45 protein-coding genes (1 of these 45 running past the window's edge) are annotated in these 57,671 nt (G+C 44.3%); 44 read left to right on the top strand and 1 reads right to left on the bottom strand.

Annotated features, from left to right (window positions below):
• From U5K72_18190 to U5K72_18350, 33 genes are all read left to right on the top strand, one after another.
• A partial coding sequence (locus U5K72_18190) for a sulfatase-like hydrolase/transferase (GenBank protein MDZ7720754.1) occupies positions 1–491 on the top strand: 491 nt, incomplete at its 5' end.
• Positions 492–511: 20 nt separating this feature from the next.
• On the top strand, positions 512–784 hold the full coding sequence (locus tag U5K72_18195; protein MDZ7720755.1) for a hypothetical protein: 273 nt from the start codon (positions 512–514) through the stop codon (positions 782–784).
• Positions 785–940: 156 nt separating this feature from the next.
• Positions 941–1,153, top strand: a complete 213-nt coding sequence (locus U5K72_18200) for a hypothetical protein (GenBank protein MDZ7720756.1) — start codon at positions 941–943, stop codon at positions 1,151–1,153.
• A gap of 1,993 nt (positions 1,154–3,146) precedes the next feature.
• Positions 3,147–3,503, top strand: a complete 357-nt coding sequence (locus U5K72_18205; GenBank protein ID MDZ7720757.1) for a DUF1080 domain-containing protein — start codon at positions 3,147–3,149, stop codon at positions 3,501–3,503.
• A gap of 1,220 nt (positions 3,504–4,723) precedes the next feature.
• Entirely contained in the window at positions 4,724–5,137 is a 414-nt protein-coding gene (locus tag U5K72_18210; protein ID MDZ7720758.1) for a sulfatase-like hydrolase/transferase, read from the top strand.
• Between the two features lie 1,970 nt (positions 5,138–7,107).
• Positions 7,108–7,701 (top strand): hypothetical protein, encoded by a 594-nt coding sequence (locus U5K72_18215; protein MDZ7720759.1) that lies wholly within the window; start codon positions 7,108–7,110, stop codon positions 7,699–7,701.
• A 407-nt stretch (positions 7,702–8,108) separates the two neighbouring features.
• The gene (locus tag U5K72_18220) at positions 8,109–8,576 is read left to right on the top strand and encodes a hypothetical protein (GenBank protein ID MDZ7720760.1); all 468 of its coding nucleotides are present in this window, start codon (positions 8,109–8,111) and stop codon (positions 8,574–8,576) included.
• 4 nt (positions 8,577–8,580) lie between these two features.
• Positions 8,581–8,811 (top strand): hypothetical protein, encoded by a 231-nt coding sequence (locus U5K72_18225; GenBank protein MDZ7720761.1) that lies wholly within the window; start codon positions 8,581–8,583, stop codon positions 8,809–8,811.
• 446 nt (positions 8,812–9,257) lie between these two features.
• The gene (locus U5K72_18230) at positions 9,258–10,895 is read left to right on the top strand and encodes a sulfatase (GenBank protein ID MDZ7720762.1); all 1,638 of its coding nucleotides are present in this window, start codon (positions 9,258–9,260) and stop codon (positions 10,893–10,895) included.
• Positions 10,896–11,151: 256 nt separating this feature from the next.
• On the top strand, positions 11,152–12,693 hold the full coding sequence (locus tag U5K72_18235) for a sulfatase (protein MDZ7720763.1): 1,542 nt from the start codon (positions 11,152–11,154) through the stop codon (positions 12,691–12,693).
• Positions 12,694–12,840: 147 nt separating this feature from the next.
• Positions 12,841–14,121 (top strand): Gfo/Idh/MocA family oxidoreductase, encoded by a 1,281-nt coding sequence (locus U5K72_18240; protein ID MDZ7720764.1) that lies wholly within the window; start codon positions 12,841–12,843, stop codon positions 14,119–14,121.
• Positions 14,122–14,458: 337 nt separating this feature from the next.
• The gene (locus U5K72_18245) at positions 14,459–14,671 is read left to right on the top strand and encodes a hypothetical protein (GenBank protein MDZ7720765.1); all 213 of its coding nucleotides are present in this window, start codon (positions 14,459–14,461) and stop codon (positions 14,669–14,671) included.
• Entirely contained in the window at positions 14,652–17,255 is a 2,604-nt protein-coding gene (locus U5K72_18250) for a family 16 glycoside hydrolase (GenBank protein MDZ7720766.1), read from the top strand. Before U5K72_18245 ends, U5K72_18250 begins: the two co-directional genes overlap by 20 nt.
• Before the next feature lie 408 nt (positions 17,256–17,663).
• Positions 17,664–19,265 carry a calcineurin-like phosphoesterase family protein gene (locus U5K72_18255; protein ID MDZ7720767.1) on the top strand — a complete coding sequence of 534 codons (1,602 nt, stop codon included), beginning with the start codon at positions 17,664–17,666 and terminating at the stop codon, positions 19,263–19,265.
• A 45-nt stretch (positions 19,266–19,310) separates the two neighbouring features.
• Positions 19,311–20,369: a sulfatase-like hydrolase/transferase gene (locus U5K72_18260; GenBank protein ID MDZ7720768.1), complete on the top strand. Its 1,059-nt coding sequence runs from the start codon at positions 19,311–19,313 to the stop codon at positions 20,367–20,369.
• Positions 20,329–20,712: a hypothetical protein gene (locus U5K72_18265; protein MDZ7720769.1), complete on the top strand. Its 384-nt coding sequence runs from the start codon at positions 20,329–20,331 to the stop codon at positions 20,710–20,712. Before U5K72_18260 ends, U5K72_18265 begins: the two co-directional genes overlap by 41 nt.
• A 155-nt stretch (positions 20,713–20,867) precedes the next feature.
• Complete coding sequence (locus U5K72_18270; protein ID MDZ7720770.1) at positions 20,868–21,176, top strand: hypothetical protein; 309 nt, start codon at positions 20,868–20,870, stop codon at positions 21,174–21,176.
• Between the two features lie 21 nt (positions 21,177–21,197).
• Positions 21,198–21,356 carry a hypothetical protein gene (locus tag U5K72_18275; protein MDZ7720771.1) on the top strand — a complete coding sequence of 53 codons (159 nt, stop codon included), beginning with the start codon at positions 21,198–21,200 and terminating at the stop codon, positions 21,354–21,356.
• Positions 21,357–21,412: 56 nt separating this feature from the next.
• Complete coding sequence (locus U5K72_18280) at positions 21,413–21,766, top strand: dienelactone hydrolase family protein (GenBank protein MDZ7720772.1); 354 nt, start codon at positions 21,413–21,415, stop codon at positions 21,764–21,766.
• Between the two features lie 151 nt (positions 21,767–21,917).
• Positions 21,918–23,282, top strand: a complete 1,365-nt coding sequence (locus tag U5K72_18285) for a hypothetical protein (GenBank protein ID MDZ7720773.1) — start codon at positions 21,918–21,920, stop codon at positions 23,280–23,282.
• 148 nt (positions 23,283–23,430) lie between these two features.
• Positions 23,431–25,218 carry an arylsulfatase gene (locus tag U5K72_18290; GenBank protein MDZ7720774.1) on the top strand — a complete coding sequence of 596 codons (1,788 nt, stop codon included), beginning with the start codon at positions 23,431–23,433 and terminating at the stop codon, positions 25,216–25,218.
• Between the two features lie 148 nt (positions 25,219–25,366).
• Entirely contained in the window at positions 25,367–26,254 is an 888-nt protein-coding gene (locus tag U5K72_18295; protein MDZ7720775.1) for a sugar phosphate isomerase/epimerase, read from the top strand.
• Positions 26,255–26,519: 265 nt separating this feature from the next.
• Positions 26,520–27,686 carry a mandelate racemase/muconate lactonizing enzyme family protein gene (locus U5K72_18300; GenBank protein MDZ7720776.1) on the top strand — a complete coding sequence of 389 codons (1,167 nt, stop codon included), beginning with the start codon at positions 26,520–26,522 and terminating at the stop codon, positions 27,684–27,686.
• 149 nt (positions 27,687–27,835) lie between these two features.
• Positions 27,836–28,414 carry a VOC family protein gene (locus U5K72_18305; protein ID MDZ7720777.1) on the top strand — a complete coding sequence of 193 codons (579 nt, stop codon included), beginning with the start codon at positions 27,836–27,838 and terminating at the stop codon, positions 28,412–28,414.
• 168 nt (positions 28,415–28,582) lie between these two features.
• A complete protein-coding gene (locus U5K72_18310) occupies positions 28,583–29,539 on the top strand; it encodes a hydroxyacid dehydrogenase (GenBank protein MDZ7720778.1) in 957 nt (318 codons plus the stop codon).
• Between the two features lie 182 nt (positions 29,540–29,721).
• A complete protein-coding gene (locus U5K72_18315; protein MDZ7720779.1) occupies positions 29,722–30,759 on the top strand; it encodes a ThuA domain-containing protein in 1,038 nt (345 codons plus the stop codon).
• 235 nt (positions 30,760–30,994) lie between these two features.
• Positions 30,995–34,168, top strand: coding sequence for a PVC-type heme-binding CxxCH protein (locus U5K72_18320; protein MDZ7720780.1), 3,174 nt, complete (start codon positions 30,995–30,997; stop codon positions 34,166–34,168).
• Positions 34,169–34,931: 763 nt separating this feature from the next.
• On the top strand, positions 34,932–37,616 hold the full coding sequence (locus U5K72_18325) for a c-type cytochrome (protein MDZ7720781.1): 2,685 nt from the start codon (positions 34,932–34,934) through the stop codon (positions 37,614–37,616).
• A gap of 285 nt (positions 37,617–37,901) precedes the next feature.
• Positions 37,902–39,308, top strand: a complete 1,407-nt coding sequence (locus tag U5K72_18330; GenBank protein MDZ7720782.1) for a sulfatase — start codon at positions 37,902–37,904, stop codon at positions 39,306–39,308.
• A 101-nt stretch (positions 39,309–39,409) separates the two neighbouring features.
• Positions 39,410–41,086 carry an FAD-dependent oxidoreductase gene (locus U5K72_18335; protein MDZ7720783.1) on the top strand — a complete coding sequence of 559 codons (1,677 nt, stop codon included), beginning with the start codon at positions 39,410–39,412 and terminating at the stop codon, positions 41,084–41,086.
• Between the two features lie 255 nt (positions 41,087–41,341).
• Positions 41,342–42,880, top strand: coding sequence for an arylsulfatase (locus tag U5K72_18340; GenBank protein MDZ7720784.1), 1,539 nt, complete (start codon positions 41,342–41,344; stop codon positions 42,878–42,880).
• Between the two features lie 234 nt (positions 42,881–43,114).
• Positions 43,115–44,980 carry a sulfatase-like hydrolase/transferase gene (locus U5K72_18345; protein ID MDZ7720785.1) on the top strand — a complete coding sequence of 622 codons (1,866 nt, stop codon included), beginning with the start codon at positions 43,115–43,117 and terminating at the stop codon, positions 44,978–44,980.
• A gap of 247 nt (positions 44,981–45,227) precedes the next feature.
• Positions 45,228–47,507 (top strand): tetratricopeptide repeat protein, encoded by a 2,280-nt coding sequence (locus U5K72_18350; GenBank protein MDZ7720786.1) that lies wholly within the window; start codon positions 45,228–45,230, stop codon positions 47,505–47,507.
• 627 nt (positions 47,508–48,134) lie between these two features.
• Here the strand turns inward: U5K72_18350 and tnpA are convergent.
• On the bottom strand, positions 48,135–48,590 hold the full coding sequence (tnpA, locus tag U5K72_18355) for an IS200/IS605 family transposase (GenBank protein ID MDZ7720787.1): 456 nt from the start codon (positions 48,588–48,590) through the stop codon (positions 48,135–48,137).
• A gap of 912 nt (positions 48,591–49,502) precedes the next feature.
• On the opposite strand from tnpA, the gene U5K72_18360 reads away from it, so the two are divergent.
• The 11 genes from U5K72_18360 to U5K72_18410 all read left to right on the top strand — a co-directional run.
• The gene (locus U5K72_18360) at positions 49,503–49,952 is read left to right on the top strand and encodes a sigma factor (protein MDZ7720788.1); all 450 of its coding nucleotides are present in this window, start codon (positions 49,503–49,505) and stop codon (positions 49,950–49,952) included.
• Positions 49,949–50,101 (top strand): hypothetical protein, encoded by a 153-nt coding sequence (locus U5K72_18365; GenBank protein ID MDZ7720789.1) that lies wholly within the window; start codon positions 49,949–49,951, stop codon positions 50,099–50,101. Before U5K72_18360 ends, U5K72_18365 begins: the two co-directional genes overlap by 4 nt.
• Before the next feature lie 2,452 nt (positions 50,102–52,553).
• Entirely contained in the window at positions 52,554–53,645 is a 1,092-nt protein-coding gene (locus U5K72_18370) for a FecR domain-containing protein (protein MDZ7720790.1), read from the top strand.
• Between the two features lie 40 nt (positions 53,646–53,685).
• Positions 53,686–54,084, top strand: a complete 399-nt coding sequence (locus tag U5K72_18375; protein ID MDZ7720791.1) for a hypothetical protein — start codon at positions 53,686–53,688, stop codon at positions 54,082–54,084.
• A 798-nt stretch (positions 54,085–54,882) separates the two neighbouring features.
• Complete coding sequence (locus U5K72_18380) at positions 54,883–55,125, top strand: hypothetical protein (GenBank protein ID MDZ7720792.1); 243 nt, start codon at positions 54,883–54,885, stop codon at positions 55,123–55,125.
• A gap of 422 nt (positions 55,126–55,547) precedes the next feature.
• Positions 55,548–55,883 (top strand): hypothetical protein, encoded by a 336-nt coding sequence (locus U5K72_18385; GenBank protein ID MDZ7720793.1) that lies wholly within the window; start codon positions 55,548–55,550, stop codon positions 55,881–55,883.
• 76 nt (positions 55,884–55,959) lie between these two features.
• Positions 55,960–56,103: a hypothetical protein gene (locus U5K72_18390; GenBank protein MDZ7720794.1), complete on the top strand. Its 144-nt coding sequence runs from the start codon at positions 55,960–55,962 to the stop codon at positions 56,101–56,103.
• 113 nt (positions 56,104–56,216) lie between these two features.
• On the top strand, positions 56,217–56,585 hold the full coding sequence (locus U5K72_18395; protein ID MDZ7720795.1) for a TonB-dependent receptor: 369 nt from the start codon (positions 56,217–56,219) through the stop codon (positions 56,583–56,585).
• A gap of 218 nt (positions 56,586–56,803) precedes the next feature.
• Positions 56,804–57,154 (top strand): hypothetical protein, encoded by a 351-nt coding sequence (locus U5K72_18400; protein ID MDZ7720796.1) that lies wholly within the window; start codon positions 56,804–56,806, stop codon positions 57,152–57,154.
• Positions 57,155–57,351: 197 nt separating this feature from the next.
• Complete coding sequence (locus tag U5K72_18405; GenBank protein MDZ7720797.1) at positions 57,352–57,564, top strand: hypothetical protein; 213 nt, start codon at positions 57,352–57,354, stop codon at positions 57,562–57,564.
• A protein-coding gene (locus U5K72_18410; protein ID MDZ7720798.1) for a RagB/SusD family nutrient uptake outer membrane protein crosses the window boundary here: on the top strand, positions 57,539–57,671 show its beginning. Its footprint extends 350 nt past the window's final position; only the first 133 of its 483 coding nucleotides appear in the window; it begins with the start codon at positions 57,539–57,541; its stop codon lies off the right edge, out of view. The genes U5K72_18405 and U5K72_18410 overlap by 26 nt, the downstream gene beginning before the upstream one ends.

A 57,671-nucleotide genomic window follows, 5' to 3' on the forward strand; every position in this document is an offset into this window, starting at 1 on the left:
ACGATATGGGCTATGGCGATCTCAAAAGCTATAATCAGAATCAAAGATTCCCACTCCAAAGTGTGGATGGCTCAGCAAAAGGTATAAGATTTATGGCGATGCCCGTGCACCCGGAGCGCTGTGCCATCCGTCCAGTTTATGGTTTGTTAGCTGGAAGGTATCCTTTTAGTACGGTGCTTACAAGTGTCTGGCCGAATGAACCGGTTATTGAAAAAGGAAGGATGACGATTGCTTCGTTGCTGCAATCACAAGGATACAAGACATCTATGGTTGGAAAATGGCATTTGATTCGATCAATGAGTACGCAAGACCGGGCAGACTATACCGGAAATAATGGTAATAACGCAAGCTGCAGCCTATTCGGCAATATGAAGAAGATCACATGCTTTTGCGAGATGAACCATTTGACCGAGATTCAATTTAGATTTTTGGTATTCGCGCATCGACTGATATCCCGCCTTACTTTTATATACGTGATGACCGTGTGGTGAACCCGCCTCAAATACGGTAGATGATAATTTTAGCGGTGGGATATGGACGGATATCCAGGGTGTTTTCTGGCGAGAGGGCGGCATTGCGCCAAACATGGAATTTGGTGGATGTTTTGCCCCGTTTTACGGAAGAATCGATCCGGGTTATTGAGAACCACGGTTCTGCAAACTCCAATCAGCCTCTCTTTCTGTATGTTGCGTTCCGGCGCCTCATACTCCCTCAGTGCCAAACCGAGGAATTTGAGGGAGTCAGCGGGGGCGGGATTTATGGCCGACTTTATCGCGATGACTGATGGACGTGAGATATTCTTGCTGAGCTGGAAAACAGAGGTATGGCTGAAGAAACAATGGTGATTTTCACCAGCGATAATGGCCCTGTGTGGTATGATAAGGGATCGAATACGGCCATGATTCCAGCGGGGGCTTGCGGGGTATGAAGGGTGATGCACATGAAGGCGGGCACCGGATTGCCATTTATAGTTAGATGGCCAGGAGTGGTTGAACCGGGCACAGTTACGATGGAGCGATTATCCTTCATGGATATGTTGGCAACTTTTGCTGACATCACGGGCAAAGGCCTTCCAGATAATACAGGGAGGACAGTTTCAGCATACTTCCTGCTGACTGGCGAACAGCCAGAAACAGAAGCGATTATCCAGTAGTCGTCACGGTTGGTTAACGTAGTTGATCTGTCCAAGACAGAACCTGGAAACTGATCGATGGGCTGGGTTCGGGAGGTTTTACCTCTCCAGCCTATATCAAGCCGGGTCCCGGTGATCCAAAGGCAACTTTATAACCTTGAAGACTTGGCTGAGACAAATAATTGTGGCATGATTCTCCTTGAGATTGTTGAACAGTTCAAGGAATTACTCAAACAGAATGATGAAAATGGTCATAGTCGATGATATAAAAAATGAGTAAATGGAAAATTTTTAAAGGTTACAACCACTATCTATAGGTAAAAAAATCAAAAATTTAATTTCAAATTATGAGCCAACGAAATAAAAATTTCAATGAAGTCTTTTTAAAAAAAATGGGCATCGCTTCAGCTAGTCGTCAGTGTCCCATTAGTGGGCAAAGGCAAAAGTACCTCATATCAGTTCAAGCCCAGACGCCACCCGGTTAAAAAAATATCCAAACAACCATGTAAACCTGGGCCTTATCGGGGCCGGAGGTATGGGACAGGGTAATATTGCAACTGCCTTGCAATATGATGGTTTTAAAATAGTTGCCGCTTGCGATTTGTACGATAGCCGCCTAACCAGGTGCAAGGAAAGATTTGGAGATGATATATTTAGAACCATGGACTATCGTGAATTGCTTGACCGGGAGAATGTGGATGCTGTGGTTGTTGGAAGTACTGATCATTGGCACGATCTTCACGCCATCCACGCGTTGGAGAAGGGCAAGCCGGTCTACTTGGAGAAACCGATAACTCAACTATCAATGGTTCATAGGTGATCGAAACCGAGCAGAGAACAGGAACGCCTTTGATTATCAAAAGCCAAGTGGACCAGTAGTATTATCTATAGAAAAGTTCGTAGTTTTTATCTTGCCGGTGAAATAGGTGAATTGAACTACGTAGAAGGCTATACGGACCGTTTTACACCGAGGGGCATGGCAATACTCCATTCCCACCAATGCGACTACTGAAAACGTGGATTGGGAAACCTTTCGAAAAGATTTGCCCAATATTCCGTTTGGATCCTAAACATTTCAGATGGAGAAATTATAACGACGATGGCACGGGTGTGTCCGGAGACCTGTTCGTTCATCTATTTTCACGGATTCATATGATTTCGGGTTCGCTGGGACCAGAAAAAATTTTATGCAACCGGAGGCCTGGTATTCTGGGCAAGATGGGCGGGATGCTGAGGAGGTTGACGGCTCAGGCCTTTTGATTATCCTGGAGACAGAGGAGTCACCCAGCATTCAGTATGTCACTTAGAGTGAACTTTGCTGATGGATCAGGGGGAGGTTCGAGTATTTCGGCTTGTTGGGCTCAGGAGGTGAGATGCGATTTAGTGCGAAGAACCTGATGCTAAAGAAAAAGCAAAATGCCTGATGAAGCCAGGTATGAGAATTGATAATTTTAGTGAGGCAACACGAAAAGAATATGAATAGGTATGATCGCGAAAAATATCCCGAACAAAGAGCCAATATTATTGAACCTGGTGAGATTGTGGAGTATCGGAGCTCCTGCCGGCCATAAGAAAACCCGTTTCGATCATTTTACGGAACTTTACAGGGGCTATCCGGGAAGGCCAAAAGTTATTTCAGGATGGAATGTTTGGTTTGCGAGCTGCTGGGCCGGCACTGCTTGCAAGTGATAGTTTGAGAGAAGGGAAAGCCATCCGCTGAACGTCACGGTTGAGATGAGAGTCCTCTAAAATAAATTAATATAATAAAGTAATTAAAAACTTGAATATTATATTCAATAAAAGCAAAAAGACTATGTTTATATATAAAACATCTAAACTATTAATTTTTATAATCGGCCTCCTTTTTTTGGGAATGTACGCTCTGAAAATAATAATGAGCAAGAAAACACTGATAGTGTCTACGGCGAGTGGATATACTCTTTTGTAACGGCCAGTCAACTGGACGCTGGCGTGGTTACAACATGGATGCTACGCCAGAGAAATGGAAAGAATCATGAGTGGGGATGATTGGTACTCTCGCCAAGAAGAGGGTTCCAGAGTTAACATCATTACAAAAGAAAAATATCAGGATTTTGAATTCAGAGCCGAATATAATATGAGTGAAGGAGGTAACAGCGGCATTTTTCATCATGTGATTGAACAACCAGGGTTGGCGATACATTGGTCGGGGCCGGAGTTGCAACTTTCAGACAACGAGGCTTTTCCCCGTAATCCAACGCTTCTCAGTTGTCTTCACCACTATATGATTTGGAAACCAGCCGTCCCACAAAATACTCGTCCGGCTGGTGAAATGGGCTGCAACAAAAATCATTTCCAATGGCCCATTTATGGAATATTGGCAAAACGGTGAAAAAGTTATTGAATTTGAACGATGGTCTGTTGGGTGGTTCGAAATGGTTCGTGACACCAAATTCGAATGTCACACATCTCCCGCGAACTGTCCCTGAAGGTCATATCTGGGTCGCAAGATCATGGAGATAAGGTGAAATTCAGAAATATTCGCGTTCGAGAATTGAATTGAAAGGCATTCGATCTAACATTTTAAAAAAAAACTGCAATTTGCATCAATATTAGGTATACATAAACATTTAATCGTATTAGATAAAAGCAAGTACAGAGAAATGTACTGGGTTTGATATTTTTATTATCTGCGTGTAATCACAAAAAATAATCACATTGGGTGGGTCGAGCGCCACTCCTAGCCACGAAAATATAGCACTTTCAGAAGGCTAGTGAGTTGGGATGGACGCAAATTGATTGAACCGTGTGATAATCAGAAGTAAACTGATGATGATCTTTGATCCTCAATTTTATTATTCAAGAAATGATCGAAAAATAAACCTCAGAATACGTCTTGACTGTAAAAAAGCTATGCCCTCTGGTTACTCAAGTAACAAAATATCTAAATATATCCATAGATAAAAATCAGTGATATCTTACGTAAAAAATATATTCTATTGTTTCATTTTTGGATATTTGTCCTATTAATCAATATTAATTGTGTGGATGGCCGTAAATCTTTTCAAAATGATTCCACGATTTCAAAACCTAACGTCATATTGGTGATGACTGATGATCAAGGCTGATGCGATTTTGGTATTAAAGGAAACAATGTGATAAAAACCCCTCACCTTGATCTTTTGGCTAAAAACAGTGCATCGCTAACTGATTTTTACGTGCACCCGGTTTGTTCTCCAACACGTGCAAGCCTTATGACGGGTCGCCATAACTATCGAACCCGCGTTGTTGATACTTGGCGCGGACGTTCAATGATGGATCCTGATGAGGTTACTATCGCTGATGTATTACAAAATGCGGGCTATCGAACGGGTATATTTGGAAAATGGCATTTAGGTGATAATTATCCAATGAGGCCGATAGACCAAGGTTTTGATGAAGCATCGGTACATTTTTGGCGGTGGAATTGGCCATGGCATTCCGAACCAATTGGCAACGAGCGACGAACATGCGGATCCGCTGCTCTTATCATAACGGTAGATCGGTGCACACACATGGTTATGTCACAGGATGTTATCGGAGACTACACCAACCGATTCAGACGCCAAGCCCATGCCGATAACGAACCCTTTTTTGTATATCTGGCTTCAAATGCCCACGCATCTCCCTTACCACGATGTTCCACAAGATTGGTACGAATACTACCTTGAACAAGCTGATGAGTTAGCCAAACTGATAATTTCAGAGTCTGATGAAGATGAGTTGAATAATGAACTTGACACAGTAGCGCGAATCTTTGCAATGATTTCGAATATAGACGATAATGTTGGCCGGGTGATGAAGCAACTTCAGGATTTAGAGATCGCCGATGAAACACTTGTGATTTATCTGAACGACAACGGTCCTAATACACGTCGTTATGTTGGGCCGTTCCGTGGCATGAAAACTGAAGTTTATGAAGGAGGTATTCGTTCACCTTTGTGGTTTTATTGGCCGTCGCGATTAAGTGCCGAGTGTCGGTGGTGATCGCCCTGCGGCGCGTGTGGACCTTATGCCAACGATCAAGGAGCGTGCGGCATTGAAATACCAGAAGATCTTGAGTTAGATGGCCGAAGTCTGTTACCGTTACTGACCAATGATAATAATGAAGATTGGCCAGAGCGCACAATTACCATCCAGACTCATAGAGGAGATAACCCTCAACGGTATCATCATTTTATGATTCGTGACGACACTTGGAAATTGGTCAATAACAGCGGGACTTCAATTTTGAAGAACTGCCGGCGTGAGCCAACAATTCGAGCTGCTCCTCAGCTTGCACCTCTGCGACATCCGGCGAAACTAACGATTTCAGCGGATGAAACGTTGAAATTTTAGAAAGGCTTAAAAATGCTTATGATGAATGGTTTGACGACGTCTCCAGTACCCGGCCCTGACAATTTTGTAGCACCCAGAATCATGGTCAGGGCCACCCAGGCGGAGATCCTGACCAAGCTCACTCGTCAAGATCTGCAAACAAGGGACAGTACGGCTAAAATCGGCCGCCACCAGGCTATCTGGAAGCTCCAAGTTTCAGAAGTCTGGCTTGTACGACATCATACGTTACTCATCCATCCGGTAAAGGATGAAGCGGCAAGTCGCTAACAATTTCATTCGGTAATCAGAAATTGACTCGGAATATAAGTCCGCGTGCTGATGTATCTTTTTTCTTACGCAATGTTTACCTGGAATCAGGTGGGGCTTATTTGATTTAAGTGTGGAACTGAACACCAATAATGGTGAAGCAGATACCACCGCATCAGGTAATTCTCACCCGTAGCGATGACTAATAAACGTTTCCAGGTGCTCACTGGTTCGTGGATCTTGTACTCTGTTTGAGTTCTGTAACCTGATTATTCTTAATTCATTTAAAAATTTAAAAATATGATCTACATGCTAAAAAATACATTATTTCTGACTTTTCCCGTTCCATTTGTTGTAAATCATTATTTAGTTGATGCTCCCTCATCTGCCATTCATTGATCATTTCTAAACCATCTCTATAAAACTACAATTTATATCGTTTTAGTGAACAAAAAGTGATTGAAGCATTAATAGAGTACTGGTCACAGTATCAGAACGGTGGACTTACAAGACACATTATTGATGAAACTTCTTCAAAAAGAGGGGGCCATTACCTGAGAAGATGCCAAATTAAAAATGAATGAGTAAAAGTGAAATGTAATTTCTGCTTATTTATTGCATCACAATAATATATAACGCCGACATTAAATTTGATAGAAAATGAAACGAAGAACATTTATAAGTAATACTGCGCTTTATCTGCTTCCACTTTTCTTTTACCAACAATAAGTTTCAGCCAGTTTGGAGAAAGGAAAACCCCATTTCAAGCGATTGAAAGTCACCAGTTGAGTGATTTTGAGGATGAACAAGATGAAAGTCCAATTCTTTTCAAAATAGATCACATACTTATCTGGCAACGCTTAGGAGAAGAGAATATCCAGAAGACACGGAAATCATCTCGCTTTTGAATGGAGAAATGAAAAATGGGAAGAACAAAATCCGATTACGGCAAAAGAAGGTTCTTATGAAGCCATTAGCGCAGATTGCCATTTAGATGGGCAACCAGGGATTGCCTGGACAGAGATTAAGGACAATCAATGGTTAATTAAAGCATCCGTCTATGAAAAGGGGCAATTTTCTATGCCCTTATTAATAAGTGCCCCGGAAAAGCGATCTATCAACCCGGTAATTAAAGCGGTTGCCGAAAGATTCATTTGTCATTTCTTGGGAGAGTTTTGAAGAAGGTAAATTCTGTATTTATATAGCAACTTTTTTAGATGGTAATTGGACAGCTCCATTGTTGATTTCTGAAAAAGCCAAAAACAGCTGTCATCCAGCGATTGAAAAAGACCTGGTAAGGAAATATATACATTGCCTATGATGTGTCTGATGGCCCCCACCGAAATATTGAATTGAAAATAATTAATAAGAATTTGGATATTAAAACTGTACCTGTAGCTATAGGCGGAGGTTTTAAAGATCGTGTGAACATTAATGTAAAACCTGCCCTTGCTTTTGATAAGTCTGGAAAGCTATGGATCTCATGGGAAAACAATCGATTTGCACATCGATTAGAAGATGGTGATAATTATACTGGAGACAGGTGTTGTGCCATGGTTTGTTATCATAATGGGAAATTATTAGAGCAAAAAGAAAATGGCAGGTGGCTTTTTAAAGGTAAGAATGATCACTGGCCAAACTTCCAAAAAGATCTTAATGGCAATCTCTATGTAGTTACTCATTGTGGTGGAGATTTTGAGGGGAATCCATATTGGAAATTCAGGATATCATATCTCGACCCTATTGAAGGATGGTCGAAGCCAATAACCCTGCTGGAGACAAAACAAAAAGGGGAATCTATCATCCCTACGATCGCTTTTGATAAATCTTCTGAATCATTCTGGCTGGCATGGAAGAGTGAACAATTCAAGAATCGGGATTACGATATTCCAAATAATACTGAAACATTAATCAGGTCAGAGGCGTGGTATGCTAGAGTTGAATCGTTTTCTTCGCCTGAAACTTAGGAACACAGGATGCAGACCTCAATCTCACTCCAACAATGGTAGAGGAATGCCATCCGGTAGATAAAGATGTTACGACCGTTTCGAGCGGCAGGTCTAAATTCAAAAGACCCAGATGTTAACACAAAGGTGAAACTTACTCGCTGCTTATTGGTGAGTTTCATGAGCACTCGGAAAGATCAAGTACGCTGGCCTGCAGGTACAGATGGCACTCTTCATGATGATTATCGTTTTGGATTAAGCTCAGAAGGTTAGTGCGGTTGATATGGGCATCACTCGATGAGTGCCTGATTCAGCAAACCGAAGTGTACTGGAGAAAACATTTTAAGACTAGCTGATTTCTACAATGACAATCCTCACTTTGTCATACCCTCGGACAGTAGAGTGGACGCTTACCAACCGAGGAGAATTTGAAACAAGTCGGGGTGTTGGTCACAGAAAATATAATTTTTCCGACCACTGAAGAAGCGAAGAAATATATCAGAAATAAAGATGAAATATATTCAATAAACAATCCGGAAACAGCGAATGCTCCTAAGTTATGGAAATACATTCATGACAATGATATCAAATGTATCTCTATACCTCATCATCCTGCAGATGAAACGCATGCCTGCTGCTGGGAAACCCGAGATGAAGAGATCGAACCCATCGTAGAAATTTTCCAGTGTCGTGGCAATGCTGAATACCGGGGAGCCCCTCGTATGATCAACGTGGAACGGCACAGGCCTACAGAAAACGACAAAGGATTTATTGATTATGCTTTACGGGAGAAAAAATACAAGCTTGGATTTATAGCGAGTGGTGACCACAATAGTATTGGTGTAGGGCTTGCATGTATCTGGGTAAAAGAAACTAACAGGAATGGCATGATTTAAAGCAATGAAGGATCGACGTGTATTTGCTACGACAGGTGATCAAATTGAAATTGATTTTCGATTAAATGAAGCTTTTCAAGGGGAATCCCTTCAAAGTTTTGATATTCCAATGATGGAATATAGAATACAAGCTGCTGATGACATTGAAAGGGTGGATATACTTAGAAATAGCAGGATCGTGCGAACATTTAAACCAAAAGAGCCAACTTCAGGTTTTGACGGCGAATTCGTCTGATCAGAACTTTCAGGAAGAAAAAGGAATCCTTTATTATTACATGCGAATTATTCAGAAAAATGAGCATATTGGCTGGTCCAGTCCAATATGGGTTGAATCATAATAATCAATCTTTTTCGGAAAACATCACTTGGCCTAACTGGATTGGATTTTCTGATGACCGTGTGTTAAACTGGAACAGAATTCTCCAATTATTATGTGTAGGTGATAATATAAATAATTACTAACAATCGAGAAGAATATGGAACATATCCGTAAATTGGATGACGGTCGTTAAAGAGGCTGTATATTCAAAATCGCGGCAAGAGATTGTTCGGAATTTTTAAATTTAAACTTATTTACTAATTCTGTTATTTGAGTGTGATCGATTATATTTAGCGTCAATACAAACTCTCGAAATCGAATAGTATATTTTGCTTAAATCCAGAACAAAAATAAATGTTTTCATGAAAATTTTTGCCATAACTTTGTTCACTCTTCTCGGATTTTATCCGTTTTCAACTATTGATGCTCAAAACAATGACCAACAAAAACCCAACATCATCGTCATGTACTCCGATGATCACACGGCTCAATCCATCGGAGCTTATCAGGATGCGTTGAATTACGGGTTGAAACTGGACCATACGCCGACTCCGAATATCGACCGGCTGGCCGAAGAGGGAATGAGGTTTGATAATGCATTTGTCACCAATTCGATCTGTGTTCCTTCCCGGGCGGTGATGCTGAGTGGCATGCACAGTCATAAGACCGGCGTGGTAACCAACATGGAGGCGATGCCGGTGGATCTGGAAACATTTCCTGTGATCCTCCAACAGAACGGGTATCAGACAGCGATGATTGGAAAGTGGCATCTCAAAAGTGAGCCCCAGGGATTTGATTACTATGAAGTGCTCTATGGGCAGGGACCCTATTACAATCCCACCATGCGTACCCCAAACGGAGATATCGAGTATCACGGCCATACAACCGGAATTATTACAGACATTGCCCTGGAATGGCTGCGGCTGGAGCGGGAAAGAGACAAGCCCTTTATGATGATCTATAACCATAAGGCGCCTCATCGCGAGTGGCTTCCGGGTCCGTCTCTGAACGATTACCAGGACCGGGATATTCCTGAGCCGCCTAATCTTTTTTACGATTACTCAGGGTTGACGACGGCCGCTCATGAGCAGGATATGGAGATCAGTGAGCTTGGAGGACCTCAGTCGATGAACTGGGGACGGGATTTGAAAGTGCCGCTGCATCCGGAAACGGGAGAACCAAATCCGGGCTGGGAGAGACTGGTGAATGGGAACAGCCTGAGTGAAGATCAGCTTGAACGTATTACGGAAGCGTATGCTGCCGATAATGAATATTTGTACGAAAATTATGCAGACTGGTCGGAAGAGGAACGAACCCGGTGGCGATATCAGCGGTATGTGAAAGATTACCTGCGGGTTATTCGTGAAGTGGACAATGAAGTCGGCCGGCTCATGGCCTGGCTGGAACGGGAGAATCTGAAAGATAATACCATTGTGATCTATGGCGGAGACCAGGGCTTCTTTTTGGGGGAGAATGGCTGGTTTGATAAGCGATGGATTTACGAAGAATCATTCAGAATGCCCTTGATTGTTCACTGGCCCGATGGGATTGAACCGGGTTCCGTAAACGAACACCTGGTGCAAAATCTGGATATCGCTCCAACCGTTTTAGATCTGGCCGGAGTGGATAGACCCGACAGAATGCAGGGAAGGTCGATGGTCCCTTTGTTGAAGGGTGAAAATCCGAATGATTGGCGGGATGCCGTTTATTATCAATACTATGAAGGCCCGGAGGTGGAAAACGGGTGGCACGCGGTTGCACGTCATTATGGGTTGCGCACCCAACGGTACACGCTTGCACATTTCCCTGATCATGATGAGTGGGAGTTGTTTGACCTGGAAGAAGATCCCGAGCAGTTAAACAGTGTTTATGGAGATCCTGAGTATGCCGACGTACAAAAGGAATTAAAACAAAAGCTGGATGAACTCCAGGAAAAATATGAGGATGATAGCTGGTCGCAGATTACTCCGGGAGTCCCGTATCATGGAAAGAATCAGTAGTTGAGTTGAGAAGTATCCCCCTTTGAAGGGGGAAAGCGAACAGAGTGAGCCGGGGGATGACTTTCTAAGTCCAGAATTAACCATATCTTGGGTCATTTTTTCTAGAATCAAATACAATGTTTTCATCCCCCATTGCCCCCTTCGAAGGGGGACACTCCTAAAAAAAATCTTACTTCGGACTCATGTTAAAAAGCTTTTTCATTATGTTTATGCATCTTAACAGAATATGCCACTTGAATTCCAAACTCTTAATTGTATGAAACATCTTACATCATCCATTCTGATCACATTGCTCAGCGTGTTGTTTCTTGGTTTTACATGGACAGATAACAATTCTTTGTCTGACAGTGCCGCGGAACAATCAGATGACCGTCCCAATCTCATCCTCATCATCGCTGATGATATGGCATGGAACGATTGTGGGGCGTGCGGCCATCCCAATATTCAAACCCCCAATATCGACAAACTGGCGGATGATGGAATGATGTTTCATAAGGCATTTCTGACAACCAGTTCGTGCAGTCCGTCACGATCAAGCATGATTACCGGGACCTATCCCCATCAAACCGATGCTGAACAGCTTCACTGGGAGGTACCAGCGGAGAAAGTGACGTTTGTTGAAAAACTCAAAGAAGCTGGATACTGGACCGGCCAGGCCGGGAAATGGCACCTTGGAGATCATCTGGTTGACCGGTTTGATATGCTGGCCGAGGAAAGTACTGACGAATTGGAAAAATCCTATGGCGAACTTCCGGAGAGTGATAACAGCGGGTCGCACTTATGGGTGCCGCTGCTGGAGCACCGCCCGGACGATCAGCCCTTTTTTCTCTGGCTGGCCGCCCATGATCCGCACCGAGGCTATGAAGAAGGTATCATAGAGAACCCTCATTCCGTCGATGATGTAATCCTCCCGCCCTATGTACCGGATACCGAAGAGGTGAGAAAGGATTACGCTCTCTATTACGATGAAATCTCCCGGATGGACAGCTATATCGGGGATGTGGTGGAGACTTTGGAAGAACAGGGAGTCAGCGATAACACACTCATTTTGTTTATCAGTGATAACGGCCGCCCGTTTCCGAGAGATAAAACCACGATGTATGACAGCGGTATCAAAACCCCGTGGATCGTGAAATGGCCGGAACGAGTTGAAGCCGGATCACAAACCGAGTCACTGGTTAGTTCTGTGGATATCGGTACGACATTTCTGTCTCTCGCAGGTATTGAGTCCTTTGAATCGTCTCCCGGAGTTGACTTTAGTCCGGTGCTGACAAATCCAGAGGCCGAAGTTCGCGACCGGATTTACAGCCAGGCTCACTGGCACGATCATGAGAACTTTGTCCGAGCTGTCAGGGATGAACGCTTTAAGTACATCAAAAACTTTTTTAATGATCTGCCGCGTACGCCTCCAGCGGATGCTTTGACCGGCGGCACCTTTGGTGAAATTCGCAGGCTTGAAGAGAGCGGTCAACTTGATGACAATCAACGAGATCTCTATTACGAGCCGAGGCCGGAAGAGGAGTTGTACGATCTTGAAAACGATCCGCATGAACTGAATAACCTGGCGGATGATCCGCAATACCGGGACGAATTAACCAAGCTGAGAGGAGAACTTTTAGATTTCATGAAACAGCATGATGACGGCGTTCCCCGTCTGCGGACACCGGATGAATTCCATCGCGTAACCGGCGCACCACTGCCCAATAACGAACTACCGAGAGCACCTAAAAAAGAGATGTTTGGCGGGTGTGAGTGTATTTATCTGCCGCCCGATGGTTACTTTGAAGATCTGCCATAATTGAGGTATCTGGTGGTTGGAATGTGTATATGTATAAGGATCCGATCTCATTATATCGGTATACTATCTGGAATTGAACGTTTATGAATTTTTTCGTTATCCTGTTCAAATATTTAATCACGCACATAATTTTAAAAAATGAAGAAGTTGGATAAAGATTCTAAGAAAAAAAGGTTCAGCCGGAAAGATTTTTTGAAAAAATCGATCCTCGGTTTAGGAGCCTTTACAATTGTTCCCCGCCACGTACTTGGGGGCAACGGATATACGGCTCCAAGTGATCAACTGACAAAAGCAGTGATCGGTGTAGGCGGTATGGGAAGGGGGCATTTGACGTATCCGGGTTCTAAGTTAATTGCTGTGTGTGATGTGGATGAAAACCATTTGAGCCGGGCATTGTCAATGACGCCGGATGGAGTTAGAGGGTACAGTGATTACCGGGAAGTGCTCGAACAGGATGATGTGGATATTGTGCATATTGTAACGCCTCCCCACTGGCATGGAAAAATGTCCGTGGATGCAGCCAATGCCGGTAAAGATATCTGGTGCGAAAAACCGATGACCCGAACCATTGGTGAAGGCCAAGAAGTTGTAAAAGCTGTAGAAAGAAATGGAACCATCTTTCGCTTAAATACATGGTTTCGTTTTAGAAGTAATTTCTATGGCTTGGGAACTACAGTAAAGCCGATCAAGAAACTGGTTGAAAATGATGTTTTCGGCTGGCCCCTGAAAGTAACGCTGAGCGAAACAACGGGATTTAACTGGAAGTTTGTTTGGAGGGGTAAAACGGATCTGGAGCCTCAATGGATACCGGAAGCATTGGACTATAATATGTGGTTAGGGCCGGCACCGTATAAACCATACCATGAACATCGGGTTCACAGCAATTTTCGGGGATACTGGGATTACGACGGCGGAGGACTGGGAGATATGGGTCAACACTATATCGATCCGTCTCAATACTTGTTAAATAAAGACCATACAAACCCTATTTACGTTGATGTAGATGCTCCGCAACAACATCCTGATGCAGCCTCCTCGTGGCGAAGAATTGAGTTTACCTACGATGATGGGTGTAAAATTGTGTTGGATGGTGAAAACCGGGATAAAGACGCTGCTTTTATTGAAGGGCCAAAGGGAAAACTGTACCGGGGTTTTCAATCAGATATTCCCAATATTAGAAAATTAGCAGATTCGTTGCCGGAACCTAAAACTCAAGTAACAGATTTTAGCGAAGCCGTTAAAAAACGGAAAACATTTGCCCTGAATGAGAAAAATGGTCACAGGTCATGCAATATCGTAAACCTTGGAATTATAGCCGTACGCCTTGGGCGGTCGCTGGAGTTTGATCCGGAAACGCAGACAATTGTGAATGATGAAGCGGCAAACCGGATGATTCATCAACCCATGCGTTCTCCCTGGCAGATATAGGTACTCGTTATCAATTAAATTCCATAGATCAACGTTGCGTGTTAACAATAAATAGTGTCAGGTCAATTATAATATACCGGGTAATTAATTTAGAAAAATGGGGTAATCCAAAGACAAGAATTACGGATGAACCTTGAATCTGCTACATTTAGAACTTTCATCGTTTCGCCCTCTCCCCCAACCCCTCTCCCCGCGGGAGAGGGGCGAAGGGGTGAGGGTGAAACGAATTTTTTGCACTGATTCGTGATTATTTACCAGATTATTTAACACGTATAAAAAAATTATGATCGACATATCGACTGAAAACATAAATTAGACTGACAATTATCCAAACAAAATGAAATTTTTCTCAACAGTTTTTAAAGCTGCTATTGTTTTCTCACTGGTATTTACCTCCTGTAAACCGGCTGAGGTTACACAGCAAGAACCTGAACCGGCTGCAGCGAATAATATTCATCAGGAGGTATCGAAACTCATTATAAATATGCCGGCTGAGCATCATCAGGAAGAGGTTTGGGTCAATGAACAACTTGTGGATCTTGGAAGGTGATGCTGTTCATGTTCTGTCGGGAATGTTGATTGACCCGGCCCTGGGCAGTGATCTTCAGGCCCGGTATGCACTGAGCAGCCTGGCGAACTATGTGGCCCGGCCCGGAGCCGAATCAGAAAAAAGAGCATTTGAAACGGCGTTGCTGTCCGAAATTCAAAAAGATCACTCGCATGAAGTACAATCATTTTTAATGGAGCAGCTCAGGCTTTCGGCAAGTGACAGATCAGTGCCGGTTTTAGAATCTTTTTTAACACATGACAGGCTATATAATGATGCACTGCGCGTCTTTTTGATTATTGACTCGCCCGCCGCCGCGAACAGTATAAGGCAATCCTTGCCTGCATCGGAGGGGCCGAAGAAAGTCGCGCTGATTAAAGCTCTTGGTGAGCTTAAAGACAGGCAGTCCGTTGAAATGATTCAGCATGCTGCCGGATCAGATCAGTGGCCATTGGTTCGTATGTCACTTTTTGCTCTATCCAATATTGGAGAGCCCGGCGCATCTTCACTTTTTGAGCAGGCCATAGATACGAACAGCGGATTCAGGCAGTCCGAAATCATCTCTTATTATGCAGGCTATGCAGAAGCCCTGCTGGAGTCTGGTTATGCTGCCGAAAGTGATGTCATAGCGGAATATTTTTTAAAAGGAGAATTTCCGGCACACATTAAAAGCAGCGCACTTCAAATCCGTTTTCAGGTTCAGGGTGAAGAAATTGTTGATGAGCTGATACAGATTGCACAAAACTCCGAACAAATTCTTGCAACATCCGCATTGAGGCTGATCAATGAGCTGGAAGGAGAAGAAATAACCAATAAATTGATAGATGGATTCGAAGAGTCATCTTCAGAATCCAATGCAACCTACTTTATTGAAGCGTTGGGAGATCGGGGGGACTTATCAGCAGTTTCTGTTTTAAGAGATCAAAGCGAACATTCGAGTAGTGAAATCAGATTGGCTGCGTTGCAGGCTCTGCACCAGATCCAGGATGAAGTTGAACCCGAACTTGCTATTGGAGTTTTAGATAAAGCCAATACAGATCAGGAAATTGAACAGATTGAAAATCTACTGCTTCAATTGGAGCCTGACGTTGTGGTGCCTGTTGCGGCTAAATCATTAACGGAAGTTTCCTCCAAAACAAAGCCGGTCCTTATCGATCTTTTAGCGACCTACCGGGCGAATGATCATAAGACGACTGTGTTGAATGAGTGGGACAGTGACGAGGAAGCGGTCAGAGTGGCTGTATACGATTACCTGGGAGTTGTTGGGAATGAGACGGATGCAGACCTGCTTGTTGAACGATTCAATGACGATATTTCAGATGATGAATTACAATTCCTTCAGACAGCCCTGGCTTCTGTCCTGAACCGGTCTGTGGCAGAAACAGAGCGAGACCAACTTTTCCGAACTTATTACAACAATGGTTCAAACCTGCAAAAAGCCCGTTTGACAAGCACCGTACCCCACATTGATGGAATGAATACTGTCGATATTATAGAAACGTCCCTTCGCCATTCCAACGCACAGGTGCAGTCCGCTTCTATGGAGGTGATGGGCATGTGGAACAGTACAGATATCCTGCCTCTGTTTACCCTGGCTGTATCAAAAACATCCGGCGAAGATCAACTGGCATTAATTAAAAACTTCACGCAGATCATCCATCGATCAGATAAGAGTCTTTCAGAGAAAGAGACGCTCATTCATGACCTCTTTTCAGCTATTGAGGGGAATCATTACAAAATTGAACTGCTCAACCATCTTGCTGAAAGCAGTGAATTGTTAACCCTGCAAACCCTCACCCAGTATGTTAATCATGAAAGGGAAGAGATTCGGGAAGCTTCCGTTCGTATCCTGTCTGATATTTTAGAACCGCACTATTCTGGAGAATCTGAACAGTTAAACCTGCCCAACGGAATACTTGCGGTTTTGAATGAAGAGATCAGGGATAAAGTAAAAGATGAGCTTGTGGAAAGATCGAACAGTCAAAACAAAAACCAGGAAGATCAGGAAGCAGAAAGTGAACCGCTGTTTGGTTCCCTGTTTAATGGCGAAAACCTGGACGGATGGCAGGTCATCGGCAATCAGGAATCCTGGGGAGTGGAAGATGGAATTTTATATACCGATGGTGCCGGCAGCGGGTGGATATCGACCGAAGGTCAGTATGATGATTTTATCATTGAACTTGAGTACAGAGTACCTGAAGGCGGCAACAGCGGACTGTTTCTAAGGGCGCCCCATGAAGGAAATCCGGCAAATGAAGGATTAGAAATTCAAATATTAGACGACTATGCCGAACGGTACGCTGATCTGAAGCCGTGGCAATATACGGGCAGTATCTACTTTGAACAGGCAGTCTCAAAAAGAGTGACCAAACCCGCCGGAGAGTGGCAGTCGATGAAAGTTCGGGCAGAGGGGCCGAACATTCAGGTAACACTGAATGGAGAACAAATTATTAATGCCAATTTGATCCAATACATGGAAAATGCTCCGAATCATCCGGGCCTGCTAAAACGATCTGGTTATATCGGTCTGCAAAATCATGGCGACAGGGTAGATTTTCGAAATATTAAGATTACCGGGATTGACTGAGGGATAATTTTATGATTGCTGTCAGAAGACACTATTCGGGATAAGATCCTCAGATATTTTTATTGACAGAACGCATTTACCGGTTGAGGTTGTTTTGGAGAGTGTCCCCTTTGAAGGGGGCAATGGGGGATGGAAAGTAGTGAATTCGAAATCCGATAATAAATATTTGAGTCAAATCAATACTCATCTGGTCATCCCCCTTGCTCACTCCGTTCGCTTTCCCCCTTCAAAAGGGGGATTTTTCTCAATTTTAAATTCAACCGGTAAACTCGTTGAACAGACTTTACATAAAGGAGTTTTACCCTCAGATAAACTGTCCGCTGTTTAGCAGAGAATTAACTTTGTATTCAAATCTCAGTTTATTACTCTTTTAAAGAGTAAAACAAGAACCCTCAACGGAAACTGAAAATGACAAATTTGATGCACCTTCAACTGGTAAAAAAAGCAGTTATTTATGCAAACCTGCTTTTTTCGTTAATGCTTTTATTTCCCGCAGCTAATCATGGACAAACCGTAATCAGCGGTTATGTCTATCATGATGCCAATGAAAATAATACGTTTGATTCCGCTGAGAAAGGTATTCAGGGGGTATTAGTTTCAAACGGTTCGGCGATTGTTGAGACTGATGAGAATGGATTTTACGAATTGGAATCCTCAGATAATTCTGTTGTTTTTGTTCTTAAGCCCAAAAGCTGGACCACAGGTTTAAATCATAACAATATTCCGCAGTTTTATACCATTTTGAGTACCGATGGGGCCGGTGGAACAGAATATGAGGGATTAAAGCCAACAGGAGAGGCAGCAGAGTCCATAGATTTTGCACTCTATCCGCAGGAGGAAACCGATCAGTTCAGGGTGCTCGTTTTTGGAGATACACAACCTCGTACCATCGAAGAGGTTAACTATATTGCTCACGATTCTGTTCAGGAAGTTATCGGTGTTGATGCTGCCTTTGGCACCACATTGGGAGATTTGGTATTTGATGACCTCAACCTGTTTGAACCCTTGAACCAGGTGATCGGACAAATCGGAATTCCCTGGCGGCATGTAATGGGAAATCACGATATTGATTTTTCTGCTGATACGAATTGGGACGCAAGAGGAACTTATTTGCGCACATACGGGCCCTCCTGGTATGCATTCACGTACGGAAACACTCATTTTATAGTGACCGATAATATTCGCTGGATTGTAGAGGAAGATGACAGGTATTACCGAACCGGCCTTGGTGAAGAGCAGCTGGAATTTGTTGAAAACTTTTTAGAGAAGATTCCCGATGATGAACTTGTGGTATTTATGACTCATATCCCCTGGGTGGATTCCACTCCATGGGCAGATGAAAATGAGAAACTGGAGCTTTTCAGGCTGATGGCAGATCATGATAACGCGATTACATTTGCGGCGCATACACACCGCCATTATCATCGGTTTATCGGGGAAGAGGATGGTTTTTTCGGTAACGAAGAGCATCATATGGTAAGTATGGCAACAGTTTGTGGCTCATGGTGGACCGGGGCACATGATGAATACGGGATACCTCATTCATTGATGCGAGACGGAACGCCAACCGGTTACGGTTTTTTGGATATCGAAGGGGATGACTGGAAATTTACATTTAAAGCCGCCCGCCGGCCAGCTGATTTTCAGATGCATGTTTCAGCACCCGATGAGGTTCCGGTTGAAGAACTGGATCAAGCAGAGATATTTGCCAACGTTTTTAATGCACTGCCTGATGCCTTGGTAGAAGCAAAAGTTGGTCACGAAGGAGAATGGGTGCCGATGTCAAAAACTCAAGAACCTGATCCTGTTTATAAGGCCATGAAAGAGCGTGAGGATCAGCTTACTGATCTCAACTGGAGACGTACAGGAGAGGCTAATCCAACTCCGCATCACTTATGGAAATCAAACTTGCCGTTAAACCTTGAGCCGGGAACCTATACTATATTTGTACGGGCAACGGATGACTGGCATGATTACGAAGGACGAAGGATTGTGCGGATTGTTGAGTAGCAAAAGAAAACAAGATATGTAACCTATTAAATTTGGGAAGTCATTATGCTAAAAAAAATAAATGTAACCCTGTCTGTTCTTACAGTTATAATTTTGATTCAAATTGCAGGCTGTACATCCCGGGATGCTGGCAATAACAATGAAATTAACAAACCCAACATTGTTCTCATTTTCCTGGATGATGCTGGTTTTGCCGATTTTCAGCCATTTGCCGAAACCCGGTATCCCACGCCCAATGTACAAACGCTGGCTGAAGAGGGTCGGCAGTTTATGAACTTTTATGTACCCCAGGCGATCTGCTCAGCCTCCCGCGCGGCACTGATGACCGGTACCTATCCCGAACGTAACGGCCTTTTTAATGCTCATCCGCCCAAGGCTCTGGGGCTTGAGACCAGGTTTGAGACCATGGCAGAAATGCTAAAAGAAAATGGATACAGAACAGGATTTTTCGGTAAGTGGCACCTGGGAGACCAGGAGGAGACACGTCCGCATAACCGTGGTTTTGATGAAACAGCCGGCATTATGTATTCCAACGATATGTGGGCCGGTCATCCCGAAAATCCTGAGTACTGGGGACAGTATCCCATGCACTACTGGAAAAACGGAGAGGTAATGATCGATTCGGTGACGGCTGATCATCAAAAAAACTTTACCACCTGGTTTACCGAAGAGTCGGTCGATTTTATCAACAGAAACAGTGGCGATCCGTTCTTTTTGTATGTCCCGCATCCGCAGCCTCACGTCCCGCTGTTTGTCAGCGATAAATTTGAAGGCAAATCAGGTACCGGTCTTTACGGCGATGTGATGATGGAGATCGACTGGTCGGTCGGTGAGATTGTAAAGGCACTGGAGGACAACGGAGTCAGAGACAATACGATTGTCATGTTTACTTCCGATAACGGCCCGTGGCTGTCCTATGCCAATCACTCCGGACAAACTCATTTCAGGGAGGGGAAAGGAACTTCATTCGACGGCGGGATTCGAAGTCCGTTAATCATTTCGTATCCGCAGGAAATTGAAAGCAAATACAGTGTCTCACAACACATTTTTCTCAATCGATCTGATGCCCACGATTGCCGAACTGACGGGATCAGAACTGCCTGATTACGAGATTGATGGTAAAAATGTGTGGAATTTGATTGTCGGGGATGACGATGCCGAATCTCCACAGGAGTACTATGCGTTTACGAATGGAAATGAATTTCAGGGAGTAATGAGCGGTGACGGGAAATGGAAACTGCATGTACCTCACGGATATCGAACCAGTCCGGTTGGCGGCAGGGACGGCATGCCCGGCTTATATCAACAATCTGAGATTGAGCTATCACTTTTTGATATGGTTCACGATCCGTATGAAAAGGTAAATGTGATTGACGAATATCCCGACATTGCAGATCGCCTGATTCGAATTGCCGAAGAACACCGGGCACAATTTTTTGAGGAGTAATGGATCAAAGTTTGTACTTGGTTGACAATGGAGTACTTCGAAATCACTACCATCGGATATCAGTAAAACGTTAACAACATTTAAAAAATGAGTAGTGTAAGCATAAAAATTCGGTTTATTGTATGGTGTTATAATTTTCCCCTTTTTATGAAGGAGTGGCCGATGCCTGCCGACTTACCAACGGTGGTATTCTCCAAGAAGAAGTGCTATATAAGCAGGTTGATTCCAGCCCGCCTCCAAAGTCTTCATGGACATCTATTATCCTCGAATTAATCAATCCAGAAAAAAAATATTCTGCAATTGTTTTCTACTTTGGTGGTGGTTGGGTTGGTGGTTCTATCAATCAATTTGAACCACATGCCAGGTATTTTTCACGAAGAGGTATGGTTGCTTTCCTTGTAGATTACAGAGTATATAACATGATATCATCAGATATCCTGCATTGTCTACTTGGTGGTGGTTGAGTGTGGCATCAATTGAACCACATGCCAGTACACGAGATATTCCCTAGCTACGTAACGGAATCCGTTGAGTCATTAGATGCAATCAGCTATGGAGAGCATGGAGATTTCATGTTGATACCTCGAAGATTGTTGCATCTGGTGGTTCTGCCGGAGGCCATCTGGCAGCAGCGACGGCATTAATCGATGACTATAACGAGAATACGGATAATATTTCAATAAGCAGTATCCCGAACGCCTTGATACTCTTTAATCCAGTTATAGACAACGGCCCCGGTGGTTATGGATATGATAGAATTGGTGATGCCTACAAGGACTTTTCACCACTTCATAACATTAAAAAGGGAGCGCCACCAACAATTTTATTTCTGGGAACAAATGATGATTTAATACCAGTAGAAACAGCCAAATACTACCAAAAAGTAATGGAAAATGTTGATAGTAGATGTGAACTTCATTTATATGATGAACAAGAGCACGGCTTTTTCAACTATAGAAATTTTGAATATTATAAAAAAACAGTTTCTGAGGCTGATAGTTTTCTCCAATCACTTGGGTACTTAAACAAGGAACCAGGAATAGCAATTGAATAACAACGCTTGTAGAATATATGTCACTGACATACTGATTCTTAAAAGAATTTAAATGATTGATTAATTAGTATTTATAAAGTTGATAATAAGAATTATGAATCTTCCTAAAATTGGTAAAATATTCTGTTTTTCAGTTATCCTATTAGGCTGCATGCCAGCTTTATCCACGGGACAGAATGCTAAAATTGCAGAAACCAACGGAATATGGCATATAAATTCTCAGCAGCAATGGGAAGCGGCAGCAGAAGATATGCATGACTTTACCCTGTCTGACGGCCTTCTCCGACCCACTACTGAAAAAGCTCTGTTTAGCTCAATATTTAAGGAGTTTCAAGAAAAACGAAAACTTTCCTCTATCACTTTTCAGCAGTCGCCGCAATGGGATAATTGGCAGAAGATCGCAAAAGTGACCCCGGACAGTGCAGTGGATGCTCCTGTGTTTGTTCCGGTAGGGGAGGATAATTACTGGCTGCTGGCGGCCTTGCAGGGCGATCAGGAATATGGTTACCATGCATGGCATAGCGAAGATATGAAATCTTGGAAGCATCACGGTCCGGTCACCAGCTGGCGGAACCGCTGGGTAACAACAGCGGAGTATCTGAATGGAACGTTTTACATCTATTTTGACAAGCCAAATGACGAGCAACCTCACCTGATTATGGACGATGATCTGGCTGATGGAAAACCGGGCAGGGAGATCGGGATGGTGTTCGATGATCCTTCGCACGGTTCAGATATGGCGATATTTCGTGATGGGGACGGTACTTTTCACATGATATATGAAGACTGGACCCCGTTGAATCCGCGCGAGCATTCCTGGGATTCCCCTCTGGCCGGGCATACCAACAGCCCCGATGGCTATTCCGGTTTTAAACATCACGAATTTAAACCTCCGATTGATGAACGTGCACCTTCTACCGGTTCCACGGCGGAGTATGCCCCAGCCTCTTCACATTTTGTTCCCAATCGCTATGCCGGTCCGTTTACCTATCAGATTCCTGAAAAAGAACAGGATGCCTTTGGGGATTACACAATGATAAAAGTAGGTGGACATTATTACCTGTTTTGTGATTATGATCCAAAAGAAGATGAAAAATCGATGCGTGTCGGTCGCTGGAGAAGCGATGATATTTATGATTCGTTTATCTGGGATGGAGAGATCGGTGAAGGATTTCACCCTGACCCGACCATCGGTTTTGCAGAGGGAAAATTTTACCTGATCGTACAACGCAGCGATCACGACTTTGTGAGCAGTGGACCGTGGGTGGATGGCGTAGAAGCCCGAGCTGGTGTCGATACCGATAAGGATGGCCAGATCGACCAGTGGACGGAATTTCAGGAGGTGTCTGAATCCTACAGTCAAAAAGCTGGCTTTGTTCGTGTAATTGAATCTGAACCGGCGAAATTACTAACTAATAACTTGCCAGCCGGATATGGCTTTACGTTTGAGTTTCGTGTTTCTGGAGGTGAATTTGCAACTCCTGTGATGGACGCGATACAAGTAGAATTTGAATAGCTGTACTTAACTTGTTGACACTCCTTGTGCTGCCTCCTGTTATTCAATCCTTTAGGCCCATCATGACGTTAAAAATATTTTTCCATAAAATTTCGGGTAAGTTCTCGAATCTTCAGAAAACAAGATCAATCTTTAAAAGCAAATAAAAATGAATGCAACAAATTACAGTCTCATAATCATTCTGTTTGCGTTAGTGTTCAATGCTTGTACCGAAAACAAAATCGATAGAGAGAATGCATTGCCCAATGTTGTTCTGATCGTTACAGACGACCAGGGCTGGGGAGACCTGAGCTACACCGGCAATGAAAATATCCGAACGCCCCATATCGATTCACTTGCTGTTGAAGGGGCTTCGTTTACCAATTTTTACGTGAGCCCGGTCTGTTCGCCAACCCGCGCGGAGCTTTTGACGGGACGATATCATCCCCGAAGTGGGGTTTATGGAACATCAGCCGGTGGCGAACGAATGGACCTGGATGAAACCACACTGGCTGAGGTATTCAAACGAGCGGGATATACAACCGGTATTTTTGGGAAGTGGCACAACGGCATGCAAGCTCCCTATCACCCCAATGCCCGTGGGTTTGATGAGTTCTACGGATTTGCTTCCGGCCACTGGGGTGATTATTTCAGTCCTAAATTCCTGGAACACAACGGGGAGTTGGTTCAGGGAGAAGGATATATCGTGGATGACTTTACAAATAAAGGGATGTCGTTTATTGAGAACCATCAGGAAGAGCCTTTTTTCGCTTTCTTCGCCTATAATACCCCGCACTCACCGATGCAGGTGCCGGACAGGTGGTGGCAGCAGGTTGAAGAGCGGGGCATTGACATGCGTCACCGTGATCCCGAATTGGAAGACACCACCTTTACAACCGCAGCCCTGGCGATGGTGGAAAACATCGACTGGAATGTGGGGCGGATCAACCAAAAACTGGAAGATTTGGGCCTCGAAGAAAATACCATCGTGATATACATGAGTGACAACGGCCCGAATAGCTGGCGGTGGAATGGTGGAATGAAAGGACGGAAGGGCAGCATTGACGAGGGCGGTGTGCGATCTCCGCTTTTTATCAGGTGGCCGGGGATGATAGAGAATGGGAAAGAAATTGATCAGATTGCCGCCGGAATTGATCTGTTACCAACGCTCGCCGATTTGGCGGAGATCTCTTTTGAAACCAACAAACCTCTTGACGGTATCAGCCTGAAGCCGCTGCTTTTGGGTGATACGGACTCGTTGGATGATCGCCTTATTTACAGCCATTGGAACGGGCGGACCAGTGTGCGATCTCAGCAGTGGCGGCTGGATCATGAAGGACTGCTCCACAACATCCCGCAAGACCGGGGACAGAAAAATGATGTTGCTGGTCAACATCCCGAGATAGCCGAATCGCTTTCAGATTCATTGGCAAACTGGGAAAAGGAAGTGTTAAGTGAATTGGAAAACAGTGAGCAAGACGACCGCCCATTCCCTGTTGGCCATCCGGAATTTCGAAACACGCAGCTTCCGGCGCGCGACGGGATCCCGCATGGAGCTATCGAGCGTTCGAATCGGTTTCCGAACGATTCGTTCTTCAGAAACTGGAGCAGCACCTCAGACAGTATCACCTGGGATGTTGAGGTTCTGGAAAGCGGAGAATTTGAAGTAGAACTGTACTATACGCTCCCCGAAGGGAATGAGGGGACGGTCATGGAACTTTCATTTGGGAATAACAGCATTTCGGAAACAATTGACACAGCTCATGATCCTCCAATTCGGGGGATGGAACACGACCGTATTGAGCGGCAGGAGTCGTACGTTAAGGATTTCAGACCTGTAAATCTAGGCAGAATCAATCTGAAAGCCGGACAAGGTGTTCTGACACTCAAAGCGTTGGATTTACCCGGCGGAGGCGGGCCGGATATTCGATTGTTGATGCTAAAAAGGGTGGATTAACCATTTTTAAAAAAACTTGACAAACCATCAGCATTTCTGCACATTTTCTGCGAGCTATTAATCAACACAGTTTAAACAATAAGTTATCCGTATTTCCGCTGACTCAGATCTCAAGCCGGATACATAATTAAAAAAGAATTCTTTACGTATGGAACTTGCAATACACAACTGGATGCGCGCCGAACCGATTGAAACCACAATCGAACGAATTGCCCGCCTCGGCTACCATAAACTGGAAATTTCCGGTGAACCGGAATCCTACGACACTCAAAAAGTTGGCAAACTGTTAAAAGACCACGGAATAGGCTGCTGGGGATCGGTCACCCTGATGATGGAAGAGCGAAATTTACTTGCTGCTGATGAAGATCAGCGGGCCATGTCTATTCAGTATGTGAAAGATGTTGTAAAAATGGTAAAAGAACTGAATGGTACTATGGTATCTGTTGTGCCGGGCACTGTTGGTAAACTGGTTCCCGATGGCCGTCCCGAAGAGGAGTGGGAGTGGGCCGTATCATCCATGAAAGAGATTTATGACTATGCGGAATCACAGGAAATTCTGATCGGCATTGAACCCATTAACCGGTTCGAAACCTACTTTATCAACAGGGGTGACCAGGCTCTTGCACTTGCAAAAGAGGTAGGGCCCAACTGCGGTGTATGCCTGGACGTGTTTCATATGAATATTGAAGAAGATGATATTTATGACGCGATTCTCCGGGCAAAGGGAAGAATCAACGGCATTCATGTGGCGGATAATAACCGGATGGCACCGGGGATGGGTAAATTAAACTGGCCTAAGATTATAGACACGGTAAAAGAAGCTGGGTTTGACGGGGCTATTTCTGTGGAATTCTGTTCACCGGTTGACCGAACTCCTGCAAATCCGTATCTGAATTCAATTGATGAGAAGCCGGAGGGGTTAAGTGCCGAACAGAAAAAATTTATTGAAGATCACGGCAGTACATCCGTTTCTGAAGAGTTCTATACGGAACTGACCCGCAGATCGGCTGAAAAGCTTTTACCGTTGATTAGTTGATAACCCTGAAGTAGGGCAAATAAATCTCCCCTTGCGCTTGCGTCCCGACCATTCGGGGAGGGGAGTGCCGAAGCACAGCGAAGGCGAGGGGTGTCAGTGATGCCCCCTTTCACGAACTGCCTGAAACAGGGTCATGTTCAACACACCCCTGATAGCTTCGCTAAACGCTACGCTATCTGTCCCCTCTCGAGCCACATTTGGTCCCGAGACTTCGGGGAGGGGAATCTCAAAACTCAACATTCAAAACGTAATCACGAAACACCACATGATCATAGAAAACGTAGAAGCTTATTGGCTTCGCTGTCCCATTCAGGAAGCAAAACAACACCGGTCCGATTATGGATTGCTTACCCATTTTGATATGACTCTGGTTGTTGTAACAACCAAAGATGGGTTGCAGGGTTTTGGCGAGGCGAAAGCGGCGGTTGGTTCTTCCGGGGTGTGTGCTTCCATTGTAAGCTGTGTGGAAAATGAACTGAAACCGGCATTAATTGGTCAGGATGCACGGAATATTACCCGGATCTGGGAACAGCTTTATAGCGGAACGCGCGATCACTATGCCCTGGCAAGAGGCCGGAAATTTCCAATCCTGGGGAGAAGAGGACTCACTATATCGGCCATCAGCGGTGTGGATATGGCACTGTGGGATTTGAAGGGAAAAGCCCTGAATGTTCCGGTTGTGGAACTGCTTGGAGGAGCCTGCCGGGATCAGATGCCTGCGTATGCAAGCGGCGGCTGGGCGGATGTGGATGGCATTGGCGAACAACTTTCCGGTTATGTATCAAAGGGATTTGATGGAGTAAAGATGCGGGTAGGGGTGATGGACGATACAGTTGGAAAGAGCATTGCCAGGGTAAAAGCTGCCCGCGAAGCCCTGGGACCTGATATTAAGATTATGGCGGATGCACACGGCACCTACAGTGTACCCGAAGCCAAACAGTTTTGCAGGGGAGTTGAAGATTCTGATTTATACTGGTTTGAAGAACCGATCAGCCCGGATAACCCGAAGGGAACCGCAGAGGTTCGTGCCTCAACATCCATTCCCATTGCAGCCGGTGAAAGCGAATACACCTGTTTTGATGTCCGTGATTTGATCAGCCATCGGGCGATAGATGTTGTTCAGCCGGATGCAGCGATCATCGGCGGAATCTCGGAAGCGATGCGGGTGGGCCATCTTGCGCAGGCATGGCAGCTGGAACTTGCTCCTCACTGCTGGGGATCTGCTTTTTCATTTATGGCAGGTGTTACCGTTGCATTTGCAAGCCCTTCAGCTACAATTATAGAATTTTCGCTGGGTGGCAACCCGATGATGTATGATCTGGTAAACGAAAACATAGAAGCAGAAAACGGAAAAATAAAAGCTCCCGATACACCCGGTTTGGGCGTTACACCCAATTGGGATTTTGTGAAGGAGTACAAGCAAAAAATTTAAAACATGAATAGTCTTTCCGAGCTTTTGATAGCACGAACAGCCTGCCCCGAAAAGTCGGGGTCTCGCTCGTGCTCATTTTGGGACACCCCGATGTTTCGAGTGCCATCTTGAACCTTAGACTTTAAACCTTAAACCCAAAAACCAATCCTATGTCACGCGCAGTTAAAATCAACCATGTAACACTTATCGTAGATAATCTGGAAGAAGCTGGCGAATTTTATGAAAAAGAGCTGGGCCTCGATCCGCTGCCCGCTTTCAATTTCGATTACCCGGTAATGTTTTTTGATATCAACGATGAACAGCAGCTCCATCTTTCAGAGTGGGAAGACACACCCTCATTCCGGGGCCACGTCTGCATGCAGGTGGATGATTTCAATTCCATCTTTAAACGTATGAAAGAGTTAGAGGCGATTGATATCAAACCCTGGGGAAACGTGCGACAGTTACCCGATGGTGCCATGCAGATGTTTGTACGTGATCCCTCCGGAAATCTCGTAGAGTTGTCCTCCCATCCGGATGCTGATATTGATGAAGCTATTTTTGAGGATGAACTCTATGAAGAAGGGCTTTACAAATCCAATCGTGAAGATTACAGGGGATATAAAAGTGATGATGCATCGCTTTATCACGGTGAGAAGAAAAAGAAAAGTAATCGGTTTGAATATTATTCTTGGAGAAGGTTTATGTTCTGTCTGTTAGTGTCATCTTTCTATTACCGTCTGCTTTAGCTGACGGTAATGAAAGGCAGGAGGTAAATGGCTTTAGCCACATTCAATTTGGGGCTAAAGCCCTTCTAAGGTATCAGATCTCTCTCCCGTTGGCTGAAGCCAACGGTAATAGATAAACAGAGATAGAATTTACAGGTAGTTTAAAAAATTCGAATTTAGATTTTTACAATGAAAAAAAATGTACTTCTTCTCGAAACCGTTGCTACAGAGGCGGATACCCTGTTGCGTGAAAATACAATTGTTCATGAGGCTTTTCAGCCTGTGAATCCGGTTGAAGTTGCCAAAAATACTACCATTCACGCGATTGTCACCCGGGGCAAAGGCCAGGTGAACCGAGAGTTGATGGATGCCTGCCCCGATCTTGAAGTCGTGGCCCGCTGTGGTGTTGGCCTTGATAATGTGGATGTTCCCGAAGCAACAAAGCGGGGTGTCAAAGTCATTAACGCTCCCGGTTCCAACTCATCAACCATAGCCGAACATGCCTTAACCCTGATGCTGATGTGTGTCCGAAATGCATGGACGTCTGTTGAGCGCGTCAAGGACGGGGACTGGAGCTGGCGGAACCGATACAGCGGGGATGAACTGAGAGAAAAAACACTTGGTATTTTGGGAATGGGAAATATAGGTCAACGGGTTGCAAAACTGGCTGATGCTTTTGGGATGAAGGTGATATATTGGGATAAATTTCCTGTTCAATCGGAATATGAAAGCGGCTCAATGCAAAATGTTCTGAAACGGGCGGATGTTGTGACGATTCATGTACCGCTTCTGGAAGAGACGAAAAATTTGATAGGTAAAAAGCAGCTTGATCTCATGAAACCGGGTGCTTTTCTCATCAATACGGCAAGAGGGCCTATTATTGATGAAGCGGCTCTTTTAAAAGCATTGGACAGCGGAACAATTGCAGGTTTTGCGGCTGATGTTCTTGCTGTTGAACCACCGGGTAGCGATCATCTTTTGGTGAATCATCCAAAAACCCTCATTACCCCACACACTGGAAGCCTTACAGCCACCACCTACCGGAATATGTGTGTGTCTACGGTTCAAAATGTGATTGCAGTCCTCAGCGGATCAAAACCCGACCCGAAATCAGTGTTTAACAGGGATAATTTGAATAGCAATTAGTGTGGTAAGTTTTAAAACCTTATAGTGCGAAGATCAAAAAAAAACCTAAATCCTGCTAAATAGGCCACAAAATCACAAAAACACGAAAAATATTTTTGATTTAGTGTTTTTGCATCTATTAGATAATGCTTTATAAAGTTGCAAAACCAAGCTAAAATATGAATTTGAAATAAGAAAATACTATGAATGTATTTCAAAATGGTTTAAGAATATTCAAAATTCTGGCGATTCTGATGATAGCAGCTTTAATTGGTACCCTGAATGTGAATGCCCAGGAAAACGACCAATGGATTACGTTTGAACCGGGCGAGGGACCGGGCAACGGGCAACATATTGTACTGGTAAGCGGGGATGATGAATATCGGTCCGAAGAAGCCCTGCCTATGCTGGCCAAAATTTTATCGAAACATCACGGATTTAAAACCACTGTTCTTTTTGCAATTGAGCCTGAGAGCGGTGAAATCAAACCCGATTATCAAAACAATATTCCGGGTCTGGAAAATCTTGAATCTGCTGATCTGATGGTGATTTTTACCCGCTTCCGTGAATTGCCGGACGAACAGATGAAATATATTGATGAATACGTGCAATCCGGTAAACCGATCGTAGCCTTGCGAACGGCAACGCATGCGTTTGCCTACTCAGAAAATTCGGAAAGTGAATATGCAAAGTATTCCTACAATAGTGATGTTCCCGGCTGGGAAGGCGGATTTGGAAGACAAATTCTCGGTGAAACCTGGGTAGATCACCATGGAGATCATGGAAGTGAAGGAACCAGGGGCTTAATTGATGGAATTATGGAGCGAAATGATCATCCAATAATTAGGGGTGTTTCCGATATTTGGGGACCAACGGATGTATATGGAACCAGGGAGCTTCAGGGCGATGTGGATGTTCTGGTATGGGGAGCATCAACCAATGGAATGACACCAGAGGCTTCTATCAATTGGGAAAAATCAATCATGCCGGTGGCCTGGACAAAAACATATACTTCGGAACAGGGAAATACCGGGAAAGTTTTTACTACAACCATGGGATCTTCTGAGGATCTGGAAAGTGAGGGCTTTCGAAGGCTTTTGGTCAACGCCTGTTACTGGGCTCTCGACATGGGAGAGGAGGTTTCTGAAAATAGCAACGTTGAACTTATTGGAGAATATACACCCACGAAATTCGGTTTTGGTGATTTTATCCAGGGCCTTAAACCGATTGATTATAAATAATGTGAATTTGGTATAAGAGCTGTTTGAGGAGTGTCCCCTTTGAAGGGGGCAATGGGGGATGGAAAAAACAATTTTTTATTCTGAAAACTGGATATTTGTTTTCATAGCACTTTACTGTGTCATCCCCCTGCTCACTATGCTCGCTTTCCCCCTTCAATGGGGGAATAAAAACAGAATTTTCAGACAACCTAAATCCTCGACAACTTACAAACTATAAACGGTGATTAACTTGAAAGTGAATTTTAATCGAACACTCACGTTTTTAGCTATTGCTCTAATTTCTTTCAGTGCTGTTCAATGCACTCGAACAGATCATACTCTGCAGATCAGCAAGGATGCTCATATTACACTAATCGGAAATAACCTCGGATCAAGAATGATGAATTTCGGCCATTTTGAAACCGAGATGCACGTTCGCTATCCGGATAGTTTACTCTTTATTCGGAACATGAGTGATCCCGGAAACAGGCCCGGATTTCGTCCTCATGCATCCCGTAATTCACCATGGGCATTTCCCGGCGCCGAACAGTTTTACACCGAATTAGCTACTGATTCAAACAGCCAGGGTCATTTTGAAACACCGGACGAGTGGCTGACCCGGCTTGAAACAGATATTATCATTGCATTTTTTGGCTATAATGAATCGTTTGAAGGAGAGGCCGGGCTGGAAAACTACAAAGCAGAACTGGATGCGTTCATCAAACATACATTAAATCAGAACTATAATGGAGAAACGCCCCCGCAGCTTGCCATTGTTTCTCCCATTGCATTTGAAAATCTTTCCGATGAGCATGATCTGCCCGATGGTCGCAGTGAAAACGAAAACCTGAGCCTCTATACGGAGGCAATGGAAGAGGTTGTCGATAAACACAATTCACTTGCCGAAGAGCATGATGTGCTTTTTGTTGATGCATTTTCGCCATCCAAAGACTGGTTTGAATCGAGTGAAGATCCGTTAACCATTGATGGATCACAGCTCAATGAAGAAGGGTATGCGAAATTCGCAAAACTGCTGGCTGATGAGGTCTTTGGGGAGGTTGATGCGGAAGTCGAAGAACATCGGGACTTAGTTCATGAAGCCGTACTTGAAAAAAACTGGATGTGGCATAATGATTTTAAAATTCCCAATGGTGTGCATGCTTACGGCCGTCGATACAATCCGTTTGGTCCGGACAACTATCCGGCTGAAATTGAGAAAACCCGGCAAATGACCGCTATCAGGGATACAGCGATTTGGCGTGCGGCAAATGGAGAACAGATGGATGTAGCGGCAGCGGATCAAAATACCCGGCAGCTACCGGAAGTGGAAACCAATTTCGATCCCGATCAGCATGGGAATCCCGAATACAAGTACGGAGAGGATGCACTCGAGACATTTGAAATGGCCCCCGGTTATGAAATTAAACTGTTTGCGTCTGAAGAAGATTTTTCCGATCTGGCAAATCCCGTTCAACTCTCATTTGATACCAAAGGGCGACTTTGGGTAGCTACAATGCCAAGCTACCCACACTACAAGCCGGGTGATGAAAAACCCAATGATAAGCTGATTATTCTTGAAGATACCGATGGCGACGGCCGGGCTGATAAACAGACCACATTTGTGGATGGATTACATCTTCCTGTAGGGTTTGAGTTTGCACCGGAAGGCGTGTATGTATCGCAGGGAACGAATTTGATGCTTTATACAGATACGGATGGCGATGACCGGGCAGACACCAGCGAAATTGTTTTGAGCGGTTTTGATGATCATGATACTCACCATGCACACAGTGCATATACAGCGGATCCATCCGGCGCTATCTACATGGGAGAGGGCGTATTTCTGCATACCAATGTTGAAACGTCGTATGGGCCGGTTCGCGCAACGAACGGAGGGTTTTACCGGTACAATCCTCAGCGCCGCCGCCTGGAACGAACGGCCCAGTTATCGATACCCAATCCGTGGGGTATTGCATTTGACGAGTGGGGACAGAATTTCTTTGCCGAAACATCCGGCCCGGATGTTCTCTGGATGATGCCGGGTACAGTTAAACCCAGGTACGGCGTAGCCAATCCAAAATCAAGAAACCTGATTGAAGATGAACACAGGGTTCGTCCGACTTCAGGGCTGGAATTTGTGTCGAGCCGGCATTTTCCGGATGAGGTTCAGGGAGACTTTTTGATCAACAATACCATAGGATTTCTGGGTACCAAACAGCATACACTGGAAGATGATGGCACGGGTTATAAAAGCCGCCACAGACAGGATTTGGTTCAATCAAGCGATCGTAATTTTCGTCCTGTGGATATGGAATTTGCTCCCGATGGTTCACTTTACCTGGTGGACTGGCACAATGTATTGATCGGCCATATGCAGCATAATGCACGAGATCCGCTCAGAGATCACGTTCACGGCCGAATTTATCGAATCACCTATCCTGAACGGCCATTGGTGGAACCCGCAAAGGTGGCTGGCGCAACCATCGAAGAGTTATTTGAAAATCTGAAGCTTCCCGAATTCAGAACCCGGGAACGAACCCGCTTGGAATTACGGAGTCGTGATGCATCAGAAGTGTTACAACATTTAGATACCTGGATTGCCAATCTTGATGAAAGCGAAGAAAGATATGAACACCACTTATTAGAGGCACTGTGGGTAAGCTGGGGATTAAACCAGGTTCATGACCAACTGCTTCGCGAATTGCTTGATGCGGAGGATTATCGGGTCAGAGCTGCTGCAGTACGAGTGCTTCGATATACGGGTCACCAGGTGGAGGATCAGGTCGATCTGCTCGTTCAGGCAGCCGGAGATGAACATGGCCGGGTTCGTCTGGAGGCAATTGTAGCAGCCTCATGGCTGAGCCAGGACGACGGTTTATCCATTTTAAACGAAGCCGGAAACTACCCAATCGATGACTGGATGCGGCCCTCCTACGATACGGCTCTTGCACGCCTGCTTGGAGAAACCGTTCAAGACGAAGAACCCGAGGAGATTGAAACCAGCCTCACAGGAACCGAACGAGATTTATTCATGAAAGGCAGAGAGATTTATGCCCTGGACGGCTATTGTGGTACTTGTCATCAGCCCGATGGCAAAGGATTAACGGCTTCGGGTTTTCCTCCCCTTGCAGGAACCCGATGGGTAAACGGAAATGAAGAACGGCTGATCAAATTAACATTACATGGTTTGGCCGGCCCTATAGAAGTGCTTGGGAAAGAGTATCCCGGAAATGTTCCCATGACTCCTTTCGGGGGAATGCTCAATGACGAAGAGGTCGCAGCTGTACTCACGTATGTGAGAAATGCATTTGGAAATGAAGCATCGGCCATTACTCCCGAAAAAGTGAAAGAGGTACGGGAAGCCACTCAGGATAAGAATGGATTTTATTCACCCGATGAGTTGCTGGAACAACATCCTTTTGAGGAGTGAATTGAAAATCCAATGTATAAAGAACCTGCGAGAGTCCGGTAGGTCCTCGCAGAGTTCGACTTCATGGCAAGGGACTCTTTCAGGAGCTGTCGCACTCTGAAAGGTCTTTTTTAGAAAGAGCGACATGTGATATCTTCCTTAAACTTGCGCAAGTGTTAAATCCGGTATTTCAAAGCATAAATTGGAATCGTGTGGGTACTGACTTGTCGGAAAAATCATTCTGCCATCAGTAAGTCGAGGATGTCACTTGTGCCCAATCTTTTTTTGCAAATGGAAAGGGGCACAAGTGACGCTGCGCTTAACACTTGCGCCAGATGGGAGAGCAGAGACGCAAACCAAACACGAAATCGATGTTAACGTCTCCATACTTTTGGTCCGTCAAAAGTATGCAAAACCTCCCGGCTGTGATGGCTTCCGGGCACGGTTTGCCCGCACGGGTACACTCTGCGAATGCTCACAGGTGAGCGCGCAGAGCGATTTCTCCCGTGCTGTGATGCAAACCATGCAATTCCTCCATCCATCAAGGCCGAAGGGAGAGATGTCGAAATTGACGTTATTCAAGTTGTTAATATCGAATATGGTGCGGTAATAGCGGGTGGTATATAAATGTCAACTCTAAGATAGTGTTGTTCGCTGTTGGGTAAAATCAGTAGCTCAGGACGGTAAGAGTTTTGCAAAGACTTCTTTAAATCTGTTAGCTATATTTATGGTGTTTCATTATCTCAAAGGATGAACTTTTAAACATTAACAAAGATTAGTTTTCATGAAATTTAATGTTAGCCGGGCAGGATTCTATCTGAATATCTTCTTTCTCTTATTAACGATGTTGATAGCTGGGGGATTTAGTGCCAATATAAATCAGCGAGTTGATTTACAGGATAGTGAACATTTTGCTGATGCAGAAAAAGATTCCGTTTTACAAAACATAGAGACACTTCCCGGTTTTGAAGTTCAAAAGATCTATGAGGTACCACGCGAGCAGCAGGGATCGTGGGTAGCTTTAGGGGTCGGTCCAAAAGGGCACTTGATCGCTTCGGATCAAGAGACCAAAGGGATGTATCGAATTGAAATTTCTGGTGATATTGATAATCCGGAAGTCAGAACTGAAGAACTTGTGATGCCAATTTCCGGTGCGCAGGGTTTGCAGTGGATGGATGATCATTTATATGTGAATGTAAACGGAAAAGGCCTGTTCAGAATGAAGTATAATGAAGAAGGTGACCTCTTTAATATCCTGGAATACCTTGGAGGACCTGATGGCGGTGGTGAACATGGGAATCATGCCTTGATAAAAGCACAAGATAATAATGGTTTGTATGTGGTAAACGGTAATCATACTCCGCCACCTGACTTTACCTCAAGCAGCATAAAAAATTGGAAGGAAGATATCTTACTGCCCCGTAACTGGGATGCACGCGGCCACGCCAGGGGGATCACAGCTCCGGGTGGATATATTGCCCGTATCAATTCAGATGCTACGGAGTGGCACATGGTCAGTATCGGTTATCGTAATACTTACGATATCGCTCAGAATCAACATGGGGATCTGTTTGCCTATGATTCGGATATGGAATGGGATATGGGGATGCCCTGGTATCGTCCTACACGATTGGTTCACGCCGTTAGCGGAAGTGATTATGGCTGGCGGAGTGGTAGCGGAAAATGGAAAGAGTATTACGAAGATAGCTTGCCTCCAATCGTAAATGTAGGCCCGGGGTCACCCACGGGTCTCTTGTTTGGAACAGGAGCGAAATACCCGGCAAAATATCAGCATGCATTGTTTGGTTTAGATTGGACGTTCGGAACGATGTATGCGTTTCATATTAAACCGGAAGGGGCAAGTTATAAGGCAGAGGTTGAAGAATTTCTTTCCGGATCACCACTGCCGTTGACAGATGCTGTAATTGGGAGTGATGGATATTTATACTTTGTGACGGGTGGCCGGGATAAAGAATCTACACTTTACCGGGTTATTTATACTGGAAACGAATCTACCACCGAAGCAGAGTCGTTCGAAGAGGACGATGAGGCAAAAGAGGCCCGAGAACTGCGTAAAAGTCTCGAAGCTTTTCATGGAACTCAAAATTCTGAAGCGATTGATACGGCGTGGCCTCACCTGGACAATCACGATCGATTTATACGTCACGCTGCCAGGGTAGCTGTTGAATGGCAACCGGTGGATGCATGGGCAGAAAAAGCAATGAATGAGGAGAGACCCCAGGCGCGTATCACAGCCCTGGTTGCATTGGCTCGCGCCGGTTCTGAAGAGTACCGTAACGGAGCAATTGAATCGTTGATAGACCTGAATTTTGAATCTCTGACTCCCATGCAGAAACTGGGATATCTGCGAGCCGCATCCCTCATATTCATGCGCCTGGGTGATCCCGATGATGAACAGCGCTCTGAAATCACTGACATCTTATTAGAACAGCTGCCACATGACGATGTACGAGTGAATACAGAAGTGATCAGGCTTTTGGTTTACCTGGAAGAGCCCCGGGTGATTGAAAAAGCCCTGGCACTTTTACAGGAAGAGAAAGCACCTCCGGTGCCCGATTGGAACTCTGCCCTGATTGCCAGGAGTGAAGAGTATGGCGGAACCATTATGGAAATGCTTAACAATCCACCTCCAATTCATAAATTGGAATATGCATTTATGCTTAGAAATTTGGCTCACGGATGGACCATTGAGCAGCGTCGGGAATACTTTACGTTTATTAACGAGGCCTCTGAACAGGGGATGGGAGGAAATAGTTATTCCGGCTTTTTAGAACGAATGCGTGACGAAGCCTTGCGAAATGCTTCAGAAGAGGAAATAGAGGCAGTATCTGATCTGACCGGAGTCAGCCTGAATAGAACACCCGATTTTGAAATTAATCCACCCGCCGGACCTGGACGAGAGTGGACTGTGGAAGAAGCTTTAGCAGTGCTGAATGAAGATCAAAACGGCAACGAAACAGATAGTGAATTAAGTTTCGAACGAGGCCGTAGCCTGTTTCATGCAACCGCGTGTGCATCCTGTCATCGGTTGGGCGGTTTCGGGGGGAATATCGGACCCGATTTAAGTAGTGTAAGCAATCGATTTAACAGAGAAGGAATATTGGAAGAGATTATTCATCCGAGCCGCTCGATTTCTGATCAGTACAGTAGTTATATGGTTAAGACGAATGATGGAGAATCGTATACCGGACAAATTGTAAAACGCCGGGATACCGTGGAAATTTATACGCAGAATATGGATCAGCCTCCAACGATAGTCTCCCGCGATCAGGTTGCTTCCATTGAAGAAGCTGAAACCTCTCAGATGCCACCGGGGCTGATTAATGCATTGAATCCTGAAGAATTAAAAGATCTGATGGCATACTTACTGGCTGCTGGAAATCCTGAAGCTGATATTTATAAGAGTGAAGACGATGAGACGAATTCTGAAAATGATGAGGAGGAATAGAGTATAATTATGAGATTTTCGGGCTAATACTTTTTGGCATTCAATGTGTATTAACTATAGAACTGATGATCACTACACTCATCAGTTCATGCATATATGCTGTCACGTACTAACCCATGTTTGACAGACACCGTTATCCCGGGCGAGATAATTGTCCGGGATTTTTTCTCAAACTGCCTCCATTCTGCTGGTTATTTTAGTTGAGCCCGAAAACTATAAAAGCGAATCCCTCGAAATCATGTAGTATATTGAGGTCAAATTCAGAAATAAAAAATCAACGCCTGCATGAAAATATTAGCAATAACACTAATCGCTCTTCTTGGATTTTATCCACTTTCAACATCTCTGGCACAAAATACTGATCAATCAAAACCCAATATCATTGTCATTTTTACCGATGATCAGGGATACGGTGATCTGAGCTCGTACGGAGCACCCAATATCCGAACTCCCCATATTGATAAAATGGCAGCGGAAGGACAGAAATGGACCAACTTTTATAGTGCAGCCAGTGTATGCACACCCAGCCGGGCTGGACTTCTGACAGGACGTTATCCGGTACGAAGCGGCATGGCAAGCGACGTGCACAGAGTCCTCTTTCCCGATTCCAAAGGAGGATTGCCCCAACGGGAAGTAACGATAGCTGAACAGGTAAAAAAAGCGGGGTACCATACGGCACTCATCGGGAAGTGGCACCTGGGTCACCTCGAGCAGTACCTGCCCACAAATCATGGGTTTGAAACCTACTACGGCATTCCCTACTCCAACGACATGGATGCAATCGAGGGAAAACCTCCCTATTGGGAGTACGCAGATGAATACATCCCCATTGATTACTATAATGTACCCTTGATGCGAAACACCGAAATTATAGAGCGTCCCGCAGATCAAAACACCATTACCCGCCGATATACGGAGGAGAGCATCTCCTTTATTGAGGAACACAGCGATGAGCCTTTTTTCTTGTATCTGGCTCACAGCCTGCCGCACATTCCGCTGTTTGCATCTGATGAGTTTACCGGCCACAGTGATGCGGGCCTGTATGGTGATGTGATTGAAGAGATCGATCACGGCGTGGGACAGATCGTTGACAAACTGAAAGAACTTGAGATTGAAGAACAAACATTGGTGGTATTCACTTCCGATAACGGCCCATGGCTGGTTTTCAGAACGCATGGGGGCAGCTCCGGACTGCTTCGTGCAGGAAAAGGGATGACCTGGGAGGGAGGCGTTCGTGTCCCAGCTATTTTTTGGTGGCCGGGAACCATCCAGCCGGAAATTGTAACCGATATCGGCAGTACCCTGGATATTTTTACAACAGTAAGTCACTTGGCTGGAGTAGCTGTACCGGATGACCGGATTGTTGATGGAGTTGATTTAACTCCAGTGCTGATGGGCGAGGGTGAATCACCCCGAAAAGAGATGCTGTTCTATCGCGGAGCTACCCTGTATGCGGCACGGAAAGGTAACTTCAAAGCCCACTTTATTATCGAAGGAGCCTACGGGCAGTTTGAAGAGAAACAGGTTTTGGATACTCCCTTGTTGTATGATTTACGTGAAGATCCGGCAGAGAAATATGATGTAGCAAACGAGCATCCGGAGGTACTTGCTGAAATTGAGAAGATGGTTGAAGAGCACACGGAAAACTTGGTTGAGGTGAAAGATCAACTGGCGGAGCGGGAATCTAATTAAAAGGTTATTAAAATGATTTGTGCAGAGGATCTTGAGTTAAAAATACATGAATGCATCCCCATTATTTATCAGATTTTAGTCAATCCTTCAAATCAACCATCATGAAAAAAAACATATTATTTTTCCTTACAATAAGTTTTTTGCTGATCAGCTGTACAAATCGTGGATCTTCTGATTCGAACAATTATGAAGCAGATGTCATCATTTACGGAGGAACATCGGCTGCGGTGACAGCGGCTGTAAAAGTGGCCAGAACAGGCCAGTCGGTGATTATAGTTTCCCCGGATAAACATCTTGGCGGTCTTTCATCTGGAGGCCTTGGATTTACGGATACGGGAAATAAAGTAGTGATCGGCGGTTTATCCAGGGAGTTTTATCAGCGTGTGTATGAATATTATCAGCAGGACGAGACCTGGCGCTGGCAGGATCGCTCGGAATTTGGAAATCGCGGACAGGGAACAACCGCACTGGACGAGGAGTTTGGCACGATGTGGATTTTTGAACCTCATATCGCGGAACAGGTATTTGAAGATTTTATCGAAGAGGAGGGGATTACCGTTCTCCGGGATGAATGGCTGAATCGAAAAGATGGAGTGGTGACCGAAAATGGGCGTATTGTCTCCTTTGAAACACTCAGTGGAAAAACATTCCGGGGAGAGATGTTTATCGATGCCACCTACGAGGGAGACCTGATGGCGGCGGCCGGAGTCAGTTACCATGTAGGACGTGAGTCCAATGATACCTATGATGAGGAATGGAACGGAGTTCAAACAGGCGTCTATCATCACAGTCATTATTTCCCGCCCGATGGACCCTATGTAGATCCTTACATATCGCCGGGCGATCCCTCCAGCGGAATTATTGGAAATGTATCCGTGGCACCTCCCGGTGAAAAAGGAAGTGGGGATCACAGAGTACAAGCCTATTGTTTTCGAATGTGTTTAAGCGATCATCCCGATAACAAAGTTCCGTTCCCGAAACCGGACAATTACGAACCCTCACAATACATTTTGCTGCTCCGGTTGTTTGAATCCGGTTGGCACGAACGCAATAATTTTTTCACCAAGTATGATGAAATTCCCAATCGAAAAACTGATACTAATAATCACGGGCCGGTAAGTACCGACTATATTGGGATGAACTACGACTATCCGGAGGCCTCCTATGATCGCCGTAAACAGATCATTCAGGAACATGAGGATTATCAAAAAGGGATGATGTACTTTTTGGCAAATGATCCTCGAGTGCCCCGCGAAATTCAGAATGAAGTCAAACGGTGGGGCTTAGCCAAAGATGAATTTACCGACAATGGCCACTGGCCGCATCAATTGTATATCCGGGAAGCAAGGCGAATGATTGGGGATGTTGTCATGACTGAGCATGAAGTGCTTGGAAATCGTGATGTGCCTGAACCGGTAGGAATGGGTTCCTATACGCTCGATTCTCATAACGTCCAAAGATATATCACCCCTGAGGGGTATGTACAAAATGAAGGAGATATTGGCGTCAGTCCTGATCAGCCGTATCAAATTGCTTATGGATCCATCATTCCCAAAAAAGAAGAAATTCAGAACCTGCTGGTTCCTGTGGCGATGTCTGCATCGCATATAGCCTTTGGTTCGATTCGTATGGAACCTGTTTTTATGATTTTGGGTCACAGTGCTGCCGCTGCCGCTGTTATAGCATTAAGGGAAGATCAGGCAGTGCAGGATGTGGACTACAGTGAACTTCGAAGCCAGCTTTTGGAAGATGGGCAGGTCTTGGAGTACTCAGAATAACAAGGAAAATTAAAACAAAATATAATTCTCAGTGTGAATTCGATATGATAAAACAAGCACTGTTAGTGTTAACTGTTAGCGACACGATCCCACAGCTCAGGACTAACCGGGACGGGATCACTTCCTAAAATTCTTACTTTTTATAAACCATTTCCACAGTTTCAAATAATTGCTTTCTTTACAGCTTATAACTATATCTCTTAAGATGATTCGGTTATTAACTGATTACAGGCTCAATGAAAATGACTAAAAAAGATGAATAAATACCTGGTTGCATCGCTTATTATCATTCTTAGCTTGATCTCTTTTTTCTCTTGTGATTCACCCGAAAATCAAACCAGGCCAAACATCGTTCTTATTTTAGCCGATGATATGGGCTATTCAGATATCGGACCGTATGGGGCTGAAATTGAAACGCCGAACCTGGACAGGCTGGCTGAAAACGGCATTCGGTTTACGCAGATGCATAATACAAGCAAGTGCTTTCCTTCGAGAGCGGTACTGCTTACAGGTCAGTATGCTCAGAGAGTTGGGATGAGTGAATCGCCTGACAGTTTAACTAATGCCGTAATGTTCGGGGAAGTCCTGAAAAACGCTGGCTACACAACAATTTTTGTCGGCAAACATCATGGAACGGATAATCCTCATGAATGGGGATTTGATCACTACTGGGGATTACGGGACGGGGCGGCTAACTACTTTAATCCTGGTGAACAGCGTTCTTTCGACCCTGGACCGCCCGCGCAGAAAGAAGCTTACTATCCCCGCACGTTTGTGTTTGATGATTCTTTAGCAGCTCCATTCACCCCTCCGAAGGATTACTACGGAACCGATACCTGGACCGACTGGGCGTTAGAACTGCTGGATCGTTATGAAGATGACAGCAATCCTTTCTTGCTCTATCTGTCGTACCAGGCTCCACATGATCCGCTGCAGGCTCCCGAAGAAGTAATCGATAAATATGAGGGTGTCTATGATGTGGGTTATGAGAAGATTGCAAGTGATCGTTATCGGCGTCAGTTGCAATCGGGGCTTTTGGACGAGCGTTTCCCCCGGTCGGAACCAACCTATCGCCAGTGGGAGACTCTTGATGATTCAACAAAAGCCGACCAGGTACGCCGGATGCAGGTCTATGCTGCCATGATCGACCGGATGGACCAGAACATCGGCAGAGTTATAGAATACCTGGAGGAACGGGATGAGCTGGATAACACACTTCTGATGTTTGTATCCGATAATGGTGCGTCAGCCGAAGTCGTAGAGATTGGCGAAGGAGAAATTGGTTCCATGACAAGATGGTCCTCACTGAAAGAAGACTGGGCAAATGTGGCCAATACACCTTTCAGAATGTTTAAAAATTATTCTCATGAAGGCGGAACGGCAACGCCGTTTATTGTCCACTGGCCGGATGTGATTCCGGAAGGCGGACAAGTCGATCACTCGCTGCTGCACTTTATCGATATTATGCCCACACTGGTTGAGGTAAGTGGTGGATCGTATCCTGAGCAGTATAAAGGTGAACAACTCTATCCTATGGAAGGTGTTAGTTTTCTGCCGTTGTTTAAAGGGGATCCGGTTGAACGAACGGAGCCTTTATATTATGAATGGAACGAAGGCCGTGCCGTTCATACCGAAAACTGGAAGCTGGTACAATGGGGCGAAGAGTGGGAATTGTATGACAGGCGGACAGATCTCACGGAAACAAAAGATCTCGCTGATGAATATCCGGATACGGTGGAATTGTTGGAGGCGAAGTGGGAAGTATGGTCTGATAGGTTGAAGTCGATGGATTAAATTTTTAATGAGATATGAAAAAATCCCCCTTTGAAGGGGGAATGTGAGCGCGACGAATGTCGTGTGAACTCGGGGGATGAACACCCCTCCCGCCTAAAGGCGGACTCCCCTCAAGGGGAGATTTAACCGCCCTAATTCCTCTTTACACCCCGAAGTATTGAGGGCAGGCAGGAGGGAAAAAACCGGCAACAGTATAATGTTAAATACAGGTTAATTTTTAAATTAAAGGTAAAAATGAATCAGGCAATTAATGAGAGCTGGCGACATATTAAAACCGCAGGATTAACTCTTTTTTTGGGAATCTTCCTCTTTGGCTGCGGTGATCCGGAAACAGAAGAACTTCCCAATATTTTGTGGATCACAAGCGAGGATAACAGTCCGTTTTTGGGTGCGTATGGCGATGATTACGCAGATACTCCCAATCTGGACCGGCTGGCTGATGCAGGAGTTCTCTATGAAAATGCTTACGCTACCACTCCGGTTTGTGCACCGTCGCGCTTTACTCTTATTACCGGAACCTATGCCAACCGAATGGGTACGGAAAATATGCGCAGTACTTATCCAATCCCTGAGAACATCCGGTTTTACCCGGCATACCTTAAAGAGGCCGGTTATCATACCACCAACAATGTGAAAAAAGATTACAACACGATTGATCAGCCGGAAGTGTGGGATGAATCCAGTGGTGAGGCCCATTACAGTGACAGAGCGGAGGGACAGCCGTTTTTTCATATTCGAAATTTTACGACGACTCACGAAAGCAGGCTCCACGATCCAATTGACACACTGATTCATGATCCTGATGATGCTCCAGTACCGCCTTATCATCCAAATACAGAAACCGTTCGACGGGACTGGGCTCATTACTATGATCAGATGACACGGATGGATGAACAGGTCGGCGAGCTTCTGGATGAACTGGAGAAATCAGGTGAAGCCGAAAATACGATCATCTTTTACTATGGAGATCACGGGGGAGCTCTGCCCGGGGCGAAACGGTTTATGAATCAGCGGGGACTGCATGTACCGCTCATTGTCTATTTCCCGCCAAAATATGAACATCTGAAACCGGAGGAGAATCGAACAGATCGATTGGTTTCTTTTGTGGATTTTCCGGCAACACTGCTGAGTCTCGCCGGCATCGAACCACCGGAATTTATGGACGGTGAACCGTTTTTGGGTGAATATGAAACCGAACCGCGTGAGTATATTCATACCTATCGGGGAAGGATGGATGAACGATATGATCTGTCCAGAGGAGTTCGCGATCAGGATTTTCTCTACATACGAAATTATATGCCTCAGCGGATTTATGGGCAATACTTGAATTATTTATGGAGAGCGCCCACCATGCAGGTTTGGGAAGAAGAATACCGGGCCGGAAACCTGAATGAAATACAGAGTCAGTTTTTTGAGTCCAAACCCGCTGAAGAGCTCTATTTGATTTCCGAAGATCCATATTCTGTGCATAACCTGGCCGATGATCCGGCCTACCGGGAAGAGTTGCAGCGATTACGTGAAGTAAACTCCGAATGGATTCGGGAGATCAACGATTTGGGCTTTATCCCGGAAGGAATTTTGGATGATATTCGCGGAGAGCGACCGCTTTACGATGCCGTTCGCGAGGATAATGTTCCGATTAATGAGATTATCGAAACTGCGGAGATGGCGTCCTATCAACCGGAAAATAATATGGAGGAATTGGTCAGCCGATTGGACCATTCTGAGGCGTCCGTCCGGTTCTGGTCAGCGATGGGAATAGCGATCAGCGGAGATTCTGCATCTGAGTATTCATCAGAATTGCTCGAAAGAAGGAATGATCCATCGGGATCTGTCCAGGTAGCCATTGCGGAAGCTCTTTTGGCTGCGGGTGAAATATCTGCTGCTATTGACTTGATTGAAGAAACTCTCAACAATCCGGACGGTCATGTAAAACTCCGGGCTGTAAACTTGATTGAAACCCTTGATGAAAGCCTGATTACGGATAACATCAGAAACACCATTCGCCAATTTGTGGATGAAATGGAAAACGATGAAGCCGCCGCTGCCGGCTATGTGTTCAGGGCTTCGGAAAGGCTTGTTGAGAAATTGGATTTGTAAATTTAAAAAAAACTGATTAAAGAGTGTCCCCCTTTGAAGGGGCAATGGGGGATGACTCTTTACTCATCTTAATGCTCTGGAATACCAATTGGAAGCTCTGCTTATTTATTCACAGTTTATTGGAAATGAAGCAGGAGCTTCATGAGAAGGTTTCGAAGGAGACCTTCGGAACCAGTAGGAAATCACATTTTTTAACTTTTTAATCGGTTTTCTGTTTGTGTATACTATCGCGGAATAGATGTAACCAATGATTCATACCATTTTTTCTTCCAGATCTTTTCAGTTTGTCGGCATTTTTGCTCTATTTGTCACCTTTGGGCTCATCTACAGCTGTACCCAAAATAATCAAGCCAAACAAGAAGGCAGCGATGTTGATATCTCCCAAAACCACCGGTTTGTTGGAGATCAGACCTGTCAGTCGTGCCATGCAACCCAATGGGAAGAGTGGAAAGGATCTCATCACGATTACGCCATTGCCGAGGCAGACGAGGAATCTGTGCGAGGAGATTTTGACAATACCGAATTTCAGGATGGAGAGTACACATATCGGTTTTTTCGTGATGGAGAGCAGTATAAAGTAGAAGCTCCAGGACCGGATGGGGAAATGCAGGTTTATCATATCTCCTACACCTTTGGCTGGGAACCGCTGCAGCAATATTTGATTGATTTCGGAAAGGGAAAGATGCAGGCGTTACAAATTGCCTGGGATACCGAACAGAATCGCTGGTTTTCTCTCCGCCCTGAAGAGAATCCTGAGCCAGGCGACTGGCTGCACTGGACGGGAGCCAGTATGAACTGGAACACCATGTGTGCGGATTGCCACTCTACCAATCTGAAGGAAAATTATATCGCTGAAGCTGACTCCTTTCACACCACATGGTCGGTACTGAATGTGAGTTGCGAAGCATGTCACGGACCGGGCGGAGATCATGTGGATTTTGTAAACAGCCCGGAAGGTGAGCAGGCATCAAAGGAGAGAATACGGAGCGATCTGATCAACGGACGATTTACAAGCCAGATGGATGAGATTAATACATGTGCTCCCTGTCACTCTTTACGGCAGAAACTGACGGACGAGTATATCCACGGCGATGAGTACCTGGATCATTTTGACCCGACGCTGCCTCATCCCGATAACTATTTTGCCGACGGACAGATCAGGGGTGAAGTGTATGTGTACGGTTCGTTCCTCCAAAGCAAAATGTTTGCTGAGGGAGTGCAATGCACCGATTGTCACAATCCACACACGCTTGAGTTAAAAGAGCCTCTAACCGAAAATAAGTTGTGTATGACTTGCCATGAACCGAGGTATAATACCCCGGACCATCATTTCCATGAAGTAAATACGGAGGCCTCTCAATGTATCAACTGCCACATGACCGGGCGGACCTATATGGGAAATGATTACCGTCGCGATCACAGTTTTCGAGTTCCCCGGCCCTCTCAAAGTGCGCAATTTGGAACTCCGAATGCGTGTAATGATTGTCACACGGATCAATCAGCAGAATGGGCGAGCGAGGCTGTTGAGGAGTGGTACGGTGCAGACGATTCTACTCATTTTACAGATATTCTATTGAAAGCTGATAATCCCGGTTCGGAAACCATCCGTGCCCGAACACAGCTCAGCGATTTGATAGCCGATTCCTCTAAACCGGATATGATTCGGGCAACGGCACTCTGGTATGCCGGTCATTTTCCATCTATGGGAACAACGGATTTGATTCGGGAGTCCCTGGAATCTGAATCACCACTCATAAGAAATAGTGCCGCAAAAGCCGTTCAAAATCTTCCTTCGGAGATGAGAACACTGGTGCTTAGAAAATCTCTGACAGATTCGGTGAAAGCAGTACGGATGTCAGCCATGCAAAATCTTGTTTCATATACTGCAGATGATTTTGGAAATGCATACAAAACTGATTTCCGCAACGCGCTTCAAGAATACAAAGAAACCCTGGAAGTGAATCGCTATTTCCCTCAGGGTGAGATGAACCGGGGTCAATTTTATGAGCAGCAGGGAGACACCGAAAAAGCGATTGAAGCGTATAAATCTGCTCTTGAGCGAGATGCCGAGTTCAATCCGGCGCGAATAAATCTTGCCTATCTCTATAATGGCCAGGGTCGAAATGACGAAGCGGAACGGCTCCTGAGAAAAGTGATTGAACAGGAACCGGAATTTGGCCAGGCTTACTATTCTCTTGCTCTGTTATTGGCCGAAGAGGAGCGGCTGGAAGAGGCGATTCCCTATTTTGAGGAGGCTTCTGAACTGAATCCACAACAGGCTCGAATTTTTTATAACCTGGCAATTGCAAATCAAACAATAGGACGTTCCGAGGAAGCGGAAACAGCCTACCTGGATGCCATCGAGCTGGAACCTGAAAACACCGATTACCGCTACGGCCTGCTGACTCTCTACATGCAGCAGGAAGAGTATGAAAAAGCTCTCGAGCAGGCGCACCGACTGCAGGAGTTGAATCCAAATAATGCCCGGATAGGACAGATTATTCAGTCAATTGAGAGGGAGATGTAATTTGAGCCAGGGTGTCTAATGTTTAAAAGTCTAAGGTTTAAGGTTCTTTTAGAAGGGTTCAGATACAGATGACCCAACCCGGTAGATGCGATTTACAAATGACGAATGAAGTCGAGGGGCAGTAATGAAGCATGATGATAAAGCCTTTGCTTTTAATCACGAGATTTCCTGTCCTCAATTATTTTTTTTGAGATGGATCTGTTCGGAATATTAGAGAGAAGGAGAAAATTATCGTTGGTCAATCCGTCTAAAAGATTCTATTAAAGCGGGGTATCGTCCCTGCCGGGACTTTTGATGGATTTGCGATGACATTTAACCCCGGTTGAAACCGAGGCCTACTACCTGTCGTCCCGCATGGCGGGACTTGGGCGGGAAGATGAATTCATATTTGTTTCTGAAATTTCGGCTATTAAGTTTCTTTCATTCAACATGTCATTCCAAAGAATAGATAGTCAGGTAGATTTATAAGTGCATACTCAAGCAAAATCTCAAATCCGCGTTTGCGGATGAAAGACAGTAGGCCCCAACTTCAGTTGGGGTTAAAAGCGATGCACTTATTGAAAAAAGTCCCGTCAGGGACGACACCCAGTCCCACGGGAAACTAAAATGGATACGGTTCACATTGATTCATCCCCACACATATTTCTCATCCCAGGAAACACCGTATTTCTCCAAAAACATTCTGTATTCCTCTTTAAATGTCATCTTTTCGTGATGTTTTTTCTGATTCTTGATATAGTCTTTCAGCCGATTTACTCCCGAACGGCCAATACTAAATGCCCCATAGCCCGACTGCCAATTGAATTGCCGCCGCTCCGGGTAAAAACAATCATTGATCCATTTGGATGAATTTCCTTTGATTGTCTGGATCGTCTTGGCCACGGATATAGTTGGTGACAGGGAGACCAACACATGCAGATGGTCAGCCATCCCCCCGACAGCAAGTACCGGATATCCCTTTTCGCGTCCGATACCTGTGATGTATTTATACAATCGCTGTTCAAATTCAGGTTGTATGAGCGGATAATGATGTTTAGTGCTGAAGATGTAATGGATATAGAGTTGAGTATAGGTGTTTGCCATGATGAATCGGTTTGAATTTTGTTAGTTGATTGTTACTTGTATGAACCGATTGGATGGCATTCCTTACAAAATTTATACATATAAAATTGTGGGAGCCAGTAGTGATATGGTAAATGATAGATAGATTATAGAGTAGGGTATCGTCCCTGACGGGACTTTTTTACTGGATGCCCCGGCACATACCCCCGGTTGAAACCGAGGGCTACTGCCTGTCGTCCCGCATGGCGGGACTTGCGTTTAAGTGGATACATGTTTGTTTCTTACTCGTTCCGAAGGTTCCTGATCTTCAAAACTTGTTGAGCTGCTACTTAGCCTTCGTCTTATCAATGGTTCAAACGCTACATACATTTTACCACAAGCTTCCAAGGACAATGTTCGTAAGGAAATAACTGACAGTCAGGGAAGTTGATTGATAAGTACTGATTCAAGCAAAATCCCTAAATCCCGCCTTGCGGGATGAAAGCAAGTAGGCCCCAACTTCCGCAAAGCGATCCCTCCGGGGCAGTTGGGGTTTGATGCGATATCAACGTCATCAGAGTCCCGTCAGGGACGGTACTTCCTGCTTGAATCTAAAATCAATACAGCACCCGCAACCTGCATCCATCCAAAAATCCTGCATCCTGTAGCTTTAAACAATTAATTTGAGTACGAATGAGGATTCTCTGTCTCTCTTTTAATGAATAAGTATTGAAGTGTATGTGGTAAGGTCTCAAAGGGTTTATTTCGAATCCTGAGAAATCTACAGATTCGAAGCTTCAAATCCGTAGCTGGAAATCTGTCATAGTAGTAACCCATGTTTGACAGACAGTTTGAGTCCCGGTCATGGAGATTGCCCGGGATTTTTAATCGACTTTTCTCTTTACAATTTTTTACGTATTTAAAAGTGGAGTTACGAACAATTGATAGGATTGTATGAGCTCAATGCTACCATCTGACATTTGGGATCAATTTGTATCTGGTGATCATGACTGCTTTTGCAGGCTGTTCAAAGGATACTATGAGGGACTCTATGGGTACGGATTGAAGTTGTGCAAGGACCCTGAATTAGTAAAAGATGCCATTCAAAATCTTTTTATTACTATTTGGGAAAGACGCGATGAATTAACTCACATCACATCGCCAAATGTGTATCTGTATGTTTCTCTGCGGAGAAATATTTTAAGATCCAAGAAACGAAATGCTCGATTTAAAGATATCTCAGAGCACGCCAATCATGAATTTGATATTTATTTTGGAGTTGAAGAGCTGATCATGAAAAATGAATCAAGAGATGAACAAAAAGAAAATCTTCAAGAAGCCTTACAATCAGCTTGTCCAATAAACAGAAAGAAGTTCTCTACCTGCACTACTACAATGGAATGAGTTACGGCGAAATCGAAGAGATTCTTTCTATCAATCGACAATCCGTACGAAACCACATGTATCGCGCCATGGAAACACTACGGACAGTTTTGGATATTGATGTGATGCGGTTGGTTATCACTATTTTAATTGCCGTTCTGTTTTTGTAAAAGGTTTCTTTTCTCTCATGGCCCACCCTCCGGCCCTGCGATCCGAGCGCTAATGGGCAAGAGGAATTGCACGTTTGAGCAATCTCCCGGAGGGGTGCAAACTCAGTAGCCCCGGATCAGGCACAGGAGCTCGCTCTGATTTGAAGCCGATGGGAAGAAGCCTCATTTACAGATGCCGACGATGGCCGATTCAGTTGACAATGACGAACGTAGTCGAGGGCAGAGGAAATGTAACGTTGAGCGGGTTCTTCTCGGTTTTTCACGAGGAGTCCCTCGGTTCCACCTCGAGAAAACTCTGGCTTCATACCGGTGACAGTTCTCCAAAATACGCCATATAAAAGTATAAACGACCTTATCGAGTTCTGCCTTTCTACTTTTGTACCGGCAAAAGTATCCAAAACCTCCCGGCTGTGATGGCTTACGGGCATGGGGTGCCCGCACGGGTACACTCTGCGAATGCTCACAAGGTGAGCGCGCAGAGCGATTTCACCCGTGCTGTGTTGCAAACCATGCCACTCCTCCACCCATCAAGGCCGTATGTAATGGACCTATCATCGATAATCAGGGATAGTCGGAATAACGAGTTCCGACGGTTCGGGATTCGTCCCCTTTTTTCGCAGTAAAAAAGGGACTATCTAAAAACGGAATTTAGATCATGTCATCTTTAAAATGGTGTTTTCCCGCTTTATTGATTGCAAAATTGAGATGCAACCAATGACAGCTTGTAAAAAGGGTGTTTTTGAGTCGTTTTTGAGGGTCGAATCGAATTAAAAATAAGCTCATTGAAAGAGCGTAATCACATAGCCCCGGGCAGAGTGATTTTCAGGCGAAGCCTGAGAAGAACATCGCCCGGGGGTAATATGAAGCCAAAAAACAGAACCCCGAGGCAATGCATTTAGACAGGTCAGAGAACGCCGCCGAGGGGTTGCGGGGAAAAACCCTTTTGAAACAAAATCCCTGTCACTTTTCAAAATGGTGTTGCCCTGCTCAAATGCGTTATCTGGACTACGCTACCTCGCTACGTCAGCACTTCGGAGATCAAGCAGGCTCATCAATGACCAGAGGACCTTCGGACAGACAAAAATTGCATCCTGCTATCTGACATTTACTGTTGCTCTGTTTCCTGCACACCTGCATCCTGAACTATGATAGAAACAGAGGACTTACCCCATTTTTATGATGCAAATTCATTGCACGTGCTTGTTCTTTCGTCTTGATACAGAAACGAACGAAATAATCGAATGAGGCGTGTGGATACTTAGCGGCGGACAGGAGTTCAACCGTCAGAATGCTATGACGGTCCAATATCGAACCGTCAGATAACCTGATTATTCGCTACTCGCAGAGTATGCAAAGGATTCGTTTCATCGGTTCGGCAATAGTTGTGCGTTTACCGGCCAACTCTTCGAGGCGCTGCGTATTGCCAATTGCTTTCAGTCTCCACTTTGGGACTAGACAAATTTACTGATCGTATTCACTCTGATAGATTATAATGTGTCGAATTTGCGGCGGAACTTGGCTCTGATGAGGGAGTCTCGCTCCCATGCAGTGCCTTGACATGTTTGTGCTCTTTCCAACCCGTCTGAAGATGAGGCCTACTACCTATTGTTATAAAGGAACTTGCTTTGAGGGGTGGCTATGAACCTGACTGAAGGCGTGGGATATGGTTTCAGTCACCATGTCGATGGGCTTTATGATTAGAAGTTTGGTTTCGATTATTCAATATCTATTACTTCAAGGTCTTTCTGGCTAAAGAAGAATAAATCAAAACAGATGGATTCTCCGATGGCACTGCTTCGATTATTCATTCACATCAAGCTAGGTAAGCTTCGATGTGATTATTAAAGAGATCCTTCCGATTTATTGTCCTCCGGTAAAATACCAAGGACCACAGATCAGGTAAAATTCCAAATCCGCTCTTGGCGGATGAAAGACAGTACCCAACTTCAGTTGGGGTTTCGGACGTGCGGATGCCACTGCGTGAAGAGGTAGGGTTTGTGTTAACCAGAATGCTGTAAACCCAAGATTCTGGCCCAAAGAATCGATCAGATTCAGACGAACTGTCCAAGGCGGAATGAATTTATACGAATGATAAACGTCAGTCGAGGGGCATAGGAAGAATTAACGTTGACCGGGTTCTTCTCATTATTCACGATATCCCTCTCTGCGTTCGTTATCACTCACTTGATCGGGATGACAGGACGGGGTTATGATTTCGGCGGGCTTCATGTACTGATAATGAACCCGGTTTTGTCTTGCCCGCCTCAGGAAACGTTCAAATGTCTAAAGTTTTCTTTAAACCACAAACCTTAAACCATTTCGAATATTTCCTGAATTCAAAACCTAACTTCTGCTTCGTTACCTTCTCAGGAAATATTGAAATTAATTTGAGTACGCCAGCACTTCCCGCCACTCTCTTTAAGCAAATATAACATCAACAAGATATAATTCAGTGAAAGAAAAAGATTTCACAATCCAGGAATTAAAAGAAGATCCATCGTTTCGGCGAATGGTGAGGGGGATTGCATCTGCTGAAGAGGTTGAGAGCTGGAACCGGTGGATTGAATCAAGTGATGAAAATCGGCTAAAAGCGAAGAAAGCACTTTCTAAGATGGTCCGCTTTGAATTCAGGTCACCCGACATGCCAAATATTGAATGTGAGTGGAAACAGCTGCAAGAGGCGACGACCGGGAGTGGGAAAGTAAGAAAACCTCTGCCTCCAATCCGACGAGATAAAGACAGGTCGTTGAGATGGATATTTCGTGCTGTAGCAATCATTTTACTGGTGAGTTTTGTCGGCATAGGAACCTACCAGTTTAGCGAAGAAGATTCTTCTGTTCTCCAATTAGAACTGCTTACCGAAGAGAGAACAATTGAGACCGAACAAGGTGAACAAAAGACCTTACAATTTTCAAACGGCTCGAAAGTAATCCTGAACAGCCACTCCTCACTTACCTATCGGTTAGGCGGTTCAAAAAATTCGACCATCGAAATAACACTGGACGGAGAAGCGTGGTTTGATGCAGATCCAAACAGAGAGAGTGATCAGCCTGCATTTGCGGTTGCAACGCCTGACGGGATCATCAGGGATATCGGTACAAAATTTTTGGTGACGGTTGAGAATGGGCACTCTCGAGTGGTATTACAAGAGGGCCTGGTAGAAGTGGAGCCGGTCAATAATAATCAGGGAAATCTGTCTGGACAAAACGAAGGAAGGTTCCGGGTGCGTAAAGGAGAAATGGTGGAATTCAGGCGTTCAGACATTATTACGAGAAAAGAAATTAATCCAACTTTTTATTCCTCCTGGGCCACCGGGGTATTAGAGCTTGATCAAAGTGGAGTTCAGGAATTTGCAGAGTATGTAGAACAACGGTTTGATGTGGATGTGCAGATCAGGGATTTAAGTTTAAAGGATATTCAGTTAAATGGTACGGTGTACTTCAGATCTCTGGATGAATTGATGCGATCTGTATCTGAAGTGATTGGAATACCGGTTTACCGATCAGCGGACAGAGACATGGTTTATATCGGAAATTTGAAATGATTTTAACAAACGGGCAAAACGACAAACAATGGATGCTATCATGACTACAACAACTACAAATAAAACTCTGAGTATTGTCTTGCTGTTTCTTGCAGTTTTTCTGTTTGGATATGCTGGACAGGCTCAGACATTAGGTTCAGTTTACACACAGAATAGCAGTGGACAACTCTATATCGAAGAAGGAGCAACTTTGAAGAGCGCTTTGGAAAAAGTGGAGGAGCGTTACAATGTGGGATTATTATATCGCTCTAATATTGTGGAAGGTTTAACCGTAAGACAAGCTGAGAATCTTTCAATGAATGTTGAGGAAGCGCTATCATTCCTGCTGAATAAAACGGATTTGAGATTTAAAGCACTGAATCCGAAAACGTATGGGATTTATAAAATTGCTGTTATGATGCCAGAAGCAGTGGAAATGGAGATGCAGCAAAACGTTTAAGCGGAACTGTTACGGATGCGGAAACGGGTGAACCACTTCCCGGTGTGAATGTGATAGTAGCTGATTCTGAGGCAGGCTACTGGAACAATGATCGGTACAACTACAAATCTTGACGGGCAATATGAAATTCAGATACCGGATAATCAAAATACATTGACTATTTAGTTTTGTTGGTTATCAAAGTGAAGAGGTACAAATTGATGGTAGATCGACTGTTGATGTAGCTTTAGAAATCCAGACAGTTGCAGGTGAGGAAGCTGGTTCTAGTGGGGTATTCTCACAGTACAAGGAGAAAATATTTCTGGTTCTGTTTCCATTGTAGATGTAGAGCAAGTTAAATCTGGATCATCTGGACAAATCACTAAGGAACTACAGGGAAGAGTATCCGGAGTTGATGTCATTGCGACGGTCAGCCGGGTTCGGCTGAAGTTGGTATAAGGAGGAATCAATACGTTTGGCGATAATGCACCCCTTTATATTGTGGATGGAGTGCCTGCGAGAAACATTACTGATTTAACCCTGAAAACATTGAATCCATACAAGTATTGAAAGACGCCTCAGCTTCAGCAATTTATGGCTCTACGTGGTGCAAATGGTGTTATTATTCTTACTACATCCAAAGGAAGAGAGATATCCAGGTAAATTATAGCAACAGATTTAGTATTGATGTACCGAAATCGGGTAATGTTTGGAATGCACTTAATCCACAAGAATATGCCGAGTTAAAATGGATGGCAACGGAAGCTAGGATTTGATCCAAGACCAGATCAATATTATGGAAATGGTGATACACCAACTTTGCCAGATTTCATAGTTCCTATTGGTGCAGCACAGGGTGAGGTTAATCTGGATAATTATTTTGTAGTTCCAGAATACACTGGCGGCGGAAGTCAGTTACAAACTTTTAATCGAATAGTTCGTGCTAACCATCAAGGAACAAATTGGTACGATGAAATATTTGATCCTGCATTAACAATGAATCATAATCTATCTATAAGTGGTGGTGGAGAGCAAGGTAATTTTCTTTTTAGCCATCAATAACTTAGATCAGCAGGGAACCCTCATGGAAACATATAATAAAGAACTTCTTTTAGGGTAAATACACAATTTAACATCTCTGATAACGTGAGAATCGGACAGAACGCGACTTATGTGACTTCTGAAAATCCACAGTCATCTACTCTTTCCAAAGAGGTACAGCTATAGGGCAATCGGTTCGTGCTCACACTATTATTCCAGTACATGATGTAATGGGGAATTTTGCTGGTAATTTTGGATTTCGAAGAGAAATCATCGTAATCCTGTTGCTATGCAATTTCGTAACCGAAACGATTCTTATAACAGAAATAAATTGTTCGGAAGTATATTCGCAGAAGTAAACTTTACTGACAATCTATTTTTAAAACAAGTTTTGGGGGAGATATTAGAAGTCAAAAGAATTCTCTCATTGCCTATCCATCTTTATGAAAGATCAAGAAAATAATGTTAATAGCGCATATAATATAAGTTTCACTGATGAGAATTCTTGGACATGGACAAACACAATTGAGTATCAGTTAAGTTTTAGTGATGTGCATGATCTAGACCTTTTAGTAGGAACGGAAGCTTATAAAGAGAGCCAGTGGTTACAGGGTGCCTCCGTTCAAGATTTTTTCACTCTTGATCCAGATTTTATCAGCCTCTCCACGGGTACTGGCAGAAGATCAACATCAAGTACAGAGTTGGAGAATACTCTATTATCTGGCTTTAGTAAGCGGAATACAGGTATGATGACAAGTATATACTTAATTTTTCTCTGAGAGCTGATGGATCATCCAAGTTTAGGATGAGAGTGGGGAGTGTTTAGAAGTGCTAGTTTCGCTTGGCGCATGTCAAATGGAGGATTTTATTAAAAATGTTTCATGGATATCAGACTTAAAGCTTCGGGCAAGTTATGGTGTAGTGGGGAACCAACTTAATGTAGATCCCGAAAATGCATTTACACTTTTTGCCGCAAGTAACCGTGCACTTACCCTATAGATGGTAGTAATTCCAGTACAACGCAAGGATTTGTACCTGGTCGAATTGGTAACCCTGGGCTAAATGGGAAAAAAATGTGAATGCAAATATTGGTTTCGATGCTTTGTTAGGAGATGAAATACAAGTTGATAGCTGAGTATTATGAGAAGGATATAACTGATTTATTATTTAACCCAGATCTTCCTGGAACAGCAGGCGGTGCTACCCCGCCATTTACAAATGTTGCAAACATTCAGAATCAGGGAGTAGATGCTAATGTTACATACTATGGTAATGTTAATAGTGAATTCGATTACACGTTTACAGTAAACTTTACATCATATAAGAACGAAATTGTAAAAATCACAGATGATATTGAGTGGTTCGGGGTGGATTCACGACGTTGGTCTGAAGATATTGTCCGTAATGAGGTAGGTCAATCAGTATCATCTTTCTATGGATATAAAATCTTGCAGATTCTGAATCAGTCAAGAAGAAATTGATCAAGCAAATGCAGCCTCACCTGATGGGACTTACCAGACTGCAAGCGGAGTAGGTCGGTATAGATATTCCGATGTTAATGGAGATAACCAGATAACAGATGAAGATAGAACATTTTTAGGCGACCCTAATCCGGTTTTTTCATCAGCTTCAATTTGGGTGTTAATTATAAAAATTTCGATTTTAATATGTTTTTTTACGGCTCACAAGGAAATGACATTTGGAATCAGTAAAGTGGCACACAGATTTTTATGGGACACATGATAATGCGAAAAGTAAGGCAGCTTTGTATGACTCCTGGACACCCAACAACCTCAATGCTTCATTACCTATTCAAGAGGTTTCGGATAACTTCAGCAGAACTGGAGTACCGAATTCTTACGTTGAAGACGGTTCTTATTTAAGATTAAAACAAATAACCATTGGGTATACTCTACCGACAAATGCATTGCAAAAAATCAGAATATCTAACATGCGGGTTTATGCTCAAGGATTAAATTTATTTACACTGACTGGTTACAGCGGACTTGATCCAGAAATTGGCGGTAGAGCCCCAAGTTATGGTATGTGATGAAGGGCAATACGTAGCACCAAAACAGTTTTCGTTGGGAATTGAACTCACGATTCTAAAAAATAAAAGTATTAAAAAAGGGATATAATTATGAAAACAAAAAATAAAACTATGATGAAGAATATTTTGAAATATTCGGGTTTAATGATATTACCCATACTTTTATTATCTACGTGCGACGTAAGGCAGATGATTTTTTGACTTCAGCCAAAGGTAGTTTAAGTGAAGAAGTTCTTAAAGATGAATCAGGTGTTAATACGGTGCTTACTGGTGCTTACGGTGGATTAAACTATTTCGGTTTTTCTCATGGTCAAGCATCTCCAAGATATTGGTTATATGGAAGTATTGTAGAGGCGATAGTAATGGAGGAAGTACGGGGCTGGAGTGGCAATACAAACACCTATTGGTAATGGAAATTCTCACCCTGGAATGAATGCATTTGATATGCAATGGAGGGCTGATTACGACGGTATTAATCGTGCCAACGAGGTCTTAAAAATACTGGATCAAGTAGATG

This window comes from Balneolaceae bacterium, assembly GCA_034521495.1.
GTDB lineage: Bacteria > Bacteroidota > Rhodothermia > Balneolales > Balneolaceae > Rhodohalobacter.

Coding starts and splice junctions, on each gene's coding strand:
- U5K72_18195 (MDZ7720755.1), top strand. CDS start 512: ATGATAATTTTAGCGGTGGGATATGGACGGATATCCAGGGTGTTTTCT.
- U5K72_18200 (MDZ7720756.1), top strand. CDS start 941: ATGAAGGCGGGCACCGGATTGCCATTTATAGTTAGATGGCCAGGAGTG.
- U5K72_18205 (MDZ7720757.1), top strand. CDS start 3,147: ATGAGTGGGGATGATTGGTACTCTCGCCAAGAAGAGGGTTCCAGAGTT.
- U5K72_18210 (MDZ7720758.1), top strand. CDS start 4,724: ATGCCGATAACGAACCCTTTTTTGTATATCTGGCTTCAAATGCCCACG.
- U5K72_18225 (MDZ7720761.1), top strand. CDS start 8,581: ATGAAGGATCGACGTGTATTTGCTACGACAGGTGATCAAATTGAAATT.
- U5K72_18230 (MDZ7720762.1), top strand. CDS start 9,258: ATGAAAATTTTTGCCATAACTTTGTTCACTCTTCTCGGATTTTATCCG.
- U5K72_18235 (MDZ7720763.1), top strand. CDS start 11,152: ATGAAACATCTTACATCATCCATTCTGATCACATTGCTCAGCGTGTTG.
- U5K72_18245 (MDZ7720765.1), top strand. CDS start 14,459: ATGAAATTTTTCTCAACAGTTTTTAAAGCTGCTATTGTTTTCTCACTG.
- U5K72_18255 (MDZ7720767.1), top strand. CDS start 17,664: ATGACAAATTTGATGCACCTTCAACTGGTAAAAAAAGCAGTTATTTAT.
- U5K72_18260 (MDZ7720768.1), top strand. CDS start 19,311: ATGCTAAAAAAAATAAATGTAACCCTGTCTGTTCTTACAGTTATAATT.
- U5K72_18265 (MDZ7720769.1), top strand. CDS start 20,329: ATGCCCACGATTGCCGAACTGACGGGATCAGAACTGCCTGATTACGAG.
- U5K72_18275 (MDZ7720771.1), top strand. CDS start 21,198: ATGCCAGTACACGAGATATTCCCTAGCTACGTAACGGAATCCGTTGAG.
- U5K72_18285 (MDZ7720773.1), top strand. CDS start 21,918: ATGCCAGCTTTATCCACGGGACAGAATGCTAAAATTGCAGAAACCAAC.
- U5K72_18290 (MDZ7720774.1), top strand. CDS start 23,431: ATGAATGCAACAAATTACAGTCTCATAATCATTCTGTTTGCGTTAGTG.
- U5K72_18295 (MDZ7720775.1), top strand. CDS start 25,367: ATGGAACTTGCAATACACAACTGGATGCGCGCCGAACCGATTGAAACC.
- U5K72_18300 (MDZ7720776.1), top strand. CDS start 26,520: ATGATCATAGAAAACGTAGAAGCTTATTGGCTTCGCTGTCCCATTCAG.
- U5K72_18305 (MDZ7720777.1), top strand. CDS start 27,836: ATGTCACGCGCAGTTAAAATCAACCATGTAACACTTATCGTAGATAAT.
- U5K72_18310 (MDZ7720778.1), top strand. CDS start 28,583: ATGAAAAAAAATGTACTTCTTCTCGAAACCGTTGCTACAGAGGCGGAT.
- U5K72_18315 (MDZ7720779.1), top strand. CDS start 29,722: ATGAATGTATTTCAAAATGGTTTAAGAATATTCAAAATTCTGGCGATT.
- U5K72_18325 (MDZ7720781.1), top strand. CDS start 34,932: ATGAAATTTAATGTTAGCCGGGCAGGATTCTATCTGAATATCTTCTTT.
- U5K72_18330 (MDZ7720782.1), top strand. CDS start 37,902: ATGAAAATATTAGCAATAACACTAATCGCTCTTCTTGGATTTTATCCA.
- U5K72_18335 (MDZ7720783.1), top strand. CDS start 39,410: ATGAAAAAAAACATATTATTTTTCCTTACAATAAGTTTTTTGCTGATC.
- U5K72_18340 (MDZ7720784.1), top strand. CDS start 41,342: ATGAATAAATACCTGGTTGCATCGCTTATTATCATTCTTAGCTTGATC.
- U5K72_18345 (MDZ7720785.1), top strand. CDS start 43,115: ATGAATCAGGCAATTAATGAGAGCTGGCGACATATTAAAACCGCAGGA.
- U5K72_18350 (MDZ7720786.1), top strand. CDS start 45,228: ATGATTCATACCATTTTTTCTTCCAGATCTTTTCAGTTTGTCGGCATT.
- tnpA (MDZ7720787.1), bottom strand. CDS start 48,590: ATGGCAAACACCTATACTCAACTCTATATCCATTACATCTTCAGCACT.
- U5K72_18360 (MDZ7720788.1), top strand. CDS start 49,503: ATGAGCTCAATGCTACCATCTGACATTTGGGATCAATTTGTATCTGGT.
- U5K72_18365 (MDZ7720789.1), top strand. CDS start 49,949: ATGAGTTACGGCGAAATCGAAGAGATTCTTTCTATCAATCGACAATCC.
- U5K72_18375 (MDZ7720791.1), top strand. CDS start 53,686: ATGACTACAACAACTACAAATAAAACTCTGAGTATTGTCTTGCTGTTT.
- U5K72_18385 (MDZ7720793.1), top strand. CDS start 55,548: ATGAAAGATCAAGAAAATAATGTTAATAGCGCATATAATATAAGTTTC.
- U5K72_18390 (MDZ7720794.1), top strand. CDS start 55,960: ATGGAGGATTTTATTAAAAATGTTTCATGGATATCAGACTTAAAGCTT.
- U5K72_18395 (MDZ7720795.1), top strand. CDS start 56,217: ATGAAATACAAGTTGATAGCTGAGTATTATGAGAAGGATATAACTGAT.